Annotated in this window: 57 protein-coding genes (1 of these 57 only partly in view); 21 read left to right on the top strand and 36 right to left on the bottom strand. The window is 70.3% G+C overall.

What is annotated here, in order from left to right; genetic code table 11:
- Together QRN27_RS09820 and QRN27_RS09815 are read left to right on the top strand one after the other, a co-directional pair.
- On the top strand, nucleotides 1–665 hold the 3' portion of the coding sequence (locus tag QRN27_RS09820; protein WP_285042086.1) for an alpha/beta fold hydrolase. It extends 280 nt beyond the left edge of the window; the window shows 665 of its 945 coding nt (coding positions 281–945); its start codon lies beyond the left edge, outside the window; the stop codon is at nucleotides 663–665.
- Nucleotides 666–756: 91 nt separating this feature from the next.
- Nucleotides 757–1,017, top strand: coding sequence for a hypothetical protein (locus QRN27_RS09815; protein WP_056009647.1), 261 nt, complete (start codon nucleotides 757–759; stop codon nucleotides 1,015–1,017).
- Nucleotides 1,018–1,030: 13 nt separating this feature from the next.
- Here the strand turns inward: QRN27_RS09815 and QRN27_RS09810 are convergent, their stop codons facing one another.
- Both QRN27_RS09810 and fdhD read right to left on the bottom strand, forming a co-directional pair.
- Entirely contained in the window at nucleotides 1,031–3,334 is a 2,304-nt protein-coding gene (locus QRN27_RS09810) for an FdhF/YdeP family oxidoreductase (protein ID WP_285042085.1), read from the bottom strand.
- Nucleotides 3,331–4,224, bottom strand: a complete 894-nt coding sequence (gene fdhD, locus QRN27_RS09805; RefSeq protein WP_285042084.1) for a formate dehydrogenase accessory sulfurtransferase FdhD — start codon at nucleotides 4,222–4,224, stop codon at nucleotides 3,331–3,333. The genes QRN27_RS09810 and fdhD overlap by 4 nt, the downstream gene beginning before the upstream one ends.
- Before the next feature lie 93 nt (nucleotides 4,225–4,317).
- Here fdhD and mobA point away from each other — a divergent pair, with 93 nt between their 5' ends.
- The 3 genes from mobA to QRN27_RS09790 are packed head-to-tail and all read left to right on the top strand — an operon-like array spanning nucleotide 4,318 to nucleotide 6,612.
- A complete protein-coding gene (gene mobA, locus QRN27_RS09800; protein ID WP_285042083.1) occupies nucleotides 4,318–5,079 on the top strand; it encodes a molybdenum cofactor guanylyltransferase in 762 nt (253 codons plus the stop codon).
- The gene (locus QRN27_RS09795) at nucleotides 5,069–5,377 is read left to right on the top strand and encodes a DUF6457 domain-containing protein (protein ID WP_285042082.1); all 309 of its coding nucleotides are present in this window, start codon (nucleotides 5,069–5,071) and stop codon (nucleotides 5,375–5,377) included. The genes mobA and QRN27_RS09795 overlap by 11 nt, the downstream gene beginning before the upstream one ends.
- Nucleotides 5,374–6,612 (top strand): molybdopterin molybdotransferase MoeA, encoded by a 1,239-nt coding sequence (locus QRN27_RS09790; protein WP_285042081.1) that lies wholly within the window; start codon nucleotides 5,374–5,376, stop codon nucleotides 6,610–6,612. The genes QRN27_RS09795 and QRN27_RS09790 overlap by 4 nt, the downstream gene beginning before the upstream one ends.
- Nucleotides 6,613–6,639: 27 nt before the next feature.
- Here the strand turns inward: QRN27_RS09790 and QRN27_RS09785 are convergent, their stop codons facing one another.
- The 11 genes from QRN27_RS09785 to QRN27_RS09735 form a co-directional block, all read right to left on the bottom strand.
- On the bottom strand, nucleotides 6,640–7,461 hold the full coding sequence (locus QRN27_RS09785) for an HAD family hydrolase (protein WP_285042080.1): 822 nt from the start codon (nucleotides 7,459–7,461) through the stop codon (nucleotides 6,640–6,642).
- A complete protein-coding gene (locus tag QRN27_RS09780) occupies nucleotides 7,458–8,612 on the bottom strand; it encodes a cysteine protease StiP family protein (RefSeq protein ID WP_285042079.1) in 1,155 nt (384 codons plus the stop codon). Before QRN27_RS09780 ends, QRN27_RS09785 begins: the two co-directional genes overlap by 4 nt.
- Entirely contained in the window at nucleotides 8,609–10,000 is a 1,392-nt protein-coding gene (locus QRN27_RS09775; RefSeq protein WP_285042078.1) for a phosphoribosyltransferase domain-containing protein, read from the bottom strand. The genes QRN27_RS09780 and QRN27_RS09775 overlap by 4 nt, the downstream gene beginning before the upstream one ends.
- A complete protein-coding gene (locus tag QRN27_RS09770) occupies nucleotides 9,997–11,190 on the bottom strand; it encodes an HpcH/HpaI aldolase/citrate lyase family protein (protein WP_285042077.1) in 1,194 nt (397 codons plus the stop codon). Before QRN27_RS09770 ends, QRN27_RS09775 begins: the two co-directional genes overlap by 4 nt.
- A 2-nt stretch (nucleotides 11,191–11,192) precedes the next feature.
- A complete protein-coding gene (locus QRN27_RS09765; RefSeq protein ID WP_285042076.1) occupies nucleotides 11,193–12,014 on the bottom strand; it encodes a hypothetical protein in 822 nt (273 codons plus the stop codon).
- Nucleotides 12,015–12,038: 24 nt separating this feature from the next.
- Nucleotides 12,039–12,590 (bottom strand): TerD family protein, encoded by a 552-nt coding sequence (locus tag QRN27_RS09760; protein ID WP_285042075.1) that lies wholly within the window; start codon nucleotides 12,588–12,590, stop codon nucleotides 12,039–12,041.
- On the bottom strand, nucleotides 12,590–13,105 hold the full coding sequence (locus QRN27_RS09755; protein ID WP_285042074.1) for a hypothetical protein: 516 nt from the start codon (nucleotides 13,103–13,105) through the stop codon (nucleotides 12,590–12,592). The genes QRN27_RS09760 and QRN27_RS09755 overlap by 1 nt, the downstream gene beginning before the upstream one ends.
- Before the next feature lie 48 nt (nucleotides 13,106–13,153).
- Nucleotides 13,154–14,365, bottom strand: a complete 1,212-nt coding sequence (locus QRN27_RS09750) for a toxic anion resistance protein (RefSeq protein ID WP_285042073.1) — start codon at nucleotides 14,363–14,365, stop codon at nucleotides 13,154–13,156.
- Nucleotides 14,366–14,418: 53 nt separating this feature from the next.
- The gene (locus QRN27_RS09745; RefSeq protein WP_285042072.1) at nucleotides 14,419–14,997 is read right to left on the bottom strand and encodes a TerD family protein; all 579 of its coding nucleotides are present in this window, start codon (nucleotides 14,995–14,997) and stop codon (nucleotides 14,419–14,421) included.
- Nucleotides 14,998–15,058: 61 nt separating this feature from the next.
- Nucleotides 15,059–15,649 (bottom strand): TerD family protein, encoded by a 591-nt coding sequence (locus tag QRN27_RS09740; protein ID WP_285042071.1) that lies wholly within the window; start codon nucleotides 15,647–15,649, stop codon nucleotides 15,059–15,061.
- A gap of 129 nt (nucleotides 15,650–15,778) precedes the next feature.
- Nucleotides 15,779–17,005 (bottom strand): TerC family protein, encoded by a 1,227-nt coding sequence (locus QRN27_RS09735; protein WP_285042070.1) that lies wholly within the window; start codon nucleotides 17,003–17,005, stop codon nucleotides 15,779–15,781.
- A 122-nt stretch (nucleotides 17,006–17,127) separates the two neighbouring features.
- Between QRN27_RS09735 and QRN27_RS09730 the strand changes: the two genes are divergently transcribed.
- Nucleotides 17,128–17,619: a MarR family winged helix-turn-helix transcriptional regulator gene (locus tag QRN27_RS09730; RefSeq protein WP_285042069.1), complete on the top strand. Its 492-nt coding sequence runs from the start codon at nucleotides 17,128–17,130 to the stop codon at nucleotides 17,617–17,619.
- A 29-nt stretch (nucleotides 17,620–17,648) separates the two neighbouring features.
- Here the strand turns inward: QRN27_RS09730 and QRN27_RS09725 are convergent, their stop codons facing one another.
- The 3 genes from QRN27_RS09725 to QRN27_RS09715 all read right to left on the bottom strand — a co-directional run bounded on the left by QRN27_RS09725 (nucleotide 17,649) and on the right by QRN27_RS09715 (nucleotide 21,228).
- Nucleotides 17,649–19,169: a glycosyltransferase family 39 protein gene (locus QRN27_RS09725; protein WP_285042068.1), complete on the bottom strand. Its 1,521-nt coding sequence runs from the start codon at nucleotides 19,167–19,169 to the stop codon at nucleotides 17,649–17,651.
- A 115-nt stretch (nucleotides 19,170–19,284) separates the two neighbouring features.
- Nucleotides 19,285–20,280 (bottom strand): aldo/keto reductase, encoded by a 996-nt coding sequence (locus QRN27_RS09720; protein WP_285042067.1) that lies wholly within the window; start codon nucleotides 20,278–20,280, stop codon nucleotides 19,285–19,287.
- 60 nt (nucleotides 20,281–20,340) lie between these two features.
- Nucleotides 20,341–21,228, bottom strand: coding sequence for a helix-turn-helix domain-containing protein (locus QRN27_RS09715; protein WP_285042066.1), 888 nt, complete (start codon nucleotides 21,226–21,228; stop codon nucleotides 20,341–20,343).
- 146 nt (nucleotides 21,229–21,374) lie between these two features.
- Between QRN27_RS09715 and QRN27_RS09710 the strand changes: the two genes are divergently transcribed.
- A complete protein-coding gene (locus tag QRN27_RS09710) occupies nucleotides 21,375–22,040 on the top strand; it encodes a hypothetical protein (protein ID WP_285042065.1) in 666 nt (221 codons plus the stop codon).
- A gap of 61 nt (nucleotides 22,041–22,101) precedes the next feature.
- On the opposite strand, the gene QRN27_RS09705 is transcribed toward QRN27_RS09710, so the two are convergent.
- Nucleotides 22,102–22,275: a CsbD family protein gene (locus QRN27_RS09705; protein WP_082455973.1), complete on the bottom strand. Its 174-nt coding sequence runs from the start codon at nucleotides 22,273–22,275 to the stop codon at nucleotides 22,102–22,104.
- Between the two features lie 253 nt (nucleotides 22,276–22,528).
- Between QRN27_RS09705 and nhaA the strand changes: the two genes are divergently transcribed.
- Nucleotides 22,529–23,845: a Na+/H+ antiporter NhaA gene (gene nhaA, locus QRN27_RS09700; protein WP_285042064.1), complete on the top strand. Its 1,317-nt coding sequence runs from the start codon at nucleotides 22,529–22,531 to the stop codon at nucleotides 23,843–23,845.
- On the opposite strand, the gene QRN27_RS09695 is transcribed toward nhaA, so the two are convergent.
- Genes QRN27_RS09695 through QRN27_RS09670 form a run of 6 tightly spaced genes read right to left on the bottom strand, consistent with a single transcriptional unit; the run spans nucleotide 23,799 to nucleotide 28,321 of the window.
- Nucleotides 23,799–24,119: a CHY zinc finger protein gene (locus QRN27_RS09695; RefSeq protein WP_285042063.1), complete on the bottom strand. Its 321-nt coding sequence runs from the start codon at nucleotides 24,117–24,119 to the stop codon at nucleotides 23,799–23,801. The two genes, nhaA and QRN27_RS09695, sit on opposite strands and share 47 nt — an antisense overlap.
- Nucleotides 24,116–24,712, bottom strand: a complete 597-nt coding sequence (locus QRN27_RS09690) for an energy-coupling factor transporter transmembrane component T family protein (protein WP_285042062.1) — start codon at nucleotides 24,710–24,712, stop codon at nucleotides 24,116–24,118. The genes QRN27_RS09695 and QRN27_RS09690 overlap by 4 nt, the downstream gene beginning before the upstream one ends.
- 4 nt (nucleotides 24,713–24,716) lie before the next feature.
- The gene (locus QRN27_RS09685; RefSeq protein WP_285042061.1) at nucleotides 24,717–25,424 is read right to left on the bottom strand and encodes an energy-coupling factor ABC transporter ATP-binding protein; all 708 of its coding nucleotides are present in this window, start codon (nucleotides 25,422–25,424) and stop codon (nucleotides 24,717–24,719) included.
- Complete coding sequence (locus tag QRN27_RS09680) at nucleotides 25,421–26,572, bottom strand: thiolase family protein (protein ID WP_285042060.1); 1,152 nt, start codon at nucleotides 26,570–26,572, stop codon at nucleotides 25,421–25,423. The genes QRN27_RS09685 and QRN27_RS09680 overlap by 4 nt, the downstream gene beginning before the upstream one ends.
- On the bottom strand, nucleotides 26,562–27,719 hold the full coding sequence (locus tag QRN27_RS09675; protein ID WP_285042059.1) for a class I adenylate-forming enzyme family protein: 1,158 nt from the start codon (nucleotides 27,717–27,719) through the stop codon (nucleotides 26,562–26,564). Before QRN27_RS09675 ends, QRN27_RS09680 begins: the two co-directional genes overlap by 11 nt.
- A complete protein-coding gene (locus QRN27_RS09670; protein ID WP_056009577.1) occupies nucleotides 27,716–28,321 on the bottom strand; it encodes a biotin transporter BioY in 606 nt (201 codons plus the stop codon). The genes QRN27_RS09675 and QRN27_RS09670 overlap by 4 nt, the downstream gene beginning before the upstream one ends.
- A 107-nt stretch (nucleotides 28,322–28,428) precedes the next feature.
- Between QRN27_RS09670 and QRN27_RS09665 the strand changes: the two genes are divergently transcribed.
- Together QRN27_RS09665 and QRN27_RS09660 are read left to right on the top strand one after the other, a co-directional pair.
- Nucleotides 28,429–29,043 carry a TetR/AcrR family transcriptional regulator C-terminal domain-containing protein gene (locus QRN27_RS09665; protein ID WP_285042058.1) on the top strand — a complete coding sequence of 205 codons (615 nt, stop codon included), beginning with the start codon at nucleotides 28,429–28,431 and terminating at the stop codon, nucleotides 29,041–29,043.
- Between the two features lie 128 nt (nucleotides 29,044–29,171).
- Nucleotides 29,172–29,678 carry a MarR family winged helix-turn-helix transcriptional regulator gene (locus QRN27_RS09660; RefSeq protein ID WP_056011686.1) on the top strand — a complete coding sequence of 169 codons (507 nt, stop codon included), beginning with the start codon at nucleotides 29,172–29,174 and terminating at the stop codon, nucleotides 29,676–29,678.
- Nucleotides 29,679–29,730: 52 nt separating this feature from the next.
- Here the strand turns inward: QRN27_RS09660 and QRN27_RS09655 are convergent, their stop codons facing one another.
- The gene (locus tag QRN27_RS09655) at nucleotides 29,731–31,455 is read right to left on the bottom strand and encodes an L-aspartate oxidase (protein WP_285042057.1); all 1,725 of its coding nucleotides are present in this window, start codon (nucleotides 31,453–31,455) and stop codon (nucleotides 29,731–29,733) included.
- 136 nt (nucleotides 31,456–31,591) lie between these two features.
- Nucleotides 31,592–32,437: a DNA/RNA non-specific endonuclease gene (locus QRN27_RS09650; RefSeq protein WP_285042056.1), complete on the bottom strand. Its 846-nt coding sequence runs from the start codon at nucleotides 32,435–32,437 to the stop codon at nucleotides 31,592–31,594.
- 236 nt (nucleotides 32,438–32,673) lie between these two features.
- On the opposite strand from QRN27_RS09650, the gene QRN27_RS09645 reads away from it, so the two are divergent.
- The 4 genes from QRN27_RS09645 (at nucleotide 32,674) to QRN27_RS09630 (ending at nucleotide 37,112) form a co-directional block, all read left to right on the top strand.
- Nucleotides 32,674–33,975: an ABC transporter substrate-binding protein gene (locus tag QRN27_RS09645; RefSeq protein WP_502929514.1), complete on the top strand. Its 1,302-nt coding sequence runs from the start codon at nucleotides 32,674–32,676 to the stop codon at nucleotides 33,973–33,975.
- An 89-nt stretch (nucleotides 33,976–34,064) separates the two neighbouring features.
- A complete protein-coding gene (locus tag QRN27_RS09640; protein ID WP_285042054.1) occupies nucleotides 34,065–35,147 on the top strand; it encodes a carbohydrate ABC transporter permease in 1,083 nt (360 codons plus the stop codon).
- Nucleotides 35,144–36,043: a carbohydrate ABC transporter permease gene (locus QRN27_RS09635; protein WP_194668716.1), complete on the top strand. Its 900-nt coding sequence runs from the start codon at nucleotides 35,144–35,146 to the stop codon at nucleotides 36,041–36,043. The genes QRN27_RS09640 and QRN27_RS09635 overlap by 4 nt, the downstream gene beginning before the upstream one ends.
- Nucleotides 36,044–36,080: 37 nt before the next feature.
- A complete protein-coding gene (locus QRN27_RS09630; protein ID WP_350224098.1) occupies nucleotides 36,081–37,112 on the top strand; it encodes a LacI family DNA-binding transcriptional regulator in 1,032 nt (343 codons plus the stop codon).
- Nucleotides 37,113–37,133: 21 nt separating this feature from the next.
- Here QRN27_RS09630 and QRN27_RS09625 read toward each other — a convergent pair whose 3' ends face one another.
- Complete coding sequence (locus QRN27_RS09625; RefSeq protein WP_285042053.1) at nucleotides 37,134–38,138, bottom strand: zinc-dependent alcohol dehydrogenase; 1,005 nt, start codon at nucleotides 38,136–38,138, stop codon at nucleotides 37,134–37,136.
- A gap of 484 nt (nucleotides 38,139–38,622) precedes the next feature.
- On the opposite strand from QRN27_RS09625, the gene QRN27_RS09620 reads away from it, so the two are divergent.
- A complete protein-coding gene (locus QRN27_RS09620; RefSeq protein WP_285042052.1) occupies nucleotides 38,623–39,894 on the top strand; it encodes an HNH endonuclease signature motif containing protein in 1,272 nt (423 codons plus the stop codon).
- 482 nt (nucleotides 39,895–40,376) lie between these two features.
- Here QRN27_RS09620 and QRN27_RS09615 read toward each other — a convergent pair whose 3' ends face one another.
- Nucleotides 40,377–41,882 (bottom strand): serine hydrolase domain-containing protein, encoded by a 1,506-nt coding sequence (locus tag QRN27_RS09615; RefSeq protein WP_285042051.1) that lies wholly within the window; start codon nucleotides 41,880–41,882, stop codon nucleotides 40,377–40,379.
- 46 nt (nucleotides 41,883–41,928) lie between these two features.
- Entirely contained in the window at nucleotides 41,929–42,213 is a 285-nt protein-coding gene (locus QRN27_RS09610) for a MerR family transcriptional regulator (RefSeq protein WP_285042050.1), read from the bottom strand.
- 159 nt (nucleotides 42,214–42,372) lie between these two features.
- On the opposite strand from QRN27_RS09610, the gene QRN27_RS09605 reads away from it, so the two are divergent.
- Both QRN27_RS09605 and QRN27_RS09600 read left to right on the top strand, forming a co-directional pair.
- The gene (locus QRN27_RS09605) at nucleotides 42,373–42,795 is read left to right on the top strand and encodes an Hsp20/alpha crystallin family protein (RefSeq protein ID WP_194668720.1); all 423 of its coding nucleotides are present in this window, start codon (nucleotides 42,373–42,375) and stop codon (nucleotides 42,793–42,795) included.
- Nucleotides 42,796–42,900: 105 nt separating this feature from the next.
- Complete coding sequence (locus QRN27_RS09600; RefSeq protein WP_285042049.1) at nucleotides 42,901–43,230, top strand: hypothetical protein; 330 nt, start codon at nucleotides 42,901–42,903, stop codon at nucleotides 43,228–43,230.
- A 28-nt stretch (nucleotides 43,231–43,258) separates the two neighbouring features.
- Here QRN27_RS09600 and QRN27_RS09595 read toward each other — a convergent pair whose 3' ends face one another.
- From QRN27_RS09595 to QRN27_RS09580, 4 genes are read right to left on the bottom strand one after another with little or no spacing between them, the layout of a single operon-like run.
- Nucleotides 43,259–44,278, bottom strand: a complete 1,020-nt coding sequence (locus QRN27_RS09595; protein ID WP_285042048.1) for a hypothetical protein — start codon at nucleotides 44,276–44,278, stop codon at nucleotides 43,259–43,261.
- Nucleotides 44,275–45,027, bottom strand: a complete 753-nt coding sequence (locus tag QRN27_RS09590; protein ID WP_285042047.1) for an enhanced serine sensitivity protein SseB C-terminal domain-containing protein — start codon at nucleotides 45,025–45,027, stop codon at nucleotides 44,275–44,277. Before QRN27_RS09590 ends, QRN27_RS09595 begins: the two co-directional genes overlap by 4 nt.
- 40 nt (nucleotides 45,028–45,067) lie before the next feature.
- Nucleotides 45,068–45,760 carry a cation efflux transmembrane domain-containing protein gene (locus QRN27_RS09585; protein ID WP_285042046.1) on the bottom strand — a complete coding sequence of 231 codons (693 nt, stop codon included), beginning with the start codon at nucleotides 45,758–45,760 and terminating at the stop codon, nucleotides 45,068–45,070.
- Nucleotides 45,757–46,092: an ArsR/SmtB family transcription factor gene (locus QRN27_RS09580; protein WP_285042478.1), complete on the bottom strand. Its 336-nt coding sequence runs from the start codon at nucleotides 46,090–46,092 to the stop codon at nucleotides 45,757–45,759. The genes QRN27_RS09585 and QRN27_RS09580 overlap by 4 nt, the downstream gene beginning before the upstream one ends.
- Nucleotides 46,093–46,306: 214 nt before the next feature.
- On the opposite strand from QRN27_RS09580, the gene QRN27_RS09575 reads away from it, so the two are divergent.
- A complete protein-coding gene (locus QRN27_RS09575; RefSeq protein WP_285042045.1) occupies nucleotides 46,307–46,873 on the top strand; it encodes a manganese efflux pump MntP in 567 nt (188 codons plus the stop codon).
- Here the strand turns inward: QRN27_RS09575 and QRN27_RS09570 are convergent.
- The 3 genes from QRN27_RS09570 to QRN27_RS09560 form a co-directional block, all read right to left on the bottom strand.
- Entirely contained in the window at nucleotides 46,860–48,299 is a 1,440-nt protein-coding gene (locus QRN27_RS09570; RefSeq protein WP_285042044.1) for a sugar porter family MFS transporter, read from the bottom strand. The genes QRN27_RS09575 and QRN27_RS09570 overlap by 14 nt on opposite strands.
- A gap of 96 nt (nucleotides 48,300–48,395) precedes the next feature.
- A complete protein-coding gene (locus tag QRN27_RS09565; RefSeq protein ID WP_285042043.1) occupies nucleotides 48,396–49,073 on the bottom strand; it encodes a response regulator in 678 nt (225 codons plus the stop codon).
- Complete coding sequence (locus QRN27_RS09560) at nucleotides 49,070–50,305, bottom strand: sensor histidine kinase (protein ID WP_285042042.1); 1,236 nt, start codon at nucleotides 50,303–50,305, stop codon at nucleotides 49,070–49,072. The genes QRN27_RS09565 and QRN27_RS09560 overlap by 4 nt, the downstream gene beginning before the upstream one ends.
- Before the next feature lie 166 nt (nucleotides 50,306–50,471).
- Here QRN27_RS09560 and QRN27_RS09555 point away from each other — a divergent pair, with 166 nt between their 5' ends.
- Nucleotides 50,472–51,179, top strand: coding sequence for an ABC transporter ATP-binding protein (locus tag QRN27_RS09555; RefSeq protein ID WP_285042041.1), 708 nt, complete (start codon nucleotides 50,472–50,474; stop codon nucleotides 51,177–51,179).
- On the top strand, nucleotides 51,176–52,486 hold the full coding sequence (locus QRN27_RS09550) for an ABC transporter permease (protein ID WP_285042040.1): 1,311 nt from the start codon (nucleotides 51,176–51,178) through the stop codon (nucleotides 52,484–52,486). Before QRN27_RS09555 ends, QRN27_RS09550 begins: the two co-directional genes overlap by 4 nt.
- 181 nt (nucleotides 52,487–52,667) lie before the next feature.
- Here QRN27_RS09550 and QRN27_RS09545 read toward each other — a convergent pair whose 3' ends face one another.
- The gene (locus QRN27_RS09545; RefSeq protein WP_285042039.1) at nucleotides 52,668–53,984 is read right to left on the bottom strand and encodes an FAD-dependent oxidoreductase; all 1,317 of its coding nucleotides are present in this window, start codon (nucleotides 53,982–53,984) and stop codon (nucleotides 52,668–52,670) included.
- A gap of 378 nt (nucleotides 53,985–54,362) precedes the next feature.
- On the opposite strand from QRN27_RS09545, the gene QRN27_RS09540 reads away from it, so the two are divergent.
- Nucleotides 54,363–54,648 (top strand): hypothetical protein (locus QRN27_RS09540; RefSeq protein ID WP_285042038.1); only part of this gene is annotated, 286 nt, incomplete at its 3' end.

The following is a 54,648-nucleotide window of genomic DNA, read 5'->3' as shown; positions in this document are numbered from 1 at the left end:
GCGTAGTCGTCGTCGAACCCTTCGGATACGGCCTCAGCGACCAGACCGACGTCCCCCGCACCTCGGCCAACATCGCGGGCGAGGTCCACGCCGCCCTGCGCGGCCTCGGCATCGACCGCTACGTGCTCGCCGGACACTCGATCGCCGGCATCACCGCCCTTGAATACCTCCAGCGGTACCGCGACGAGGTCACCGCGTTCATCGGCATCGACACGAGCGTCCCCACACAACCGGGTGCGGACGAGGCCACGCCGACCGACGGCCTCGAGGCCCTGAAGTCGCTCGGGATCCTTCGGGTGCTCACCGCGATCGCGCCCGACCCGACCGCAGGGCTGCCCTATGACACGGCGACGAAGCGACAACTCGCGATCCTCGCGAACCGCAACGCCATGAACCCGACGCTGCTCGACGAGATCGCGCACACCCCCGCCAACTTCCGCGCCGCCCGGTCGCAGTCGTTCCCGGCCGACCTCCCGATCCTCATGTTCGTCGTCGGCGACGACCCGGAACTCGCCGACTGGGTGTCCCTCCACGAGGCCCAGCTCGCGGGGATCGACCGGTCCGAGCTCGTCCTGCTCGACGGCGGCCACTACCTGCACCACACCGAGTCGCCGCAGATGGGTGTCGACATCAAGCGGTTCCTCGGCGACACGCCGACCGGCTGAGGGACCGGGCGGATCCGGGCTGGCGTGTCGTCGGATGTCGGGTTAGGCTCGCTGTCTATCGAACGTATGTTCGAATGACGGGAGGCCACTCATGTTGATCACGAGCACCGAGATCGCGGTCTGGACGACGCCTGCGGGTGTGCCGGAGCGGTTGTTCTGGGAGGGGGCACGGTACCTCGTGACCGACACCCCGACCCCGCTCGAGCCGAACGTCGCCTTCCTCACCCACCCGCCGGCAGCCACGCCGGCATGGCGGTTCCAGGCGACCGCCACCGACGGCCGGACCTTCGTCTTCGACATCCGTCTCGACGCGGTCCGCGGCCGCTGGCAGCTCCTGCGCGCCTACGAGTGACCCGCGCCGCCGGTCACGACAGCCGAGCGCCGGCCGGCTGCAGCCGCACCACGATAGCTTTCGAGACCGGGGTGTTGCTGCGGTCGGCCGTCGCGTCGAGCGGGACGAGGACGTTCGCCTCGGGGAAGTAGGCCGCGGCGCACCCTCTGGCCGTCGGATAGGAGACGGCGCGGAAGCCCAGGAGTTCCCGGTCCGGCTGCCCGGGCCACTCGCTGAAGACGTCGATCGTCTGGCCGTCCTCCAGCCCGAGCTCAGCGAGGTCGTCCGGGTTCACGAACACGACGTTGCGTCCCTGCTTGATCCCCCGGTAGCGGTCGTTCAGGCTGTAGATCGTCGTGTTGAACTGGTCGTGCGAGCGCAGCGTCTGCAGGAGCAGACGCCCCGGCGGGCAGCGGAGCGGTTCCAGCTCGTTCACCGTCAGGAGCGCACGACCCTCGGGGTTCGTGAAGGTCCGCGAGTCGCGGGGACCGTTCGGCAGCACGAACCCGTCCTCACGACGGATCTGCTCGTTGTAGTCCTCACACCCGGGGATGACCCGTCCGATGTGCTCCCGGATGGTGTCGTAGTCGTCCTCGAAGGCCTGCCACGCGATCCCGGAGTCCTCGCCGAGGGTCGCCCGCGCGAGTCGCGTGATGATCGCGACCTCGGAGAGCAGCCCGGGCGCTGCGGGTGGGATCCGTCCGTGCGAGGCGTGGACGGCGCAGACGGAGTCCTCGACGCTGACCATTTGCGGGCCGCTCGCCTGCAGGTCGATCTCGGTCCGCCCGAGGGTCGGCAGGATGATCGCCGCGTCGCCCGTGACCACGTGCGAGCGGTTGAGCTTCGTCGAGATCTGCACGGACATCCCGGTTCCGCGGATCGCCGCCTCGGCGGCGGCGGTGTCGGAGATCGCGGCGACGAAGTTGCCGCCGAGCGACACCCAGGTGCGGATCTCGCCGCGTTGCATGGCGCGGATCGCGTTCACGGCGTCGACCCCGTGCGCTCGCGGCATCGGCACGCCGAACTCCTCCTCCATGGCGGCGAGGAAGGACTCCGGCATCTGCTCCCAGATGCCCATGGTCCGGTCGCCCTGCACGTTGCTGTGCCCGCGGATCGGCGAGGCGCCGGCACCGGGCTTGCCGATATTGCCGCGGAGGAGGAGCAGGTTGATGATCTCCTTGATCCCGTTCACGGCGGCCTTGTGCTGCGTCAGCCCCATGGCCCAGGTGACGATCGTCGCGTTCGAGTCGATGTAGCGCTGCGCGAACTCGTCGATCTGCTCACTCGTGAGCCCGGTCGCCTCGAGCACCTCCGCCTCGTCGAGCTCGGCCAGGTGCGCCGTGAGCTCCTCGAGTCCGAGGCAGTGCTCGGTGAGGAAGTCGTGGTCGAGCACGGTTCCGGGCGCGGCGGCCTCGGCTGCCAGCACACGCTTCGACACGGCCTGCAGGAGCGCCATGTCACCACCGAGCCGGATCTGCAGGAACTGGTCCGAGATGACCGTGCCCCGCCCCACCATGCCCCGCACCGTCTGCGGGTTCTTGTACCGTTCGAGCGCGGCCTCGGGGAGCGGATTGACGGAGACGATGGTCGCGCCGGCCCGCTTCGCGTCCTCGAGGGCGGTCAGCATGCGCGGGTGGTTCGTGCCCGGGTTCTGACCCATGACGACGATGAGGTCCGCCTGCTCGAAGTCGGCGTAGGCGATCGTGGACTTCCCGATGCCGATCACCTCGCCGAGCGCCGTGCCTGTGGACTCGTGGCACATGTTCGAGCAGTCCGGCAGGTTGTTGGTGCCGAACGCCCGCACGAACAGTTGGTAGGCGAACGCCGCCTCGTTGGACGCCCGGCCGCTCGTGTAGAACGCGGCCTGGTCCGGGGAGTCCTGCCCGCGCAGCTGTTCACCGACGAGCGCGAAGGCCTCGTCCCAGCTGACCGGCCGGTAGTGGTCGGAGCCCGCCGGCTTGTACACGGGTTCCGAGAGCCGGCCCTGCATGCCGAGCCAGTACTCCGATTTGTCGGCGAGGTCGGTGAGTGAGTGCTCCGCCCAGAACGCGCTCGGGATGACGATCGGGGTCGCCTCCCAGATCACGGCCTTCGCCCCGTTCTCGCAGAACTCCAGCTTCTTGCGGTCGTCGGGGTCGGGCCAGGCGCAGCTCATGCAGTCGAAGCCGCCGCGCTGGTTGATCGACGTCAGCAGCTCGGCGGTCCGCAGCGGCCCGAGCTGGCGGAGCGCCGGCTCCATCGAGTGCAGGATGCCGGGGAGTCCGACGGCCACGTGCTTCGGGTGGGAGACCTTGATCGCAGCGTCGGTGACGTCCTCGACGGGCGGCTCGGCGCTCACGCGCTGACCCCGTGCTCGACCACGCCGTGTTCGACGACCTCGTGGACGACCGCCGGGTCCGGCGACGCCAGTCGGTGTGCTCCGCTGTAGACGACCATGGAGTCGCCGCGGAGGAACCCGACGAGCGTCATCCCGAGTTCGGTCGCCAACTCGGCCGCGAGCGACGACGGCGCGGAGACGGCGGCGAGCATCGGGATGCCGGCCATCGAGGCCTTCTGCGTGAGCTCGAAGCTCGCCCGACCGGACACCATGAGCACCATGGACCGCAGCGGGAGCAGGCCCTCCTTCGCCGCCCAGCCGACCACCTTGTCGACCGCGTTGTGCCGACCGACGTCCTCCCGGAGCACGAGCATCTCTCCGGTCGTCGCGTCGAACAGACCCGCAGCGTGGAGGCCGCCGGTCCGCTCGAACACGGCCTGCTGGGCGCGGAGGCGGTCGGGGAAGGTGATGAGGAGGGCGGGGTCGAGCACGAACGCGTCGTCGGCCACGTCGTATCGCGAGCTCGTCCGGACGGCGTCGATGCTCGCCTTCCCGCAGAGCCCGCACGAACTCGTGGTGAAGAAGTTCCGCTCGAGGCTCGGATCGGGAGCGGGGACGCCGGGAGCCAGGGCGATGTCGAGCACGTTGTAGGTGTTGACGCCCTCGTCGGTCGCGCCAGCGCAGTACCGCGCGGTCCTGACCTCGTCACCCCGAGCGACGACACCCTCCGAGACGAGGAACCCGATGGCGAGGTCGACGTCGTGACCGGGCGTCCGCATGGTGATGGCGAGCGAACGGCCACCGACGCGGATCTCCAACGGCTCCTCGACGGCGAGGACGTCCTCGCGAGTGCGTGCGGGCTGTCCCACGGTGATCCGGGTGACGCGTCTGCGCGCCGTGATGCGAGTCATGGCTCATGGCTATCACCACCTCCCGACGAGGGCAAGGTGCCTCACCGGATCCGCAGCCGCCGGTGAGGCTGACGAGCGGCCTAGGCTGGTGCCATGCCCGTCGACGCGATCATCCTCGCGGGAGGGCGGTCGTCCCGTCTCGGCGGGGTCGCGAAGGCCTCGCTGCTGCACCACGGACGGACGCTGCTCCAGCTCGCGATCGAGGCCGCGCGCCTCGCCGACGGCGCGATCGTGGTCGTCGGACCCGATGCCGAGGCGACCGGATCCGACGCTGAGCCGACCGAGCCCGTCCGATTCGTCCGCGAGCACCCCGCCTTCGGTGGTCCCGCCGCCGCCATCGCCGCGGGCTTGCACGCGCTCCGCGAGGAGGAACCGTCGAGCGCACCCCTCCGGTCCCCGAGCGCACCCCTCCGGTCCCCGATCTTGTCGAGGGGCGTCGCCATCCTCGCCTGCGACATGCCGGGCGCGGCCCCGGCGCTCGCCGTGCTCCTCGAGACCGCGGCGCTCGCCGCCGACCCGGAGCCCGGCGTCGACGGCTGGATCGCGGTCGATGCGGGAGGCCGCGACCAGCCGCTGCTCGGCGTCTACCGGAGCGACGCCCTCGACCGTCGGGTCGCCGAGCTGGAGGCCGCACAGCCGAGCGGCGACCTCACCGGGGTCGCCGTGCGTCACCTCCTGTCGGGCCTCGAGCTCCGGCGCGTCGCCGTCCCCGAGGGCGGCTCCGCCGACGTCGACACCTGGGCCGACGCGGCCGCGTTGGGTGTCGTCGCGAGCGATACGCCGACGACGCCGGCTCCGACGGATCCCGCGTCCACCACCACGTCCAGCACCACGAGGAGTCCCCATGACCGATGACCTGCACGCCGTCCTCGCCGAGTGGAGCGACCGGGTGGCCGCGGCGCTCGACCTCGATGACGTCCCGGTCGACATCGACGCCGTCCTGGGACTCGCCGGCACCGCGGCCCACGCGGTCCGTCGTCCTGCCGCACCGCTCACCACCTACCTCGTCGGCATCGCCGTCGGGAAGGCCGTCGCGGCCGGGGCAGACCCGACCACCGTCGCGCAGGCGGCGACGGCGGCGGTCGAACGGCTGGCCGCCGCGGCGTCCGACGACGCCGACACCGATACTCCCGCCACTGGCGGCACGGCATGACGAGGTCGTCGTGGTCGGACGCCCGCCGCATCGCCCACGCGGCAGGCGCCGAGCTGCGATCGGAGGTGGTCGACAGCGTCGAGCTCGCCACCGCGCTCGGTCACGTCCTCGCCGCGCCACTCGTGTCGCCCATCGCGATCCCGCACTACGCCTCCTCGGCGATGGACGGGTGGGCCGTCGCCGGCGCAGGGCCTTGGGAGCTGGTCCGTGGGGCCGCCGCCGACCGGGCGCGCTCGGTCGGCCTGGAGGTCGGCACCGCGGTCGAGGTCCTGACCGGCGGGCTGATCCCGACCGGTGCCGTCGCCGTCCTGCAGCGGGAACACGGCGTCGCGGAGGAGACCGCCGACGCCCTCCGACTCGGTCTCTCCCCGCAGGCTCCGCACGGGGAACCGGCAGCGGGGCGCCACATCCGCGACGCCGGGACCGAGTCACCGGCGGGGGCGACGCTGCTCGACCAGGGCACCCGGCTCGGCCCCGTGCACCTCGCGGTCGCTGCCGGCGGCGGCTTCGACCGGGTGCCGGTGGTGCCGCGGCCCAAGGTCCGACTCGTCCTCACCGGCGACGAGGTCGTGACGAGCGGGGTGCCCGGCGCGGGTTTCGTGCGCGACAGTTTCGGCCCATCGCTGCCGGGGGTGATCGCGTCGCTCGGCGGCGTCGTCAGCTCGAGTGTCCGGGTGAGCGACGACGCCTCCGCGACGGCCGAGGCGCTCGGCACCACCGCGCTCACCGAGCCACTCACGCGTCGGGCGGGCGAGGTCATCGTCACCACCGGTGGGACGGGCGGCTCTCGAGCCGACCACGTCCGCGCCCTCCTGCGTGATGCGGGAGCGGAGTTCCTCGTCGACGGTGTCGAGGTGCGCCCCGGCGGTCCGGCCCTGCTCGCCCGGCTGCCGGACGGTCGGCTCGTCGTCGGCTTGCCGGGCAACCCGCTCGCCGCGCTGCTCAGCGTCCTCACCCTGGTGCAGCCGCTGCTCGCCGGCATGCAGGGGCTCGGGCTTCCTACCCTCCGGCCGGCGGTCCTCGCGTCGACCGTCGACCCGACCCGTTCGGAGACGGTGCTGCGTCCGTACCGGGCGGTGCTCGATCCCGAGACGGCGGTCGTCACCGCGGAGCCGTCCCCGTGGCACGGAGCCGCCATGCTCCGTGGCCTGGCCGACGCCGACGGCGTGCTCGTCTGCCCGGGCACCGGCGCGGCGGCCGGCACGGTGGTGCCGTCCCTCGAGCTGCCCTGGTAGCGGCGGGCCAGGCCGGGGATCAGAAGATCAGCGGTTCGCCCGCCCACCCTGCGCCGCGGCCGTCATGAGCCGCAGCAGCTCCTCGCCGGCGAGGATGCCACGCCGACCGGTGACGGTGAGGGTGTCCATCGTGAACCCCTCGTCGTCGAGTTCGCCGTGGGCGGGCCGGAACGCGAGGTCGGCGGTCTCGAGCATCGACTGGTCGAGGAGGGAGTCACCGGCGGCGAGGACGAGTGGGCCGTCGAGTCGGCGGGCGACCTCGCTGACGGCATCGTGCTTCGTGAGCGTCCGCGGCACGCAGTAGAGCTTGCGCCCCTGCAGGGACACCGTCCACCCGAGCCGCTCGCACTCCTGTTCGACCTGCTCCAACCAGCCCGCGGGGATCGCGTCGCGTTCGACGATCGAGTAGAAGAACAGGGCGTCCGCCACGTTCGTCTTGTGGATCCACGTCGGCGACGCCAGCTCCTCGAAGCGGGCGAGCGCTTCGTCGAGCGGTGCGGTGTGGTCGGTGAGGTGCGTCCGGACGCGATCGCGCCAATCGGCGTCCGGGACGCCATCGACGAGGATCTCGCCGCCGTTGCTCGTGATCGCGTAGTCGGGCGCACCGCCCGGCAGCTGCACCCGCTGGTACTGCGCCACGGTCCGGGTCGTCACCGGCATGAACACGGCCTGCGTCCGCAGCTCGATCAGCAGACGCTCCGATTCGCGCGTCATGAACGAGATCGGGACGCCGTTCCAGAGCTCGGAGACGACGATCGACGGTGCCTCCGGGTCCGGGGTCTCGAGCCAGAACGCCTTCGGCGAGTAGATCAGGGTGCGGTCGAGGTCGCAGGCGACGAGGGCGCTCACTGGGCGTCTCCGGCGGCGGCGTCGCTCAGCGGGTTGATGAGTCCGACGCAGCTGTAGGGCAGGCCGGGCACGACCTCGACCGGCACGCCGCGTTGTTCGGCGAGGAGGAGCACGTGCGCGACGTCGTCGAGGGCGTCGGGCGACACGAGCACCTTCCACGGCACCCGGCGGAGGAGGACGCGCGTGGTCTCGCCGACGCCGGGCTTCACCAGGTTGACGCTCGGGATGTCGTACTGCTCGCGGATGCGCTCGACGGCGGCCCACCCGATCCAGCTCGGCTCGCGGTCGGCGGTGGAGGCCTCCTGCACGCCGGCGGCGACGTCGTCGAGCACCTCGGAGAAGCGGCCCGACACGGCGTCGAGGAAGGCTCCGGAGACGTCGTGGCTGCTCAGCTCCCGGTAGAACTTCGCGCCGTGGAACTGGTCGTCGGAGAGCAGCTCGCGGTTGTAGACGGTGCGGGAGACGAGCCCGGAGACGGTGGAGTTCAGGCAGGCCGAGGGGATGAGGTAGTCGTCGCGGGTGCCGTACACGGGGACGCAGTGGCCCGGGTCGGCGAGGACGGCCAGCTCGTCGGAGAAGCGGACGCCGTCGGTCTGGGCGAACAACTCCAGCGCCTCCGTGAGTTCACGCGCGATGGCGCCCTTGCCGGTCCAGCCGTCGACGAAGGCGATCTGCTCGGGGTCGTGGTGCGCGGCGAGGTAGCGCAGCGCGGTGCCGTCGACACCGACGCCGCGGACGATGCTCATCGTGTAGTGCGGGACGTCGATCCCACGGACCTCCTTCGCCCAGCGGCGCATGAGGATCCCGATAGGCGTGCCGGCGCGAGCGAGCGACACCAGCACGGGCCGGTTCGCGCGGGACGCCAGGACGAGGTCGGTGACGACGCCGACGGCCACGGCGAGACGACGGCTCGACCGCACGAGGGCGTCCCGGTACAGCTCCTCGTACTCGGGCGAGGGCAGGTACTCGATGGGCAGCGACTCGGCGTAGTGCGCGCGGCCGCTCTGGATCGCGGCCTCGCGTTCGGACGCGTCGGCTTCGAGGCGGGTGTCGCCGAGGTCGGTGAGGAGCCACTGCACTTCGCTCGCGTCGTACGACCCGAAATCGGGGCCGGTGAGCGGCTCGGGCAGGGCGGCGGCGTCGATGGTCACGGTGCGGGGTTCCATTCGGCTGGGGTGGGGACGGATTCGGCGAGCAGGACGACGAGGACGAGGTCGGTGACGGTCCGCAGTGCCTCGACGACGCCGCCGGGTTCGAGCAGCAGCTCGCGGTCGGCGCCCGGCTCGGGGAATAGGACCACCGCCGCGAAGCGGGATCCGCCGCGCGAGAGGTTGTAGGCGAATCGGGGTCCGCGGCCGTCGATGGTGCGGTCGTGGCTCGTGAACGACACGGCGCTCGCGACGGCGTAGTCGTCGCGGTCGATCACGGCGATGGGCGACCTCGTGGTGGTCGAGAAGCGGGTGGTCCCGCGGGCCTCGTCGAGTCGGTCGGCGACGGCGAGCGGCACCGCGATGAACTCCTCGGAGCCGAGGACGAGGACCTCGCCGGCGGGGAGCGACGGCAGAACCCGATCGGCGACCGCTTGGATCGCCGCTTCGTCGAACCGGCCGGCGGTGCCGAACCGGGCGCTCCGGACCGGCGGGAGGTCCGAGGCGTCGACGACGTCGACCACCCCGGCGGCCTGGTCGGTGACGGCGGCCGACGGTGCGGCGTCGATGACCCGCCGGGCGAGCGAGAGCACGTCGTCGGGGAGGTCGACGGCGCCCGCGCCGAGTGCCACCACGGTGATGCTCGTTCCGAGTCGAGCGGCGAGCTCGTCGAACGCCCGCCGGTCCTCGTCGGATCGGAGGTCGATCAGGGCGGCGACGACCCAGCGCGCCTGCGGGGTGGTCGCGTGGAGGGCGGTGATGGTGTTCCGGATCGTGCGCCCGGTGCTCAACTCGTCGTCGACGAGCACCGTCGTCCCGCCGGCGGTGGCCCAGTCGGGATCGCTCGGGTACAGCCGGTGGTCGCTCGCGTGGGAGTGCTCCTCCTCGAAGGGCGTGAAGGGGGCGTCCTCCTCGTGGCGCGTCGAGTGGAGGTAGGGCGAGCGGAGCGCGTCGGCGACGACGTGGCCGAGCCCGGTGGCCGTCTCGGCGTATCCGATGGTGACGAGCTCGGAGCCGGGTTCCGGTGCCGCGTCGCGGAGCCCCGCGAGCTGCTGCCGGACGGCGCGGAGTTCGGCGAGCCCGGCTGCGTCCGGCCGACCGCGACGGGCGAGGAGCCGCGCGACCGTCTCGAACGGGGCAGGGTCGGGTGTGGTGCCGTCGAGCGCGCACCGCACGAGGAGGCCGAGCAGCTCACCCGCCGCGAGGGCGAGCGCCGGCACCGTCGGGACGTGCTTGGCGAGCACCGTCGAGACGAGCAGCTGCGCGCGCTTCGGGTTATCGCGGAGGGCCAGCCCGACGAGGTCCTCCACGGGGATCAGGCTCCGGGCCTCGTCCGAGCGCAGGCGGATGCCCACGGCCTCGCTCACGAAGCCGCCCGTCCAGACCGTCACCGCATGCTCGTCTCGAGGAGGTCGACGAAGGTCGTCTCCTCCGCCGCCACCCCGAAGGCCTCGGCGCGCAGCAGGGTCTTCCGTGCCCACGCCTGGTGCGGTTTCATCTCGTTCATCTTGTTCCGGTATGGCGAGGCGTTCGCGCCGCCGCCGACGTCGCCCACCACGGACAGTGCGTCGACGTACTCCTCGTGGCTCACGACGGACATCGCGTGGACGACCGGCACGTGGCTCGGGTGGATGACCGTCTTGCCGAGCAGGCCGTTCGCCTGGTCGAGGGCGATCTCGCGGATGAGACCGTCGAGGCCCTTCAACAGCAGCTTCTGCCGCAGCTGCGCCTCGTTGGCGTCCTGGAACGGGGTCATGCGCAACTGCGGGCGCATGAGGCGCTCCGCGGTCTGGAAGTGCTCCCACACGGTCCCGGTGATGACGAAGTCGTCGCCGGGGCGACCGAAGACGTTGACGACGTCGGCGATGACCGAGGAGACGAGCTTCACGTCGTACACGGTGAGGTCGCGGGAACGCCGGAGTGAGAAGGCGCTCGAGAGGTCGGTGGCGCCGATCCGGACGGCGAGCACGTCCTCGCGGTGGGCCTTGGTGACGTCGACGATGCCCGAGAGGGTGTCGTCGCGGGTCTCGCGGTGGATCATCCGCGGCGATTCGAGGATCGGCATGACGCGGAGTCGGCGGGCGCCGTTCGAGCCGTCCTGCCCGTAGTCGCGCTGCACCCGGCCGAGCGCCTCGAAGAAGCGGTCGGCCACCCCGTCGCTGTTCTCGTACTTGGGGATGACGAAGCCGCTCAGCAGGTCGAGGCCGGGACCGAGCATGCCGGCGACCCGCTCGAGCTGCTCCGGCGTGCGGACGCGGATGAAGAGCAGCGGCAGCACGAGGCGCTTGGACCCGGCACGCTTGGCGGCGAGCTGTTGCATCGCCTCCGCGACGTTGCGCTCGGCGACCTCGACCGCGTCGTCGGGGACCGAGTCCTCGAGGCACAGGACCATGCTCAGGCAGCCGTGCTTCGCCTGCTTCACGACGTCCTTCGCGAGGGTGGTGCGCGTGCCAGGGCTGTACAGCGTGGCGCCCAGCGCGGCGGCGAGATGCTCGGGAGGTGAGTCGATGCTGATGGGCTCGGGGAGCTTGTGGAACAGTTTCGCGGCGCGCTTGTCGTCCACGTAGCTGAAGTGGCGCATGGTCATCGTCTCCGGGGTTCGCGGCCGACGACGTACGGCGTCGGCTCGAAGCCGAACTGCCGGACAAGCGTCTTGAGGGGGATGTCTGCTGGAAGTGGTTCGAGGCGCAGCTCGAGCCGGGAGCCGATGCGGAGCAGGGAGACGACCGGCACGCCGCCCGCCTCGTCGGCGGCGGCGAAGTTCTCGTCGTCGAAGAGCTGCACGGTAAGTGGCTGTCCCGCCGTTCCGACGAACAGCGCGCGTCGGATGAGGTGCACGTGGCGGAGCGCGAGGATCGCGTCGCCGCCGTCGAAGCCCAACAGCGGCCGGTTGCCGGGCGTCGTCACCGGCGTCCCGTCGGCTCCGCCGTCGGCCGAAGCGACACCCGTGACGCGGTCGACGGTCTCCCAGACGATGGCCGTCGCGCCGCCGACGATCAGGCTGCCGATCGCGGACTGCCGTGGGTCCAGCCGCACGAGTGGGGTCTCGTCGTCGAGGACGCGGACCTCCTCCGCCGTCGGGGCCGGGAACGGCTGCGGGGTGCTGGGCGCTGCGGGGGCGGCCGGACGTGCCGATGGAGTGGACGGAGTTGCCGTGGGCTCGGACGATCCGCCCAGCGTGAGTCCGGTCGACGCAGGACGCGTGGTCGTGGGAGCCGGTACCGTCGGCGCAGGGCTCGACGGCCCGCCGAGCGTGAGCCCCGTCGACGGTGCCGCGGCCGCGGGCGGAGCGGTCGGAGCGCTCGCCGGCGCCACCGGCTGCGCCACCTGTGTCACCGGCGCAGCCACGACGGGCTCAGGCCGCGGCTTCACCCGACGGCGGAGGTAGTCGATGTCCCGTCGCACCGGGGAGGTGTTGAGCGGCACGGCTCAGAGGTCGATTCGGAAGTCGCGCGCGACACCGGCGAGCCCGCCGGCGTAGCCCTGGCCGAGGGCGCGGAACTTCCAGTCGTCGCGGTGCCGGTACAGCTCGGCGAGCAGCAGCGCCTGGCTGGAGCGCACTTCCGACATCGGGATGTCGAAGCGCACGAGCTCGCGGTCGTCGGCGGTGGCGACGCGGACGAAGGCGGAGCGGACGGGGGAGAAGTCTCCGGGCCCCCGGACGTCGGGGTCGATGTACAGCAGGAAGGCGATCTTCGTGACCGCGTCCGGAACACGCGACAGGTCGACGTCGATCTCCTCGTCGTCGGCCTCGGACGCGAAGGTGACCGCACCGTCCTGGCTCTCGACCTGGTTGAAGAACACGAGGTGGTCGTCGGAGAGGGCCTTGCCGTCGTCGCCGCACATGATCGCCAGCGGCACGGGTTCACTCTGCGGGCCGCGGCTCGCGATGACGTCCCAACCGAACCCGACGAGGAGCTTGTCGAGGCCGGGGTTCTCGGCGGTCAGCGCGGCGTTCGCGCCCGCGACGAGCGACGCCATCAGTGCTCGCCCAGCACGAGCCCGGCGTCGGGCTCCTGGAACTTGTCGGAGAGGAACCGGCCGTGGGTGGAGAGTTCGGCGATCGCGCCGATGCGGATCTGGTTGAGGAGGTCGCGGATGGTCTCCTCGATGAGCTCCAACTGCCGCGCGAAGACGATCGTGCTCCGGGAGTCGTCGCCGCGGTCCTCAGCGGGGAGGGCGAGGAACGATCGCAACGGCGTGGGCAGGTAGTCGGTGATCATCGCGTCGAGGAGCACGCGCTGCTCGGTCGAGGCACCCTGTTCGGCAATCGTCGCGACGACGAGCCGCAGCTGGTCGTCGATCTGCCGCAGCTGCGAGGTGAGCAGCGTCGGGAGGTCGCGCCCCACCGAGCGCACCGAGTCACGGAGCTCGTCGAGGTGCCTGGCGGTCGCTTCGTCCTCCGTCTCGCCCACCGGTGCCGGTGCGGCGTCGACGACGCCCAGCGGGTCCGTCCCACCGGTCCGCAGTGCGTTCAGCAGTCGTCCGAATGCCATCTCTCGTCCCCCTCGTCCTCAGCGCCCTGACCTCGCAGCGAGCCGAGACTAGCGGAGTTCGCGCTGCTCAGCCTCACGGCTGCGCTCGAGGTACGGCTTCGCCTTCTCGAGACCGGACTCCAGAGCGGTGACCGTGCCCTCCATGTTCTTCGCGGCCTCGGCACGGAAGGTGTCGATCGCGTCCATGGTCTGGAACACGTTGTCGAACGCGCGCTGCAGCGTGTCGACGCTGACGCCGGCGGTGGAGGCCTGCTGGTGGATCCGCGTCGTCTGGTCCTTCAGCATCTCGCTGGTCTGCAGGATCATGTTGTTCGTCGTGGTGTTGATCGCGTCGATCTGGTCGAGGACCATCTTCTGGTTCGCGAGCGCCTGCGCGACGATGACGGCGGTCCGCAGGGCGGCGATCGTCGTGGTGCGGGCCCGGTCGACACCCTTGATGAGTTCGAGGTTGTTCTTCCGGATGAGGTCCATCGCGAGGTAGCCCTGCACCGACACGGCCAGCTGGGTGAGGATGTCCTGGTGGCGCTGGCGCACGGGGAAGAGGACGTCGGCCTCGAGCTTCTGCGCTTCCTCGACGCGGCCGGCGGAGCGCGCCTGGTCGATCTTCTCGACGCACGCGGCGTCGAGCGCCTTCGCGAAGACGGCGTACTCACTGAGCGCCTGCATCGTCTCCCACAGCTGGACCTTCTCGCCGGCGAGTGCGGCGTTGTCCTTGAGGAGTTCGTCCTGGCCGGCCATGAGCGACTTGATGATCTTGTCGAGCTGGGTCTGCGCGGACTCGTACTTCTGGAAGTACTTCGCGAGCTTGTTGCCACCGGGGATGAAGCCGAGGATCTTCCGGCCGACGCCGAGATCGGCCTGGTTCGGCGTCAGGTCCTCGACGGTGCTGCGGAGGTCGCCGAGCGTCGTCGCGACCTTGATCTGTGCGCTGTCGCCGGAACGCTTCGCACCGGCCACCGAGGTCGAGGAGCGTTCGAGCATGCGGGAGGAGTAGCCGCTGGACTGCACCATCTCCTTGCCGCCGATCTGGTTGATCCCCTCGATCTTCTGCGTGAACTCGGGGGACCGCGGGTCGAGCGTCGCCACCTCGGTCACGAAGGACCGCGCCTGCTGCTGGATCTCGGTCTGGCGTTCAGCGGGGACCGGGACCATGCCAGGTGCCTCTTCGGCTTGCACGACGTCTGGTGCGTCCGGTGCGTGCAGGACGAGGGAGGCTGCGGCCTGATCGTTGGCGTCCGGAGGAGTGAGTGGCGTGCTCATGGCTTCGACCTTGCTCTCGTGTGTGGCTGCTCGTGATGGGGTGCGTCGGGCGCTCAGCCGAGCTGGACGCCGAAGTCACCGGCGATGCCGGCGAGACCGGTGGTGTAGCCCTGGCCGAGGGCCTTGAACTTCCACTCGGATCCGTTGCGGTACAGCTCCGAGAACAGCATGGCGGTCTCGGGGGCCGCGTCCTCGCTGAGGTCGAAGCGCACGATCTCCGTGCCGTCCTGGTCGACGACGCGGCAGTACGCGCCGCGCACCTGTCCGAAGTTCTGGCGACGCTCGTCGGCCTTGTCGATCGACACGGCGATGACCACGCGCTCGACGTCGGCCGCGACCGCGTTCAGGTCGACGGAGATCTGCTCGTCGTCGCCGGCACCGTCGCCCGTGCGGTTGTCGCCGAGGTGCTTCACGGAGCCGTCCGCGGCCGCGGGCTGGTTGTAGAAGATGAAGTCCGCCGAGGAGCGCACCTTGCCGTCTGCTCCGATGAGCAGGGCCGAGGCGTCGAGGTCGAAGGCCTCACCGCTCGTGGTGCGCGGGTCCCAGCCGAGGCCGACCGTCGCGACCGTGAGGCCCGGGCTGGTCTTGGTGAGCGAGAGGTTGTTGCCTTTTTCGAGGCTGAGTCCTGCCATGGTGATCGCTTCTCCTTCGATGGAACACGCGCTGAGGCGCCGGGGACTGCTGGGGGTGGTGCTAGAGGACCTGGGCGGCGGGGCCGAGGAGGTCCATGACGGAGCGGCCGTTCGCGCGCTCGCCGATCGCCTTGAACGCCCAGCCGTTCGGCTCGCGCGACACCTTCGACATGATCATCGCGGTGTGCGGGCCGGAGTCGGTCAGCTGGTAGCGGGCGACCTCGGGGGAGCCGGGGGTCGAGTCGTCGATGATGCGGCTGAACGCGTTCTGCACGGTGTCGAAGGTCTGGCGGCTGTAGCTGCTGATCACGAAGACGATCTGCTGGACCGACGGCGCCACGCGCGAGAGGTCGACCAGGATGGTCTCGTCGTCGCCGTCGCCGGCACCCGTGAGGTTGTCGCCGGTGTGGGTGGCCGAGCCGTCCTTGCTGGCGAGCTGCTGGAACCAGATGGTGTCGAGCACCTTGCCGGTCGCGTCGAAGAAGATCGCCGAGGCGTCGAGGTCGATGTCGGGAGCGGAGGAGCGACCGAACAGGCCGCGCTTCACCGGTGCGACGCCGTCCCAGCCGAGGCCCAGACGGATCCGCGTGAGTGCGCCACCGTCCTGCTTCGTCAGTGAGAGCGACTGGCCCTTTTCCAGACTCAGACCCATGGTTCCGTCTCCTAGATGCATCATCGTGTTGCGGGTGGTGAGGTGTCCGACGTGCGCCCCCGGCCGAAGCTGGGAGCGCACGTCAACGTTATCGGTTCAGCGAGGTGAACGCCCGGATTCCCGGTCCGTTCAGAGCAGACCGCGCGAATCGGAGTTCTTGGCGTGGAGCTCGTGCGCCCGCGTGAGCAGTCGCTGCAGCTCCTCGTCGTCCGCCGCCTTGGCCTGGTGCTTCGGCTTGAGGTTCGCGAAGGACTTCTGACGCTCGACCATGCGGGTGTAGCTCGTCTCCAGCTCGACCTCGTCCACGTGGTGTCCGTCCGGGATGTCCTCCGGGGAGTCGGCGTGGAGCACGATCTTCTTTGCCTGGCTGCGGGCGTCGCTGATGATCGTGTGGGCGCGGCCGGCCGGGCTGAGCAGCGAGAGGAGCACCGTGACGATGAGGATGCCGACGATGACCGCGAGCGACAGGCCGGTCTCGATCTCGAAGACCGGGACGTGCTCGCCACCGTTGATGAACGGCAGGGTGTTCTCGTGGAGCGCGTGCAGGACGAGCTTCACACCGATGAAGCCGAGGATCGCCGCCAGGCCGTAGCTGAGGAAGATGAGGCGGTCGAGCAGGCCGTCGATGAGGAAGTAGAGCTGACGGAGGCCGAGGAGCGAGAACGCCGTCGCGGTGAACACGATGTAGGGGTTCTGCGTGAGGCCGAAGATCGCGGGGATCGAGTCGAGCGCGAAGAGCAGGTCGGTGCCACCGATGGCGACCATGACGAGCAGCATCGGCGTGAGGACCTTCTTGCCGTTCTCGATGGTGACGAGCTTGTCGCCGTCGTAGCGGTCCGTGGTCTTGAACAGACGCTTGGCGAGACGGATGACGAAGTTGTTCGCCTCGTCGTCGTTCTCCTCCTCCGGACGGAGCAGCTTGACGGCCGTGAAGATGAGGAAGCCACCGAAGATGTAGAAGAGCCAGGACCACGCGTTGACCGCGGCGGCACCGAGGAAGATGAAGCCGGTGCGGGCGATGAGCGCGAAGACGATGCCGAAGAGGAGCACCTTCTGCTGGTCGGCACGCGGGACGCGGAAGCTCGACATGATGATGAGGAAGACGAAGAGGTTGTCGACCGACAGGGCCTTCTCCGTGATGTACCCGGCGAAGTACTCGGAGCCGAGCGTCCCGCCGCCGAAGATGAGCACGCCGACGCCGAAGATGAGGGCGAACCCGACGTAGAGGGCCGACCACTTCGCGGCTTCCGGCAGCGTCGGCTCGTGGGCCTTCCGCACGTGGAAGATGAAGTCGAAGGCGAGGAGGGCCAGAATGCCGACGATCGTCAGCAGCCAGACGTATCCGGGGATTTCCATGGGCTGTGTTCTCCGCAGCGCTCGAGGTGGGGGACAGTTGAGGGTTAGTTGGTGCTGTCCCACTATATAGTTGGTATGGTCCAACGAACACCCGAACGCCCGTATTCAGAAAGAATTCAGCTATGAGCGAGGATCTCGGCCCAGACGACGCCGGCGCGGTCATCGAAGCCTCGCTCGCGACGGTGTTGCGCTGGTCGAGCCGGGCCGACAACCGACGGACGCTGCACGACGCCGACGGCGCGGCACTCACGAGCACAGACGCCTGGCTCCTCGACTACGTGCTCTCGGCCGGGCCGATCCGCATGTCCGCCGTCGCCGGCTGGATGTCCGTCGACAAGTCGACCGCCACCGCCGAGGTGCGCCGCCTCGAGCAGGGCGGGCTCGTCGAGCGCGTGACCGACCCGAGCGACCGCCGCGCCGTCCTCGTGAGCGCCACCGAGGAGGGGCGGATCGCCCTCGACCGGCACCGGCAGGCGGCCCAGCAGGTCTACAACACGCTCGTCGGTAAGTGGAGCGAGCGCGACCGCACCGAACTGGCCCGGCTCCTGTCGCGCTTCGTGGACGAGTTCTCCTGGGTCAGCGACGCCGTGTCGCAGCACAACGCGAGTCGCTGACCGGATCGTCGACGCGAGTCGCTGACGCGTCAGTCGCGTACCAACTCGTACACCGTGCTGCGGTGCACCGGGAAGACGCGCTCGACCCGGTACCCGAGCACCTCGAGATCGGCGACGTCCGGAGCCGCCTCTGAGCCCTCCACCGCCCAGACCCGCGGGTGGCCGGCGAGCTCGTCGTGGAGGTCCGACAACGGTGCGGCGAGGTCGGCCAACTCGGGACGCTCGCGGTAGCTCTCCACGAGGGCCACGTCGTCGAGGCCGGTGAACGCCTGCGGGTACAGGTCGATGGCGAGTCGGGACTGCCGCGAGGGCTTCACTGACTGGTCGAACACCACGGCGTCGCCCGGTGACGCGTGCGCCTGGACGACCTCGGCGGTCTGTCGGAGGTCACTGCCGTCGTCCTTCGCGAACGGCCCGCGTTGCGTCACGAGGACCGGGACGGCGACGGCCATGACCAGGACGACGCCGACGGCGCTCGCCACGGCCCGGTCCGCGCGCGCCGGCAGGAGTCCGACGAGCGTGCGGAGACCGAGCGCCATCATGATCGCGACGGCCGGGACGCAGAAGGTGACGTAGCGCAGGTTGTACATCGGAGTCACGAGGGCGTTGCCGATGATGAGCAGGACGGTGGGGGCGAGCGCCCAGACAGCGACCATCGCGAGCCCTCGCCGCTCACCCACGGCGCGGCGCATCGTGAGGACGCCGATCGGGGCGAGGACGATGAGCGCCCAGGCGACGGCGGCGAAGACGGGCTCCTGGAACCACTGGCCGATGAACACTGACTCCGGTGTCGCGTAGTCGCGTCGGCCGAGGAACGCGATCTGCCCCCGCTGCGCGATCCCGGCGATCACGATGGGGGCGCCCAGGAGCAGTGCGCCGGCGAGGGACCAGGCCCACGCCCGGACCACGGCGCGTCCGGGGCGCTGCAGGAGCATCCAGGCGGCGTGGACGATCAGGAGCATGGCGAGGTAGAGGAACAGGTACATCGAGGCGGCGCTCGCGACGGCGAAGAGCGCCCAGCTGCGGCGCGAGGCCGACCGGCGGCGGACGAGGGACACGAACCACACCGTCAGCCAGACGACCGCCGCCATCCCCAGCGCGTACGAGCGCGTCTCCGCACCCATCCGCGTCACCTGCGGGATGACAGCGAAGAGCAGCCCTGCGGTGACGCCGACCGCCGGGGTGAAGAGCGCCCTGGCGAGCACCACGACGCCGGCCGCCGCGAGGCCGACGCCGATCGCACTAGGGATCCTCGTCGCGGCTTCGGCGGTTCCGAAGGCGCCGGTCCAGACGTGCAGGAAGAAGTAGTAGAGCCCGTGGACCGCGTCGATGTGGCCGATCATCCCGAACATCACCGGGAGCGGACGCTCCGCTGCGAGGACGCTCGCCGCCTCGTCGCCCCAGTACGACGGGGTGCCGATCCCGATGAGCGAGACGACCGTGGCGAACACGCCGACGAGCGGGGCGGTCGCCCGGCCGGCGAGACGCGCGCGGAGCATGCCCCAGCGTTCCTGCGGGCGTCCTGTCGGCACGGTGATCGTCGCGGTCATGGCTTCTCCTCGGACGCGACCACCTGACGCGTCGGCTCATCGTCCGCCGTGCGGATGAACGGCAGCAGAGAGATCCCTGTGAGGGTGCTCGGGTCATCCCACCCGCGCAAGCGGATCAGCGGTTCGTCTGCGCCTCGAGCTCGTCCGGGTACCGCCCGCCGACGATGTGGACCGAGTCGGATCGTTCGGTGAGCGCACGCATGTCGGCCTCGCTCAACCTGAGGTCGGCCGCGCGGAGGTTCTCCTCGAGGCGGTGCGGTTTCGTCGTCCCGGGGATCGGCACGATCCACGGTTCGCGACCGAGGAGCCAGGCGAGCGCGACCTGCGCGGGGGTGGCGTCGAGTCCGCGGGCGAGTTCCGTGATGCCCTCCATGAGCGCCAGGTTCTGCTGGAGCGCCTCAGGGGCGAAGCGGGGGATGCTGGCTCGCAGGTCGTTGCCCTCCTCGAACCCGGTCGTCGTGTCGATCGTGCCGGTGAGGAACCCCTTGCCGAGCGGGCTGAACGGGACGAAGCCGATGCCGAGTTCCACACAGGCCGCGAGCACGCCCTCCTCGGGGCGTCGCCACCACAGCGAGTACTCGGACTGGACCGCGGTGACCGGCTGCACGGCGTGCGCGCGCCGGATCGTCCCCTCGGCTGCCTCGGAGAGGCCGTAGTGCTTGACCTTCCCGGCCGAGATCAGCTCGCGGACGGCCTCGGCGAACTCCTCGATGGGGTGCTCGGGGTTCACGCGGTGCTGGTAGTACAGGTCGATCGTGTCGATGCCGAGGCGGCGGAGCGAGCCGTCGACCGCCGTCGCGACCTCGTCCGGGCGGAGCATGCGGCCCGTCGCCGCGTGGGTCTCGGGATCGACGTGGTTCGCGAACTTGGTGGCGATGACGACCTGGTCCCGGACCGGGCGCAGTGCCTCGCCGACGAGTTCCTCGTTGCGGTGGGGTCCGTAGATCTCCGCGGTGTCGAAGAAGGTGACGCCGCGGTCGACGGCCGAGCGGAGCAGCTCGATCATCGGGCCGCGGTCGGGACGGCCGCTGTAGCCGCCGGTCATGCTCATGCAGCCGAGGCCGATGGCCGAGACCGTGAGGCCGCTGGTGCCGAGGGTGCGTGTGTGCATGGGGACTCCTGGGTTCGGGGTGGTGTGTCGGGACGGAGGTGTGTCGGGACGAAGGTGTGGTCAGTGGGGGTCGGCCGGCGCGGTGGTCCTTGCGAGTGCCTGGGTGGCCGCCCAGCTGGCGAGGAGGGTGAGGGCCTCCTCCGTGGGGGTGCCGGGTTCCGCGGCGTAGATCATCAGGCTGAGCCCGGGGTCCTCGCGGAGTTCGGCCGCCTCGAAGACGAGGTCGACCTCGCCGACGACGGGGTGGATGAAGTGCTTGCGGCCCGTGGTGTGTCGGCGCACGTCGTGCATGCCCCACTTGCGGCGGAACGCCTCGCTGCGGGTCGAGAGCTCGCCGACGAGGTCGTGGAGGCCCTTGTCGTGCGGGTCGCGTCCCGCCTCGCCGCGGAGGATCGCGACGGTCGCGTCCGCCGCCGCGTCCCAGTCCGGGTAGAAGCGGTCGGCGTGCGGGCGGTCGAGGAAGCAGAAGCGGGCGAGGTTCGGCGGACGGTCGGACCCGTCGAACAGGTCCACGTACATCGCCCGCCCGAGCGCGTTCGCCGCGAGGATGTCCATCCGGCCGTTCCGGATGATCGCGCAGCCGGCGGTGATGGAGTCGATGATCACCTGCAGCCCCGGGCGCACCGTCGGCGTGCGGGACGGCTTGGCGGGGCGTCGGGTGGAGACCGGCCCGGCGGCCCGGGCGAGGGCGAACAGGTGCTCGCGTTCGGCGTCGTCCAGGACGAGTGCCGTCGCGATGGCGTGCAGGACACTCTCGGAGGCGCCGCGCAGGTCACCGCGTTCGAGTCGTGAATAGTACTCGACGCTCATCCCGGCGAGCAGGGCGACCTCAGCCCGCCGCAGCCCCGGGACCCGCCGGTTGGGGCCTGCCGGCAGCTCGACCTGCTCGGGGCGGATGCGTGCTCGACGAGTGACGAGGAACTCGCGAACGTCCTCTCGGTTGTCCATGCCGACGAGCCTAGACACGTCCCGACCGACGAGGGAGGCCCTGCCGAAACACCCTTCAGCGGGGTGCCCGGGTGGGGAGTTGTCCCCATCGCGCGGGTGGGCAGGGCCGGACAGACTGCAGGAGTCCGCTGTCGAAAGGAATCCCGATGCAGCTCTCCCGCGTCACCGCCCTGATCACCGTCCCGATCGCCGCCGCCCTCGTGCTCGCCGGATGCGGCATGCTGCCGGGCCCCGAGGCGAAGCCGAAGGAGACGGCGTCCGCATCGGCGTCCGCGACCCCGTCCGAGAAGCCGAAGGCATCGGGATCCGTCGACGGTGAGGTCACCGAGCCCGGCGCCAAGGTCGGTATCGACGAGGAGATCGTCTACGAGTCGCAGGGCACCGACGACGTGACCGCACTCATCAGCGCGAAGCTGACCGAGGTCACGCCCGCTACGCCCGAGCAGGTCTCCTTCCTGAAGTCGCAGTTCGACGGCGGAGAGCTGGACGGCCTCGACCTCACGCTCATCCGACTCGAGATGACGAAGGTCTCGGGCGACCCGGTGGCGTTCAACAGTGACGCGACCTCCTTCGCTCCGGTCGACGCCGACGGCGAGAAGGTCCAGGAGGTCACGCTCATCGGGTGGGACGAGTGCGGCTCCGAGTCCTTCACGGAGGAGTTCGACGGTGGAGCACCGATCACCCAGTGCTACGTCGCGGCGGCACCCTCGGGCGGCAACGCCCCGGCCGGCCTCATGTACGACGGCGGGTTCACCGAGCCGAACCCGTACGACTCCTTCGACGGCGACCCGATCCTGCTCATCAAGGACTAGTCGTTGCAGACAGACGAACGCCGGTGACCCGTGGGGTCACCGGCGTTCGTGTGATCGAAGGTCAGTTCTTGAACGCGTCCTTCACGTTCTCACCGGCCTGCTTCACGTCGGACTTGGTCTGATCGGCCTTGCCCTCCGCGACGAGCTTGTCGTTGTCGGTCGCCTTACCGACGGCCTCCTTGGCCTTGCCAGCGAGGTCTTCTGCGGCGTTCTTGATCTTGTCTCCGGCGCTCATATATTGCTCCTCACGTGTTCTTCGGGCTGTCGATCCGCACTGATCGAATCCGACAGGGCGACCTGGTGGACGCACTTCAGGTCTACACCCGACGCCCAGCCATGTCACAACGAGGTCAGCGGACTCCCAGACAACGGGCCATCGACGACGCTGAGCGGATAAACTCGTGGGCGGTGTGCCGGGAAGTCTGGTCGGCGGGTGGTCCCAGCAGGGCCGCTCCGACGCTCGACCGATCCCGCCCCGAAGGACTCCCATGACCGATGCACCGAACCCCCACGAGCTACCGGCCGACCAGGCGCCGCACTCCATCTGGCGTGGCATCCACCAGACGCTCCAGCAGGACACCGTCGGCGGAGCGCTCCTCGTCGTCGCCACCGCCCTCGCGCTTGTCCTCGCGAACACCGGCGCCTCCGAGTTCTACCTGAGCGTCCGAGACTTCACCTTCGGCCCCGAGGCGCTCCACCTGAACCTCTCCGTGGGCGCCTGGGCCGCCGACGGGCTCCTCGCGATCTTCTTCTTCGTCGTGGGCCTCGAGCTCAAGGAGGAGTTCGTCGCCGGCAAACTCCGGAACCCGAAGACCGCCGCGCTGCCCATCGCCGCCGCGGTCGGTGGTGTCGCCGTCCCCGCGCTCATCTACGTGCTCGTCAACCTGCAGTCCGGCCCGGACGCGCTCCAGGGATGGGCGATCCCTGCTGCGACCGACATCGCGTTCGCCGTCGCCGTCATCGCCGTGGTCGGGAAGTTCCTCCCGCCGGCGTTGCGGACCTTCCTGCTCACCCTCGCCGTCGTCGACGACCTCATCGCCATCAGCATCATCGCGATCTTCTACACCGACCACATCGAGTTCGTGCCCCTGGCGCTCGCCGCGGTGCCGCTCGCGATCTTCGCCGTGCTCGTGCAGCGTGGCGTGCGGGCCTGGTGGATCCTCATCCCGCTCGGGCTCGCCACCTGGGCCCTCATCCACGCCTCGGGCATCCACGCGACCGTTGCCGGCGTCCTGCTCGGCTTCATGGTGCCCGTCGTCGCGACGAAGCGCGCACGCGTTCGCGTCGGGGAGGACGCGAACGGCAAGCCGATCTACGACGGCCTCGCCGCGCACTTCGCCGACCGCTGGAGCGTCGTGTCCACCGCCGTCGCCGTCCCGGTCTTCGCCTTCTTCTCCGCCGGCGTCGTCATCGGCGGGCTGTCCGGCCTCGTCGAGTCGTTCCAGGACACGATCGCGCTCGGCATCGTGGCGGGCCTCGTGATCGGGAAGCCGCTCGGCATCACCCTGACGACGTTCCTCGTCACCCGGCTGCCCGGCCTGCGGCTCGACCCCTCGATCCGGTGGGTCGACCTCGTCGGCATGGCCTTCGTGGCGGGGATCGGGTTCACGGTGTCGCTCCTCGTCGGTGAGTTGTCCTTCGGTGTCGGCAGTGCATCCGACGACCACGTGAAGGTGGGCGTGCTCGCCGGTTCGCTCATCGCGGCGGCCATCGGTGCGGCGATCCTCAGCGGCCGGAACCGGGTCTACCGTCGGGAGGTCACGCCTGGAAGTAATACGCCGAGTGGAGCCGGCAGCCGGGGTTGAACGCTGCGGAGCAGTTCGGGCACGCGTCGACCGTGAGGTAGCGCTCGATCGTCAGCTCGCTCGAGCACACACCGCAGAGGATCGCCTCGCGGTCGCGCTGCTCACGCGGCCACTGCTCGGCCGGATGGTCGGCGCACTCCGCGTGACACAGATGGCATGGGTAGTACTCGCCGCAGCAGGCGAAGCGGATCGCGATGACGTCGAGCGGCGTCGCGTAGTGCACGCACCGCGTCTCGTCGTCCACGGTGCGGCCGAGCACCCGCACCCCGGTCACCGGACGCCCCGTGCGGTGAGGGCGTCGCCGAGTTCGTCGGCATGCTTCAACGACACCACGAGGAACGGGACGACGAAGGTGACGGGGTTGGATCGCACCCCGCGCGCCCGCTGGGCGTCCCGCACGCCGGCCGCGAGGCGGGCGAGCACCGGGATGGTGTTGATCGCGACGGCGAGCATGAGGGCGATCCTCGCGGGATCGACCCCGAACCTGCCGAGCGGTCGGAGCGCGCGTTCGAAGGCGTCGAGCAGGTCCGCGACGCGGGTGCTGAGCACCAACAGGGCGGCGAGGAGGATGGCCGCCACGATGCGCGCGGTGTTGGAGAGGGCCGACTCGAGGTCGACGAAGAGCAGTTGGCCGACGACGGTGATCGTGATGATCCAGCGGATGAGCACGAGCTGACGACCGAGTTCCGGGAGGCCCAGCCCGGACACGAGGTACGCGAGCACCGTGACCGCCGCGGCGATCCCCGCCGTCCACCAGCTGGTGGGCAGGAGCGAGATGGCGAGGACCACGAGGAGGATGCCGAGGGCTTTCGGCCCGGCCGGCGCCCGATGCAACCAGCCGGTCCCCGGGCGATAGAGGGTGATCACGACGTCACGTCGCCAGACTCGCGCGATAGCTCGCGATGACGTCGGCCGGGTCGCCCTGCGCCGTGACCCGGCCGCCGTCGAAGAGGAGCGCGACGTCACAGCGGGCGGCGAGCTCCAGGTCGTGCGTCACGAGGACGAGCTGGTGCCCGGCCTCCGGTCGCAGGAGGTGGCCCGCCACGGCGGCACTGTTGCGGGCGTCGAGGTAGGCGGTCGGTTCGTCGGCGATGAGGAGCGCCGGTCGGCGGATGACCGCGCCGCACAACGCCAGGAGCTGCTTCTGGCCACCGGACAGCTCGTGCGCTGAGCGATCGGCGAGGGCCGTCAGCCCGAACTCCTCGAGTGCCCGGGCGACCCGCTCGGCGATCTCGCCTTTCGAGCCCGACGTGCCGCGCAGCGAGAACCCGACGTCCTCGGCGACGGTCGGCATCACGATCTGCGCGTCCGGGTTGCTGAACACGATGCTCACGAGGCGTCGCAGTCTCGCGGTCTCCCGCGCGGTGTCGACGCCGTGGACGTGGACGGTGCCCGACGTCGGTCGGCTGAGGCCACCGAGGAGGCGGGCGAAGGTCGACTTGCCCGAACCGTTCGCCCCGATGACCGCGATGCGGGGGCTGTCGAGCTGGAGCGTCACGTCGTCGAGGGCGGTGGTGTCGCCGAGGCGCGCGGTGACGCGGTCGAGTCGGAGGGTTGGGGGTTCGATGTCCTCGATCATCGCACGACCTCGAACACGGCGGCGACGCCGAGGCCGCCGCCGACCGAGGCTGCGGCCAGGCCGAGCGTGCCGGCCGGGGCGCCGCCACGGACGAGCCGCGAGAACAGGCGGACGACGGACACCGCGCCGCTGGCGCCCCAGGGGTGCCCGAGGGCGAGGGCGCCGCCGTCGGTGCAGAGCCGCTCGTCGTCCTCGGCGACGCCGAGCCGGTCGAGGACCGCGAGGGTCTGCGCGGCGAACGCCTCAACGAGCTCGACCGCCTGGACGGAGGCGAGGTCGACGCCTGCCCGCTCGAGGGCCTCGAGGATCGCGGGGGCGGCACCGATCCCCGGGAGAGCCGGGTCGCATCCGACGACGGCGTGCCCGCGGAGCGCGAGGCCGGGAGCAGCGCCGCGTGAGGCGGCTCCGCCCGGAACGAGGAGGACGGCTGCGGCTCCGTCGCTCACGCGGCAGGTGTTGCCCGCGGTGAGTGATCCGTCCGCGAAGAGCGGGGTGAAACGGGGGAGCAGGCGGTCGAGTCGCTGCGTGGTCGGCTCGTCGTGGTCCGCCATGCCGGGCAGTGGGACCAGCTCGTCGGTGAACCGGCCCGCCTCCTCCGCGATCACGGCTCGCTGGGTGCTGCGTGCGGCGTAGGCGTCCTGGCGCTCACGGGAGATCCCGTCGTGGCGCGCGAGGTCCTCCGCCGCCTGTGTCATGTCGGGGTCGTGCCAGCCAGCGGGCGCGAACGGAGCGCGGGCGTAGGCGACGCCGTCGACGGAGCGCAGCGGCGCGGTCGAAGCGCTCTCGACACCGCCCGCGATCCGGGGTCGCGCATCGCCGGCCGCGATCGCCGTGGCTGCCTCGATGATCGCCGCGAGCCCGCTGCCGCATTGACGGTCGACCGTGAGGCCGGGGACCGCGAATCCGAGGCCCGCACCGAGCGCGGCGACCCGGGCGGGGTTGCCACCGGGGCCCATGCAGTTGCCGAGCACGACGTCCGCGATGTCGGGTGTCCGGCCGAGAACCGCACCTGCATCCTCGTGCACGGCGCGAACGACCGGGACGGCGAGCTGCTCGACGGTCAGCGCCGCGAGGGCCCGGCCACGCGTCGCGATGGGCGTGCGGCGCGCGGCGACGACCACCGGGCTGGTGCTGTCCTCAGGGCGCAAGGGTGGCCACCTCCCCGGCGCGGACCCGCTCGATGAGGGCGGCTCGCGCGGCCTTCCCCGTGGTCGTCCGGGGCAGCTCGTCGACGATGAACCACCGGCGCGGGTGGTGCGACGGCGGGAGGAGACGGGTGACGGCGGCCCGCAGCTCGGCGCGCGTTGGACGGGCGCCGGGCCGCGCCTCGACGACCGCGGTGACGAGTTCGCCGACGCCCTCGTTCGGGAGACCGAACACGACGGCGTCCGCGATGTCGTCCACCAGCCGCAGTGCCTCCTCGACATCGGACGGGATCACGGTCGCTGCGGCCGTCAGGATCGCGTCGTCGCGGCGGCCGAGGAGGGAGAGCCGAGCGCCGTCGAGTCGGGCACGATCGCCGACGGTGGCCCAGTCGCCGTCTCGGTGCAGCGCCCCCGGCTCACCGAGGGTGCCGCTCGCGAGGTAGGGCGACCGGATCCAGAGCACCTCGTCGCGCACCTCGAGCTCGACCCCGGGGAAGGCACGGAGGCCCGGCTGCTCCGGGTCGGTGCCGTCGTCGACCGCGACGAAGGAGAGTTCGGCAGCGCCGTAGTAGGAGACCACCCGGACCCCGAGAGCCGTCGCCCGCTCACGCAGCGCGGGGTCGAGTGAGGCACCGCCGACCAGGGCCGCACGCAACCGCGGGGGCCGCCCGTCGTCGAGGAGTCGCCGCAGGCCGCTCGGGGTGCCGTGGAAGAGCGTCGCGTCCTGCGCCTCGCCGGCGGTGAGGATGTGACGGCTCGGCAGGATCAGCCCGAACCCGGCAGCCGCAGCGTGCGCGATCGAGAAGAGCGACAGGGAGGAGGCGGATGGTGACGCAAGGGCGAGCACGTCGTCGCGGCCGGCGCCGAGCAGCTGCGCTACGGGCGCGAACGAACTCGCCCAGGAGTCGGCGGTCCGCAGCACGATGCGCGGGGCGCCCGTCGTGCCCGAGGTCGTCGTCGCCCACGCCTGGCCGGGCTGTGGTCCAGCGACGGCGGCCCGATCGCAGACGGCGCGCCAGTACGGCTCGCTCCACCGGTCGTCGCCGAGCAGCGGGACGTCGCCCGCCGCGCGGACCTCCAGCGCGCGTCGGACGAGTTCCGCCGGAGCCCCTCCCCGCAGCGGGACGATGCGTCCGGCGTCCGTCGTCATGCGACCCTGGCGGGCTCACCCGGTCGGGTCGACCCCACGCCGGCGGCGTGACGGAACGCCCGGGGGTAGGCGCGGGCCAGCGTCATCGTGATGACCGTCGCGAGCACCGCCTTGACGAGGTCGCCGGGCAGGAAGACGAGGCTCTGCAGCACGGTCTCACCGAGCGACAGCCGGGTGACGAGGGACTGGACGGGGACGCCGACGGCGTAGATCACGACGATGCCGCCGAGGAGGACACCGAGGGCCGTCCGCCACCAGCGCAGCCGTCGGCCGCCGGCGTGCACGATGAGGCCGATGACGAAGGCGCCGACGATCCATCCGAACAGGTAACCGGCGCTCGGACCGACGAAGACACCGACCCCACCTCGGCCACCCGACAGCAGTGGCAGGCCGATCGCGACGAGGGCGAGGAGGACGAGCATCGAGAGCATCCCGCGCCACGGACCGAGGATGGCGCCGGCGAGCATGACGCCGAGGGTCTGCGCGGTGATCGGGACGGCACCGAGGACGGAGAACGCCCCTGGCAGCCCGAGGGCGGCGACGATCGCGGCGAACACGGCGATGCGGGCGATGTCGGTCGCGTCGATCCGGAGCCTGCTCATGTGGTGCCTCTGTCTCGGGGAGGGTGGTCGATCCGTCCAAGCGGTCCGGGTGGTCGAATCCCACCTGAACACTGTTCACCTGAACAGCGTTCACTATAGTTGGAACCATGTCCGGTTCCGCAACCACCCGTCGCCATCGGCGCGACGACGTGGCCGACGTCGCCCTCCGGATCCTCGACGACCACGGCCTGGCAGACCTCACCATGCGTCGCTTGGCCGCCTCCCTCGACGTCCAGCCGAGCGCGCTCTATTGGCACTTCGAGAACAAGCAGACCCTCATCGCCGAACTCGCCGACCGCATCGTCGACGCCCACCCGGCCCCGGTCGACGCGGTCGCAGACGCCGGCGCCGACTGGCGGGAACGGACCCGGATCGAGGCAGCAGCCCTCCGGGACGCCCTGCTCGCCTACCGCGACGGCGCCGAGGTCGTCTCGAGCACCTACGCGCTCGGGCTCGGCTCCGGACGCGTCCTCCGCCGGCTGACGGACGCCGTGGCGCTCGCCGGTCTCGACGAGGCGACCACCCGACGAGCGGGCACCGCGCTCCTGCACTTCGTCCTCGGTCATGTGTCCCACGAGCAGCAGCGCCTGCAGTACGACAGCGTCGGCGTGCTCGGCGCCGGCGCGACGTCCGACCCGCGAGGCCCCGACGAGCAGGCGGAGGGGTTCGCCTTCGGCGTCGGACTCCTCGTCGACGGACTCGGGGCACTCGTCGTCCGCTGAGACGGATCACCGCGGTGGGTCACCGCGACGGATCGCTTACCACAGCGGCGTGAGCGGACGCCTATCCTCCAGCTGTGGCGGAGCCCAGGGTAGCGTTGGCGAGGACACGAGGAGGACCGACGATGGCGATGGGTGATGACGACGATGTGGACATCGTCATCGACGCCTGGGCCGCGGCATTGCCCGACGTGGACTTCGCGCCGCTCGACGTCGTGTCGCGCCTGCGCCGGCTCGTCCCGCACCTCCAGGAGGTCCGTCGGGTGTCCTTCGCGGCCAGCAAGCTGCGGCCGTGGGAGTTCGAGTTCCTCTCCATGCTGCGGCAGCACGGCGCCGAGGGGATGACCCCGTCGATGCTCGCCGGCCGACTCCACGTCACCAGCGGCAACCTCGCGAGCCAGCTCGACCGCCTGGCAGCGCGTTCCCTGGTCGTCCGCCAGAAGAACGCGGCCGACGGCCGGAGCAAGATCGTCGTCCTCACGACGCTCGGCCGGCAGCGGGTGGACGAGGCGATGCGCCGCCTGGTGGCTGACGAGAACGCGATGCTGTCCGGCCTCAGCCGTGATCAGATCTCGGTGCTCATCGAGAGCCTCCGGGTGATCGGCGCGACCCTCGAACGTGGCGAGGGGCGCGGCTAGCCCTTCGACAAGCTCAGGGACCGGGGTGGGGCTCAGGGACCGGGGCTCCGCCCTACTCCACGAGCTTGCCGACGACGGAGACGTCCTGCATGAGCTCCTGGATCTCCGCCGGGATGGCGGGGATCGCTTCGCGCCCGATCCGGCCGGGGCCCGACCACACGAGGTTCACCTGCAGCTCCTCGTCGAGCTCCGGGAAGTCGGACCGGTTGTGGCACCCGCGGGTCTCGCGGCGTTCGAGCGCCGCTTCGAGCGTGGCCCGCGCTGCGAGGGCGGCCGACTTCAAGTCGAAGGCGTGGGCGAGGTCCTGGAACCCCGCGATGTCGGGGTGGACACCGACGTCTGCGATCCGCGCCTCGATCGCATCCAGCTCGGTGAGCCCGGCGAGGAGTCCGGCCTCGTCGCGGACGACACCCGCGTGCTCGGTCATCGTGTTCCGGATCGCGCGTTGGAGGGCGCGGACGTTCTCGGGACCGTCGCTGGCGAGGAGCCCGTCGATCTCCGCCCGAGCCTCGTCGACCGCCTCCGCGGAACGGACGTGGGCCTCGAGGCCCGCGGAGTACTGGGCTGCGGCCTCGCCGACGATGCGCCCGAACACGAGCAGTTCGATGAGGGAGTTGCCGCCGAGCCGGTTCGCGCCGTGCAATCCGGACGACGCCTCGCCGATCGCGTACAGTCCGTCGACGTCCGTCCCGTGGTCCTCGGGCCGCACCCACACGCCGCCCATCGAGTAATGCGCCGTCGGGGCGATCTCGATCGGGGTGGTGGTGATGTCGAGCATCTGCAGCTCCAGCAGCGTCTGGTAGACGCGTGGCAGACGCCGCATGATCGTCTCGCGCGGCAGGTGCGAGACGTCGAGGAGCACGCCGCCGTTCGGGGTGCCTCGCCCCTCCTTGATCTCGGTGTACGCGGCCAGGGCGACGCGGTCGCGGGTCGACAGTTCCATGCGCTCCGGGTCGTACCGCGCCATGAAACGCTCGCCGAGCCCGTTGCGGAGGATGCCGCCCTCGCCGCGCGCCGCCTCGGAGACGAGGGTCCCCGCCGCGTTCTCGGGCTCGATGAGACCTGAGGGGTGGAACTGGACGAGCTCGGGGTCGCGGATCCGACCGCCGGCCTCGACCGCGAGGCGGAACGAGTCACCCGTGTTCTCGTCACGGCGTGAGGAGGTGCGTCGCCAGATGCGGTTGTGGCCACCCGCCGCCAGGATCACGGCGTCGGCGTGGATGAGGTAGCGGGTCCCGTTCTCGAGATCGAAGCCGTACGCACCGAAGATGACGTTGTCCCGAACCAGGAGTCTCGTGATGTACACGGTGTCGAGGATCGGGATGTCCAGCTGCGCCGCCCGGTTCACGAGCGTGCGCTGGATCTCGAGCCCGGTGTAGTCGCCGGCGAAGGCCGTGCGCCGGAAGGTGTGGGCACCGAAGAACCGCTGCGAGATCCGGCCGTCCTCCTCGCGGGCGAAGGGCATGCCGTAGCGCTCGAGGTCCTCGATCCCGCGGGCGGCCCCCTCGGTCACGATCTGCACGGTGTGCGGGTTGGCGAGCAGGTAGCTCTCCTTGAGGGTGTCGGCGGCGTGCTGCTGCCAGGAGTCCTCGGGATCGATCGTCGCGAGCGCCGCGTTGATGCCGCCGGCCGCGAGCGAGGTGTGTGCGTCGGCCTTCTGGCGCTTGCCGACGGCGATGACGTCGACACCCCGTTCGGCGAGTTCGATCGCTGCGCGGAGGCCGGAGCCGCCCGTTCCGATGACGAGGACGGAGGTGGACAGGCGTTGCTCGTGCACGGGGACTCCTTCGGCGATGCGGCGCGCGATGCGCTCACCCGTGCAGCATAGGCAGGCCGATGCAGGGAACCAAGGGAACCCTAACTGAGGCTCGCCTTACTGGTAGTCGGGGAATGCCAGGGCTGGTCGCGTCGGCTCAGAACCGCAGATCGCCGGGCCGTTCCAGCTCGATCCAGGTGTCGATGTCGGGCCGGACCGTCGCCGGGGCGGCTTCCAGGACGTCCGCCCGGCTCAGCGTCCCGAAGTCGAGGCCCGTGATGCTCTCGAGGTCGAGGATCGGCAGCTGGAAGGTGCGGAACGGGCCGAGCGGGGGAACGGCGTCGTCGTCGCGATCGCCCGTAGCCGTCGGCTCGTCGAGGTCGATGTCGTCGAGCTGCGCGGACTGGTCGAGGAGGTAGCCGGAGGCCGCCAGTGCACCGGCCGACGACCATGCCGCCACCTTCCAGAACCGCTTCGGGATGCGGATGCCGCGGTAGAGCGGGTCGTCGGCCTCGACCACGGGGCCGGTGAAGACGGACAGCCGCAGCCGCCCGGCCGAGGCGTACTCGAGGACGAGGTCCTCGAGGCCGTTCCAGAGTTCGAGGGACTGGTTGAAGTCCGCGGCCTGTGGAGCGGCGTTCGTGTAGCAGAAGGTGTCGACGTTGGCCCGGCGGGCGACGTCCGCGGGACCCCACACGGGGTCTCGGCGGCGCACGAGGTGGCCGCGGTCGAGGTCGTTCCGTGCGTACAGCTCCGGCCCGGCCTGCTCGTCGGCCGGGATGCGCTCGTCGAGGTGCCAGTCGTCGCCGCGACCCAGGTCGAGCAGGGCGGCGCCGTCGATGTTCACCGCCGTGGCCGCCGCGAGCCGGCGGTCGGGATCGAGGAGGACGGAGAAGTGCGTGTAGTCGAGGTGCCGGAGTCGAGCGCGTTCCTGCGGGTCGGCCGGCGCGGGGAGCGCGAGCGGTTCGTCGAGGTCGAGGAAGCCTGAATCAAAGCCGGTCATGGGTATGAGTCGATCATGATTCTGACCGGATCGGAACGCGGAGCGACCGCTCGTATCTCCCCGTCGCTGACCGTTCACCGTCGGGCAACCGGTTCTGCAACAAATGAGAGCGCTCTCTTGACCTCGTCCGAACGAGCGCTTAGTGTGTCCTGCATGCCCGTGGGAACGTTCCCACGGGATCGCGCCGCGGACCCTGCAGACGGGTTCAGCGGCCACCGAAGCGCACACACAAAGGAGTGACTGTGAACAGCACGCGCCGCGGCATCGCCGCCGCATCCATCGCGGGGGCCTCGATCCTCGCCGTCCTGGCCAGCGGGTGCAGCTCGCCCGCCGCCGGCGGTGGTGACGAGAAGATCACCCTCTCGATCACCACGTTCGGCACCATGGGCGTCGACGCCAACTACGAGAAGTACATGGAGGAGCACCCGAACATCACCATCGAGGCGACCAACCTCGAGGGTGGTGGCGCGGCCCGTGACGACGCGTACGCGAAGATCGCCGCCGGCACCGGCCTCAGCGACGTCGTCGCCATCGAGGAGGGCTGGCTCGGCACCATCTCCGAGGTGAGCGACTCCTTCGTCGACCTGCGTGACTACGGCATCGAGGACGTCAAGGACACCTGGCTCGACTGGAAGTACGAGCAGGGAACCGACGCCGAGGGCCGCGTGATCGGCGCCGGTCTCGACATCGGCCCGCAGGGCATCTGCTACCGCGGCGACCTCTTCGCCGCCGCCGGCCTGCCGAGCGACCGGGCCGCCGTCGCCGAGTACCTCGGCGGCGAGGACGCGACCTGGGACCGCTTCTTCGAGGTCGGTGAGGAGTACGTCGCCGCGACCGGCAAGGCGTTCTATCACAGCCCCCGATTCTTCTGGAACTCGTTCGTGAACCAGCAGGAGGAGGGCTACTACAAGGCCGACGGCGAGACCCTGAACATCGAGGGCAACGACGTGCTCAAGGAGCAGTTCGAGAAGATCGTCGAGGCGGAGAACGCCGGCCTCGGTGCCGGGCTCCCCGGCTGGGACGTCGGTCCGGAGGCCAAGGAGGGCAAGTTCGCCACCTACATGTGCCCGAGCTGGATGCTCGGCATCGTCCAGGGCTACTACGACGAGGGCACGACCGACAGCGGCTGGGACTTCGCCGATGTGATGCCCGGCGGCGCGGCCAACTGGGGTGGCGCGTTCCTCGGTGTCGCCGAGAACTCCGAGCACAAGGAGGAGGCGGCCGAGCTCGCCCTCTGGCTCGCGTCCCCCGAGGCGCAGGCGGCGTCGTTCGAACTCGCCGGTCCGTTCCCGAGCACGCTCGACGGGCAGGAGCTCGTGAAGGGCTCCACCAACCCGTTCTTCAACGACGCACCGGTCGGTGAGATCTTCGCCGCACGATCCGAAGGCGTCGTCGCCCAGGTGAAGGGTCCTGAGGACTCCAACATCCAGGACAACGTGTTCGGTCCGATCCTCGACCGCGTGAGCCAGGGCGAGATCACCGACGGTGAGACCGCCTGGAACGAGGCGGTCAAGCTGCTCGACCAGCTCGTCGGCTGACCTCCTCTCCGACGCAGCTCGCCGGGGCGTCCGTTCGCACGCGGACGCCCCGGCACCCCTCCCGCTCCCTCCTCCGGATTGGCAGAGCCATGACCAGCACCGCAACCGTCCGCCGGCCACCGGCCGCCCTGACCTTGAGACAGAAGCTGAACCGCTTCGACTACCGCGCGTCGCCGTACCTGTACATCGCGCCGTTCTTCATCCTCTTCGCCCTCATCGGCATCTTCCCGATCGTCTACACCTTCAACGTGTCGCTCTACGAGTGGCACCTCCTGAAGGGTCAGGGCGACTTCGTCGGACTCGACAACTACGTCTCGGTCCTCTCCGACCCGTTCTTCTGGAACGCGTTCGGCAACACGATCAGCATCTTCCTGCTGTCGGCCGTCCCGCAGCTCGTCATCGCGACGGTGATCGCGGCGCTCCTCGACCAGACGCTTCGCGGACGAACCTTCTGGCGGATGAGCATCCTGCTGCCGTACATCGTCGCGCCGGTCGCCGTCGCCGTCATCTTCCTGCAGATCTTCAACCAGTACCACGGACCGATCGCCGGGCTCCTCGAGGCGTTCGGGCTCGACCCGATCCGGTGGGCGTTCGATGTCTTCCCCTCCCATGTCGCCATCGCGAGCATGGTGAACTGGCGCTGGACCGGGTACAACGCCCTCATCCTCCTCGCGGCGATGCAGGCCATCCCGCGCGACGTCTACGAGTCGGCCGCCCTCGACGGGGCAAACAAGATCCGACGGTTCTGGTCGATCACGATCCCGATGATCAGGCCGACGCTCATCTTCGTCGTCATCACCTCGACGATCGGCGGGCTCCAGATCTTCACGGAACCGAAGCTCTTCGACCCTCGCAGCAACGGGGGATCGGACCGGCAGTTCCAGACGATCGTGCTCTACCTGTACGAACTCGCCTTCCCGAGGCGCGACTTCGGGCGGGCCTCCGCGACGGCGTGGATCCTGTTCCTCGTGATCATCCTCGCCGGGCTCATCAACTTCGCGATCACCCGGGCGATCCGCACGAACGACGCACGCCCGGTGCGCATCCCGAAGGTGCGCGACCCCCTCATCACGACGCGGGCGATCACCATGGCGTCGACCAAGCGACGTGCGACGTCCACGAGCCGCGCGGACACCACGAGCACCACCGAGCAGCGAGGCGGACGAGCATGAGCACCCTGATGGAACGCACCCGGACCGCGCCACCCGTGACGCCCGCGGCACCGCAGTACCGGAAGGGGAAGGACCACGAACGCCCCGGTGTCCTCACCTACGCCATCCTCATCGCCTTCTTCGCGATCTCGGCGTTCCCGCTGTGGTGGTCGTTCGTCATCTCCAGTCGGCAGTCGTCCGACACCAACCTCGTGCCGCCGGCGATCCTCCCGGGCCCGAACTTCCTCAGCAACGCGACGAAGGTGTTCGAGTCGGCGCCCTTCCTCCAGGCCCTCGCGAACAGCGTCATCATCTCGGGCGCGATCACCGTCTCCGTCGTGTTCTTCTCCACGCTCGCCGGATACTCCTTCGCGAAACTGAAGTTCCGGGCCAGCAACGGCCTGCTACTCGCCGTGATCGCCACCATGGCCATCCCCACCCAGCTCGGCATCATCCCGCTCTTCATGCTCATGGCCGAATGGCAGTGGGTCGGGACGCTGCAGGCCGTCATCATCCCGGGACTGGTCACGGCGTTCGGCGTCTTCTTCATGCGGCAATACCTCGTCGACGTCATCCCCGACGAGCTCATCGAAGCGGCCAGGGTCGACGGCGCCTCCATGTGGGGCACGTTCTGGCACGTCGCCCTCCCGGCCGCACGTCCGGCGATGGCGGTCCTCGCGCTCTTCACCTTCATGGCCGCATGGACGGATTTCCTCTGGCCACTCCTCGTGCTCGGCCCACGGAACCCGAGCGTGCAGACGGCGCTCGCCGCACTGAGCGCCAGCGGGGGACAGACACCCGACCACTCGCTCGTCCTCGCCGGTGCCGTGCTGTCGGTCATCCCCCTGCTGATCCTCTTCATCCTCGCGGGCAAGCAGTTGGTCGCCGGGATCATGCAGGGCGCGGTCAAGGGGTGACGCCCGCGCCGCATAAGGTGTCTTCACACCGGCACGACTGAGGAGACACACCATCGACACCGATGCGGACATCACCGTCCCCACACTCATCGCGGTCGCGGCGCTCGCCGGCGTCTCGAAGTCCACCGCCTCCCGGGTCATCAACGGGTCCTCCCAGGTGACCCCGGAGGCGGTGGCCTCCGTGAACGCCGCCGTCGAGCAACTGCACTACGTGCCCAATCGCGCGGCCCGCAGCCTCGTCCGGCGTCGGGCGCAGACGATCGCGATGGTCATCCCGCAGCGCACGGCGGAGTTCTTCGCCGACCCGTACTTCGCCGAGGTCATCCAGGGCGCGGCCATGTACGCGTCGTCGACGGACTACACGCTGACGCTCCTGATCGAGTCCGACGTCGACCCCGACAAGACGCGCCGGTTCCTCACGGGCGGCAACGTCGACGGGGCGCTGGTGCTGTCCCACCACACGAGCATGCAGGCGTACGCCAAGCTCTCGGCCTCGCTCCCGGTGGTCTTCGGGGTCCGCGGGCTCGAACCGGCGGATCCGCCAGGGCACGTCGTCGACGTCGACAACGTGGAGGCGGGGGCGCTCGCGACGCAGCGGCTCGTCGACGCGGGTCGGCGTCACATCGCGACGATCGCCGGTCCGCTCGACACCGCGGCCGGCGTCGACCGTCTGGCCGGGTGGCGACGCACGCTGGGTGCCGCAGGCATCGAGCCGGGGCTTCAGGAAGAGGGCGACTTCACGCCCACGAGCGGTGCCCGGGCGATGGAGCGGTTGCTGGCCGGCGGGCGACCGGTCGACGCGGTGTTCGCGGCCTCCGCACAGATGGCGACCGGGGCACTCGGGGTGCTGCGCGACCGGGGGATCCCGGTGCCCGTGCGGATCGCGATGACCTCGGTCGACGACAACGTGTTCGCCGCGGACGCCTACCCGGCGTTGACGACCGTCGACCTCCGCACCGCTGAGAAGGGGGCGCTGCTCGTGCAGACCCTCCACCGGCTGATCGCCGGTGAGGACGTCCCCGAGATGACGACGATCCCGTGCGGGTTGGTGGAGCGCGACTCCGTGTGAGGGCGCTGGGCTCCAGCCCCTTCAGAACCGGATCTGCGTCTTCGGTCCGGCTCCGGTCGCTCGGGGGAGTCCGTCGGCGAGGACCTGTGGGACCTCGTCGAGGGTGATCACGGTGCCGATCAGGCGTCGGACGGTGTCGGGCATGGTGGCGAACCGGCTGGCGGCTTCGTCGATGGACGCCGAACCGCCGAGGACGGCGTGGACGGTCGCATCGCGGGCGATGAGCGTGCCCGAGGGGAGGCCGGCGTCGCCGGAGGGCACCCCGAGGAGGGCGATGCGGACGCCCGCGGTGGCGTTGTCGAGCAGGCGACGGGTCACGTCGCTCGATCCGGTGGCTTCGATGATGACGTCGAACCGCTCGTCGCCGAGCTCCTCCGGGTCGCGGGTGTCGAGGCCGAACCCGGCTGCGAACCCCCGATCGGACTCGCGTCGGGCGGCCACGGTGACGGTGGCTCCGGTCTGGGCGGCGAAGAGTGCGGCGAACATGCCGAGGGTCCCCGCGCCCCACACGAGCACGCGGTCGTCGGGGCCGGGGTCTGTGAGACGGACGCCGCGGAGGGAGCACGAGGCCGGCTCGACCATCGCACCGAGGTCGGCGTCGACGCCTGGCGGGAGGCGGTGCACGGCGCGTTCGGGGAGGACGAGGAGTTCCGCGAGGGCGCCGTCGAGTTGACCGAGGACGCCGAGTTCGAGGTGCTCCGGGCAGAGGTGGTGGCGTCCGGACGTGCAGCGGTCGCAGTGTCCGCAGCCGATGAAGGTGTCGCCCGTGACGAGGTCTCCCGGGGTCGCCGTGGTGACGCCGTCGCCCACCGCGACCACCCGACCCGCCCACTCGTGGCCCGGTTGGAGGGGCAGGGTGGTGCGGCCGTCGGCGAGGTAGGGCATCGTGCCGCGGAAGAGGGCGACGTCCGTGCCACAGAGTCCGGCGCGTTCGATGCGGATGAGGACGTCGCCGGGGCCGGGCTGCGGGTCCGGTCGGTCGAGGACGGTCGCCGTGTTCGGGGCGGTGATGCGTAGGGCTCTCATGCGGTCTCTCCATCGTGACGGCGTGTGTGCTCAGCAGCGTAGCGTCGGTGGGTCGTCGGGCGTGCGTCAGAGCCCTCGTCGGTGTCGTGCGTGAGGCGTGGAACCTGCCCGCCCGCACCTGCCCGGTCGCCGTGCCTGTCGAGGTGTGCCCGTCGACAAGCTCAGGGACCAGAGCATCTCCGCCCAACCCAACCCGGTCACTGAGCTTGTCGAGGTGTGCCCTTCGACAGGCTCAGGGATCAGAGCATCTCCGACCGACCAGCTCCGGTCACTGAGCTTGTCGAAGTGCTCACGGAGTCGCCTCCACACCGGGCCAAGCTCGGTCGCCGGGCTTGTCGAGGTGTGCCGAGTGGCAGGCCCGCGACCCGACCGAATCCGACCGACCAGCCCCGGTCACTGAGCCTGTCGAAGTGCTCACGAGTTTCGTCCACATCAGCCCGAACTCGGCATCTGGAATGTCAGTGGTCCATGGTGGACTGGAGTCATGACCGAGAGCACCGCCACCGCGATCCGCGCGAGCGACGAGTACGCCGCGCAGCTCGCGGAGTTCTCGGACGAGTACGCCGAGATCGGTCGACTGCGCGCCGTGCTCGATGCGCGTGAAGCGCGCCTGCTCGCCAAATCTGCTGCGTACGCGGACGCCCTCGCAGACACGGTGGTCCCCGCCATCTATCCACCCGCGGAGCGGCGCGCGCTGTCGCGCCGCTCGACGTGCGCGATGCTCGCGATGGCGACCCGCTCGTCCGAGCGGACCGTCCTGCACGCCACGGACGACGCCGAGCGCCTCGTGAACGAGGCAGCGTCCGTGTTGGCGGCGCTCGAGGCCGGCAGGATCTCCGGCCGGCATGCGCGCACGATCACCGACCAACTGCGCGAGGTCCCCAACGCCGGTCGCGCTTCGTTTCTCGCCGAGGTGCTCCCGATGGCCAAGCGATTGACCGCCGCGCGGCTCAAGAAACGCGCGAAGGACCTCCGCGAGCGACTCCACCCAGAATCCATCACCGCCCGAGCCGTGCGCTCCGAGGCAGACCGCCGCATCGAATTCGAATCCGCCTCGGATGGCATGGCGTGGGTCCACCTGTTCACGACCGCGCCCATCGCGCAGGGCATCGTCGAGCGCCTCGAGAGCGCAGCATCCGAGGCACGTCGCGCGGGCGACCAGCGCACCTGCGCTCAGCTGCAGGCCGACGCCCTCGCGGCACTGGCCCTCACCGGCGTCACCCCGGACGACGTCGCCTCGAACCCCGTGCTCCCGCACCCGATCGAGGTCCAGGAGCACATCAAGCCCACCGTACAGATCACCGTCCCAGCACTCAGCATGGCCGGGGTCTCCGACGCACCCGCCACGCTCGACGGATACGGGCCGATCGATCCCGAGACCGCGGCCCGTATCGCGGTCAACGCACCCTCTTTCACCCGCATCCTCGTCCAGCCCGAAACCGGAGCAGTCCTCTCCGTCGGCCGAGGCCAGTACCGAGTGCCCGCCGATCTCCAGCGGGCGGTGCGCCTCCGAGACGGCACCTGTCGCGCACCCGGCTGCGGGCGTCGAGCCAGGGCCTGCGACCTCGACCACTCGGTCGCCTGGCAGGACGGCGGGACAACGGATGTCGGGAATCTCGCCTGCCTCTGCCGACATCACCACCGGATGAAACACCTGCCGGGCTGGAACCTCGACCATCAACCGGACGGCGTCCTCGACTGGACCACACCCGACGGCAAACACCACCGGACAGCCCCGGACCCCGCACCGTTCTGACCATCCCGGTCCCTGAGCTTGTCGAAGGGTTCCTCGTGCGCACTTCGACAGGCTCAGTGACCGGCGGGGGCGTGCCCGGAATGCCTCGGTGCCTGGGCCTGTCGACAGGCTCCACGTGCGCACTTCGACAGGCTCAGTGACCGGAGTCGAGTGCGCGCACAGGCAGGACGCTGCCTGTGTCCCTCAACACTTCGACAGGCTCAGTTACCGGTGGAGGTGTGACCGGAACGTCCCGGTCCGAGCCCGCCGGAGGGCGCCCCGAACGCACTTCGGCGTGCTCGTGACCGGCGGACCTGTGCGCCGAACGTCTCGGTCCCTGAGCTTGTCGAAGGGTTCCTCGTGCGCACTTCGACAGGCTCAGTGACCGGCGGGGAGGTGTGCTCAGTGACCGGCGGAGGTGTGGCCGGATCAGCTCGGTCCCTGAGCTTGTCGAAGGGCGCTTGACCTACCCTTCGACTCCCCGGCCCGCCATCGGCGTCAGATCACCAAGCGGACGAACCACTACCGTCGACGACCTCACTCGGACGCCGCACCTCGGCGAGCCGCGACGTCCGCAGCGGCGTCGTCTCCCACCAAGCGTCGAACGTGCCTGCGGCCGGATCGACGACGAGATGCATCCGATGCGGGGTCTCGACGAAGATCACCTCGACCCGCAGCACGCCGACACCACCCGCGCCACTCTCGTCATCGGCACCCCACGCAGCACTCGCCACGACCGGACCGTGCGTCCGCCACTCACCGAAACCAGGCACGATCTCCACTCGGTCGTCACCCTCGTGCACGACCAGCAGCACCTGATCTCCGTCGCCTGACACGACCTCCAGCGCCGTCAGCTGCGGGAGCGCTGAACCGGGATCGGCAGCGAACGTCCACCCGACGAGCTCCCGGAACGATGCCTCCGATGCCCCGGGCTCCGCGTCGGGAACACCCTGATCTCCCGAGACCCCGACCGGCGGCAGCGCCAGGCCGGCGAGCCGCTCGAGCAGTGCCTGGTCCGCGTCCGCGCTCGCGCCGTCCTCCGACGACGTCTCATCACCACGCCCGAACGCCGGCAACAGGTGCTCCCACGCGGCGTTCAACACGGCCTGCATGTCGAGGCTCTGACCGGTCACCGCCAAGACGACGTCGTGCTCCGGCAGGACGACGCAGTACTGGCCGTACGCACCATCGCCTCGGAACCCGTGGCGCGCGATCCAGAACTGGAACCCGTACCCCTGCGCCCAATCGGACTCCGGGTCGTCACCGTTCGCGATGTGCGACCTCGTCGCCTCGGCCACCCAGGCCTCTGGCAACAGCTGCTGACCCTCCCAGACGCCGCGCTGCAGGTAGAGCTGCCCGAGCGACGCGATCGCCTCCGTCCGCGCGTGCAGCCCGCTGTATCCGAGCTCGAAGCCCTGGTCGTCCCGCTGCCAGTCGAAATCGCCGATGCCGAGCGGGTCGAGCAGGCGCGGACGCAGGTAGTCGGTGAGCGTCCCGCCGGTGATGCGCTGGATGATCGCCGCGGCCGTATACGTGCACGGCTGGTTGTACGCGAAGACGGTGCCGGGGTCCTCGTCCGGCGGCAGGAGCAGGAACCCGCGGACGAGGTTCGTCGGGTCGATCGCCGCCGCCCGCATGATCGTCTCCTCACGGTGACCACTGGCCATCGCGAGCACATGCCGCACGAGCATGGCGCGGCTCCGGGGATCGGTCACCTCGGCGTCGAGTTCCGGGAAGTGGCTGATGACGGTGTCGTCGAGGCTGAGGAGTCCTTCCTCGACGGCGAAGCCGACGGCCGTGGAGGTGAAGCTCTTGCTCAGCGAATACAGCAGGTGCACCCGCTCCGCGGAGTACGGCGCCCACCATCCCTCCGCGACGACCTGGCCGGAACGCAGCAGCATGAAGCTGTGCGGTTCGACGTTCGGCAGGTGCTCGAGGGCGTCGATGAAGGCTTCGATCCCGGAGGCGTCGACGTGCTGGGCTGACGGAGTGCTTCGCTGCAGGCTCATCCCTCCATGCTGCCACCTGCCGCCACCTGTTGCGCAGCTTCCGCGCTCAGTCCTCGGCGGCGTCGAGTCGGTCCTGGAGTCCCCGATTGGCGTCCTCGAGGTCGAGCACCCGGGCGATCCCCGCGATGTTGACCCCGTCGTCACGCAGGTCCGTCACGCGTTTGAGTCGCTCGAGGTCATCCTCGCTGTACCGCCGGGTGCCGCCCTCCGTCCGCGACGGAGTAAGTAGTCCTTTGCTCTCGAACAGCCGCAGGGTCGCCTCGGGAACACCTGCGAGTTGGGCCGCGACGGCGATGCCGTACACGGGTGTCGTCGAGTCACGCTCAGCCATGCTTGAAATCTCCTGAAAACGAGTTGCAACGGATTATGCGTTCGATGTATAAAAAATCTACACCACGAAGTGCAGATCCAAAGCCCCGGATCTTCACCTCCTGGACAGCGACAACCGATGAGCCCGACCGTCATCGGGCGACAGGGAAGGAGAACACTCATGGCAATGACCCTCGATCCGATCAGTCAGCTGGACCGCTTCGCAGCCTCCGTGCTGGACTCCGTTCGCGCACCCCGGCCCATGCCGGTGGACCTCTACCGTGACGGCGACCGCTACGTGATGGTGGCCGACCTGCCCGGCATCGACCCCGGTTCCATCGACGTCGACGTCGACGGCGGCCAGCTCACCATCCGCGCACAGCGCACGGCCGACAGTCGCGAGGGCGTGCGCTGGCTCGCCCGTGAGCGAGGCGGCGGACACTTCCTCCGGCAGTTCACGCTGGGCGACGGGCTCGACCTCGATGGCATCACGGCGTCGTACGACAGCGGCGTGCTCTCCGTGATCATCCCGGTGAGTGAGCGGGCGAAGCCCCGGAAGATCACCGTCGACTCGGTCGACCACCCGGAGGCGATCAACGCCTGAGCAGTGACTGGCACTCGTCCGAACGAACGGCCAGAACGCCCCACCCACAGCTCCTTGGGTGGGGCGTTCGTCTGTCCAGGACCCGACGCTCGCCATACTGGGGGCATGTCCCGTGCCCAGCGCATCGTCGCAGCCTCCGTCCTGCTCGTGATCGCCGCGCTCGGTCTGCTCGCCGCGGCGATGCAGACGACCACGACGTACTACCTGCCCCCGGTGGACGACGACAGCTTCGCGACTGAGCACGTCGTGGCGTTCGAGCCAGGCGTGGTGGGCGCCGTGATCGGCGCGGTCGCAGTGCTGGCGCTGCTGGCACACCTCGTCGTCGTGATCCGGCGGGCGGCACCCCGGATCCAGTGGGTCATCGCCGTCGCGCTCACCGTCGCCACGGTGGTCGGCGCCGTCGTCGTGTCCTTCGCGGACCGGCCGACCGGCTAGCGCGCGTCGGTTCTCTCGCGCGTCGCCCTCAGCCGAGCAGCTCGGCCAGCAGGGCCCGTGCGGTCTCCTCGCCAGCTCCGGGTGCCCGCAGGCTGACCCAGTCCTCGCCGCGCTGCGCCGTCTCGGACGCGTCCTCGTCGCCCGCCGACCCAGCGTCGTCGATCGGAGCGTCGTCGCGGAACAGCCATGCACCCCCGGGCAACACGGTGAAGCGGAGCAGTTCGCGCGAGTCCGCGGAGAGCAGGCGGCAGTCGAGGCCGCCGACGCGGGTGAGGGCGTCCTGAGCGAGGTGGTAGCTCGGGGTGGCGGTGCTGACGTAGCTCGCGCCCGCCGCACCCGTGCCGAGGATCGTCTGCACCGCTGCCTCGGGCAGCGCGACGGCGCAGGAACGCGAGCCGGAGCCGGTGCCCGAGCCGGAACCGGTCCCGGACGCCACCGGACGCGGGGTGGGTGCCGGAGCGGCGGCGAGCGCGGCCCGGGCGATCTCCTCCGTGCGCTGCCCGTCCGGGTCGTCGAGGCCGACGGCGTCCACCTCGATGAACCGCTCCCCGTCGAGGGCATGGACCGAGCAGCCGTCGTCCGAGCACCTCGTCCCGTTGATCTCGCCGACGGTGTCGGTCCAGTCGGTGTGTTCGTACCAGTGGTTGAACGCCGCCCAGTGGTCGACACCCTCGCCGACGAGGCGGATCGTCAGGGCCGCGCCGGTCGCCTCGTCCGCCCACCCACACACGGTGCCGCCGTCCTGGAGGACGGGTGCCTCCGCGATGGACGCCGCCACCGTGGCGGCACCGTCGCCGAGGAGTGCGGCGATGGCGTCGGGCCCGGCGAGTTGCTCGCAGGCGAGCCCGGGGAAGTCGGCGACCGGCAGGTCCGGGAGGTCGCGCGACGAGGACGCCGGGGGAGTCGACCCTCCCGTCGGGCCCCCGGATGCCGGATGTGACGACGGCCCGACGCACGCGGTGAGGGCCGCGAGGGTGATGATGACGACCAGTGCCGCCCGTCCCACGCGTCCGACCGTCCTGGGCCTCCCGGTCTGCTCGTTGCTCATCCTCGCCGGAACAGTCCGCGCTTGCGGCGGTGGAACGGCGGGATGCCCTGCAGCAGATGCTTGGCACCCGGTGCCGCGTACATCACGTCGATCGGCACGCCAACGGAGTACGTCGCGAGCGCCCGGGCGAGGGAGCCGCTGACGACCTCGCGTGCGTTCGGAGCGCCGACGATGACGAGGAGGTAGCTCTCGTCGAAGGTGCCGCCCTCCTGCGGGGTGACCTTCCAGCCCAGGATCGCTTCGTCGACCTCGCGGTGTTCGGCGAGGGCTGCCGTCAGCGCCTCGGTCATCCCCGGTGGGACGCGGGCCGGCTGTCCCACCATGACCTGGGTCTCGCGCTCGACCACGCCTGGGGTGAGCACCGCTTCGCCGTCGAGCAGCTGGGCGATCTCGCCCGGGAGGAACTCCTTGCCGTGCGCGGAGTGCGGGTTGAGGACGAGCCTGCGGCCTCGGGTCATCTGCCAGAGGACGCGGCAGGGAAGGGCGAGCAGGTGCTGTTCGAACGTCGGAACGACCTGGAGGGTCTCCTGGAAGCGCTCCTTGGAGGTGTAGAACGGCTGCACCGAGCTGCCGTCCGCGTCGAGGAGGTCTGCCAGGGTCGCCATGCCGTCGTCGGTCACGGTCCCCGCGACGATCACCGTGCGCTCGAGCAGCGCCGTCACGAAGGCCGGCGCCTGGGAGCGGTCGGTCGCGGCTGCGGCGAGGAGGGCTTCGATGTCGGGAGCGTCTGCGGCGTCGGCTGCTGGCATGCTTGCAGGCTATCCCGCCCCGGTGACGTCCTGCACGCGTTCAGCAGCAGTCGCAGGCGTCCGAGCCCTCCGAGGTGAGCGAGGAGACCGGTCGCTTGCACGCGTCGCCTCGCCACGCCTCGAGCCCCTCCTTGACGGCGAAGCCAGCGATGACGAGGGCGGCCACGGCGTCCGCCCAGGCCCAGCCGAGCGTGCTATTGAGGACGAGACCGATGAGGACCGCGGCCGACAGGTAGGAGCAGATGAGCGTCTGCTTCGAGTCGGCGACGGCGGACGCGGAGCCGAGCTCGTTCCCGGTCCGGCGCTCGAACAGTGAGAACGCGGGCATGACGACGACGCTGATCGCCGCGAGGACGATCCCGACGGTCGAGTGCTCGGCGGTGGAGAAGCCGGCGAGTGATCGCACCGCGTCGACGGTGACGAAGGCGGCGAGGCCGAAGAACGACACGGCGATGACCCGGAGGGCGACCCGTTCGCGACGGTGGGGCTCGGGGCTCGAGAACTGCCAGGCGACCGCTGCGGCGGACAGCACCTCGACGATCGAGTCGAGACCGAATCCGATGAGTGCCGCCGACGACGCGACGGCTCCGGCGGACAGGGCGACGATCGCTTCGACGACGTTGTAGGCGATCGTCGAGGCCACGATCCACCGGATGCGCCGCTGCAGGGTCGCGCGTCTGGCGGGGGTCAGCTGGGCGCGGAGGCGTGGGCTCGGTAGGCCGACGGCGCTCATGCGCAGGTGCACTGCTCGCCGGAGCAGCAGTCGGGGTCGACGACCAGGACGAGGCGCAGGAGGTCGTCGAGCGCGGGTGCGAGATGCGGGTCCGCCAGGCGGTACCAGGTGTTCCGTCCCTCGCGGACGCCCTCGACGAGCCCGCAGCCCCGGAGGCAGGCGAGCTGGTTCGACATGACCTGTCGCGAGACGCCCAGTGCGTCGGCGAGATCGGACGGGAACGCCGGGGCTTCGCGGAGGGTGAGGAGGATGCGCGTGCGGGTCTCGTCCGACAGGGCGTGGCCGAGTCGGGCGAGGGCGGCGGTGTGCGTCAGGGTCGCGGTCGGTGTCATGGTGTCGGTCACGGAGAAAACAGTACACGTTTTGCTGTATTGACAACAGCTCGCGGTCGCCCGAACTGCGGCGTTAGGCGACCCGAAACGCTGACAATCACGCACCTCGGCTTGCCGCGCACCCGTCGCCCTGGCAACGTTGACGGGTCCTCGAGGCGATCGCCCGAACACGGTTCCGCGTGCACGACGCTCCGCAGAGAAAGACCCCCGCGACATGACGTTCTGGCCGCTGCTCCTCATCGCGCTCGGCGTCTCAGCCGACGCCTTCGCCGTCGCCCTCACCAAGGGCCTGCACATGCGGCGGTTCAACGTGCGTCACGCGCTCGTGATCGCGGGCACCTTCGGCGTCTTTCAAGCCATCATGCCGCTCATCGGCTGGGTGCTCGGCACACAGTTCGCGCGGTACATCAGGGAGGTCGACCACTGGGTCGCCTTCGGCCTGCTCGCCCTCGTCGGCGGGAAGATGCTCTGGGAGGCGTTCTCGAGCCACGAGGACACCGAGGTCGACTCCGACCGCATCGACGTCCGCCGGCTGCTCGTCCTGGCGCTGGCGACGAGCATCGACGCGCTCGCCATCGGCATCACGCTCGCGTTCCTGCCGGGGTCGATCATCGAGGCCGTCGTCCTCATCGGACTCACGACGTTCGTGCTCGCCTTCCTCGGCGTGTTCATCGGTCGCCGGGTAGGGGAGCGCTTCGGGAAGCCGGCCGAGATCGCCGGCGGCGTCATCCTGATCCTCATCGGCACCAAGATCCTGATCGACCACCTCACCGCCGGGTGAAGATCGCCCCCGTCGTCACGTCCGCGCCGAGCGCCTCGAGGCTGCGACCGCGGGTCTCGGGTACCTGGGTGGCGACGAACAGGAGCGCGAGCACCCCGACGCCCGCGAACAGGAAGAAGGTGCCTGTGATGCCGAGCCCGTCGACCAGCGACGGGAAGTACAGCGACAGGAACCCGTTGCCGACCCAGAGCATGAAGATCGAGACGCCCATGCCCAGGCCGCGCATCCCGAGCGGGAACACCTCGGCCAGGTAGACCCACACCGCCACGTTGAGGAACGTCTGCATGGAGCCGACGAACACGACGACGAGGAACAGGATGACCCATGGGCGGGCCGGGTCGCCGGGTGCGAGCAGCATCGACGCGCAGCCGATGAGCAGATGGCAGGCGGTGGTGAGGGAGAACCCGATGATGAAGGTCTTCCGTCGGTCGAGTCGGTCCATGTAGGTGAGGGCGATGAACCCGCCGATCACAGCGATGATGCCGGGGGCGATGTTGGCGATGAGCGCGCTGCTCTCGTCGAAGCCGGACTCCACGAGCACGGTCTGGCCGTAGTACATGATCGAGTTGATGCCGGTGAGCTGTTGGGCGATGCCCACCCCGACGCCGACGAGCAGGATGCGGACGAGCCACGGGTTGCGGAGGACGGCCCGCAGCCCGATCCGCTGTTCGTTCCGGTGCTCGATCGAGGCCGCCTCCACGTCCTCGAGCTCCGCCGCCGCCCGGTCGTCCGAACGGACGGTCCGCAGGACCTCCAGTGCCTCCTCGCGGCGTCCGTGGTCGACGAGCCATCGCGGCGATTCGGGCATCCGCAGCATCCCGACGAACAGCGCGACCGCGGGGAGGGCGCAGACGGCGAACATGATCCGCCACACGCTCGGGTGCTCGCTGAACACGTTCCCGATCACCGCGTTGATCACGAAGGCCGACAACTGGCCGATGACGATCGCGACCTCGTTCCGGCCGGTGATGGACCCGCGGATCTCGTACGGGGCGAGCTCGGCGAGGTAGACCGGGACCACGGCCGACGCTCCGCCTACGGCGAGGCCGAGCAGGATGCGGCCCGCGACGAGCAGTTCGACGCTCGGCGAGCAGACGACCGCGAGCGTGCCGACGAAGAAGAGGACGGCCAGCGCGACGATGCTCGGGCGGCGGCCCCACGCGTCGGACACCCGACCGCCGAGCAACGCGCCGACGGCGGCGGCGAAGACGAGGGAACTGGTGACGACGCCCTCGGTGAGTGGGGTGAGCCCGAGCTCCGCCGTCATCGGGCGCAGCGCTCCGTTGATCACGCCGGTGTCGTAGCCGAAGAGCAGACCGCCGAAGCAGGCGACGATCGAGATGAGGCCGAGGTGTCGCCGGTGCGGGCCGGGGGTGAGGGGCGGCAGCGTGCTCGCCGTCCGTCGAGCTGTGGGGGATCCGGCCATCGCACTTCCTCGTCTGCTGGGCCCGCACGCCGAACGGCGTCGTGGACAGGACGACAGTACCGGTTCAGCCGTCGGTGCCTCGCCGGAGCAGGGTGCTCAGTCGTCGGCGCCCGGCCGGAGCAGACCGCTCTCGTACGCGAGGATGACGAGCTGGGCGCGATCGTGGGCGGCGACCTTCGTCATGATGCGGTTCACGTGGGTCTTCGAGGTGTGCGGTGAGATGACGAGCTCGTCGGCGATCTGCTGGTTGGAGCGTCCGCGGGCGACGAGGAGCAGCACCTCGAGTTCCCGCTCGGTGAGGAGCGCCAGCTCGGCGGGTACCGAGCGCGGACTCGACGGCCCGTCTGCGACGACGACGTACCTGGTGATGAGACTCCGGGTCGCCGCGGGGGACAGGAGTGCGTCACCGGCGTGCACCGCGCGCACCGCTCGGACGATCTCCTCGGGCTCCGAGCCCTTGCCGATGAACCCGCTCGCGCCGGCCCGCAGCGTCGCGATGAGGTTCTCGTCCTCCTCGAACGTCGTGAGGATGAGGACGCGCGTGTCCGCGAGCCCGGGGTCCGCGCAGATCGCCGCGGTCGCGCCGATGCCGTCCAGCACGGGCATGCGGATGTCCATGAGCACGACGTCCGGTCGCAACCGCTGGGCGAGCGACACCGCCTGAGCGCCGTCCACGGCTTCGCCGACGACGTCGAGGTCGGACTCCGACGCGAGGATGTCGGAGACGGCCTGTCGGATGAGCGACTGGTCGTCGACGACGAGCACGGTGGTCATGCGGAGGACTCCTCGGGGTGCGTCGGTTCGGGGTCGATCGGCTCGGTGGTCGGGAGCGTCGCGGACAGTCGCCAGCCGCCAGGGGTCGGGCCGACGTCGACGGTCCCGCGGACGGCGGCGACACGCTCGCGGATGCCGAGGAGCCCGTGCCCGGTGGTCGGCGTTCCGTCGAGCTGCCCACTCGCGACGTCGGGAGCGGTCGGGTTGCTCACGCTGACGACGATCCTGCCGTCGCCGCTCTCGACGAGCACGTGCGCACGACGCTCGGGACCGTGCTTCAGGGCGTTCGTCAGCCCCTCCTGGACGACGCGGTACGCGACCGTGTCCGTGGCGGTCGACAGCTTCGGTGCGTCGGGGGCGATCCGTGTCGTGATGTCGAGGCCTGCGGTGGTGAACTCGGCGATCAACGCTTCGAGTCGGTCGAGTCCCGGCTGCGGCAGCGTTCCACGGAAGCCTGCGCCAGTGTCCCCGCCGTCGCTCCGCAGGACCTCGAGCAGATCGCCGATCTCGCCGAGCACCGTCCGCGAGGCCCGTCGGATCGAGACGAGCGCCTCCTTCGCCTTCTCCGGCCGCGACTCCAGAGAACTCGACGCCACCCCGGCGTTCAGGCTGATCACCGAGATCTGGTGGGCGACGGTGTCGTGGAGGTCGCGGGCGATGCGGAGCCGCTCCTCGGTCACCCGACGCCGCGCCTCGGCCTCGCGGGTCTGCTCGGCCCGCTCCGCGCGCTCGGTGATCGCCACGATGTACGCGCGGCGCGAGCGCGTCCCGTCCCCGGCCGCAGCGGCGAACGCGATCATCACCGCGAACTGCACCGTCCGCGGATCGAAGCTGCCGATCGACGCGAGCAGGCTGAGGAGGGCGACGGCGACCATCGTCGCGACGGCCGTGATCAGGGTCGTCCGCCGCGCGGACCGCACGGCCACCCCGAACATCGCGATCGCGGCCGCGATCACCACACCGGGAGCGAGGGTCCCCGTGATCGCCGCCGCCCCGTAACAGGCGATGACGGCCGCGAGCACCGGGATGGGCCAGTGTCGCCGGAGGGGGAGCAGGAGCGCCGGCGCGACGACCAGGGCGATGACGAGTGGGCTGCCCGGCCGGAACTCCGCGTTCGGGAACGGGATGAAGGCCGAGGCGATGATGAGGACCGCGGCGACCACGTCGCCCACCCACACCGGAGGTCGAGGACGCGGATCGCGCACCCGGCGATCCTGCGTCGCGGAGGTCATGGCCCCAGTCTGCCGGGAACCCGCGCCCGGCGACTCCTCCGCACGCGGCATTCCGCGGTACCACGGACGCGGTACACGGGTGTCCGCCGGTGGGGGACGCGCCAGCCCCGCGTCCCGGCGAGTCTGGACTGGTGCCGGAGCACCCGGCCCCAGACGAGGAGACACCATGCAGAGCACCACAGCGCCGCCGATCATCTCGGTCCGGGACGTCCGGCGTTCCTACGGCCGCGGACAGAACCGGTTCGACGCGCTGAAAGGGGTGAGCTTCGATATCCACGCGGGCGAGAGCGTCGCGATCGTCGGGAAGAGCGGCTCCGGCAAGTCCACGCTCATGCACGTGCTCGCGCTCCTCGACGCACCGAGTTCCGGCACCGTCGAACTCGAAGGGGTCGACACGAGCACCCTCCGCGGACGCCGCCTCAACACGACCAGGAACAAGACCTTCGGGTTCGTGTTCCAGCAGTTCTTCCTCACCGCCAACGCGACGGTGCTCGAGAACGTCCTCCTCCCGATGAAGATCGCCGGCGTCCGCCGCGGTGACCGACGTCGCCGGGCGCTCGCCGCACTCGCGCAGCTCCAGCTCGAGGACAAGGCACGGAACCGCGCGGTGAACCTCTCCGGCGGGCAGAAACAGCGGACGGTGATCGCCCGAGCACTCGTGAACAACCCGCGGATCATCTTCGCCGACGAGCCGACCGGCAACCTCGACACGGCGACCGGCACCGTCGTCGAGGACATCCTCTTCTCCCTCAACCGGGAGAACGGCATCACGCTCATCGTCGTGACGCACGACGAGGAGCTGGCGGCACGGTGCGATCGGCGCATCCTCATCCGAGATGGACTGCTCGTCGAGGACGAGGCGGTGGCCGCATGAGAACCGTCGACCTCATCGGGACCGCCGTCGCGAACACGTTCCGGTCCAAGACCCGGACCATCCTGACCATCCTGGCGATCTTCGTCGGAGCGTTCACGCTCACGCTGACGAACGGGCTCGGCACCGGCATCAACGCCTACATCGACGACACGGTGTCGAGCGTCGGCGCGTCCGACACGATGACCGTCACGAAGACGGCCGACACCGGGTCGGGCATCGGCGCGGCGACGAGCGGGCCGAAGGAGTACGACCCGGACGCGGTCGCCGCCACCGGTGCCGGAGCGCCAGGATCGACCGTCGTCGCCCTGACACCGACCGATCTCGACGAGCTCGGCGGGATCGACGGCGTCCTCGACGTGCAGGCCGTGAAGTCGATCTCGACCGACTACATCGAGGCGGGCGGCGGCACGAAGTACGTCGTCGGTGTCGGCGGACTCATCTCCGGACAGAGCGTCACCCTGCTGGACGGTGCACAGCCCGACGACGACACCGACACGCTCCAGCTCGTGCTCCCCACGTCGTACGTGGAACCGCTCGGCTTCGGAAGCGACGCCGACGCGGTCGGGCAGACGGTCACCGTCGCGATCACCGATGCGCAGCGCACGCAGCACACCGTGGACGCGACCGTCGTCGGGGTCGCCGAGGAGAGCCTCGCCTCGCCCACCGGTGCCTCGATCGTGCCGAACGCCGCGCTCACCGACCTCCTCTACGAGACGCAGAACATCGGTGTCCCGTCCGACCAGGTCGAGCGGTACGCGCAGGCATCCATCCGGTTCGGCGCGGACGCCACCGACGAGCAGGTCACGGCGTTGAAGGACCGACTGGCCGACGCGGGCTACACCGGCACGACCGTCGCGGACCAGCTCGGCACCATCAAGACGGTGATCGACGGCATCGTCCTCGTCCTCAACGCCTTCGCGGTCATCGCCCTCCTCGCCGCCAGCTTCGGGATCGTGAACACCCTGCTCATGTCCGTGCAGGAACGCACCCGCGAGATCGGGCTGATGAAGGCCATGGGGATGGGCAGCGGCAAGGTCTTCGGGTTGTTCAGCCTCGAAGCCGCGTTCATCGGCTTCCTCGGCAGCGCGATCGGCGTCGGCATCGCGGTGCTCGCCGGTACCGGCATCAGCGCCGCGCTCTCCGGATCGCTCCTCGCCGACCTGCCGGGCCTCGACCTCATCGCGTTCGATCCGGCGTCGCTCGCGATCATCGTCCTGGTCGTCATGGTGATCGCGTTCCTCGCCGGAACGCTGCCGGCCGCCCGTGCCGCCAAGGCCGATCCGGTGGAGTCGCTCCGCTACGAGTGATGCGCGGATGACCGGCGTGCCGGGTGACGGCTGTGGGGCGTGGCGGAAGCGACGCCCCACAGCCGCGCCGACGCCAGGTTGAGGAGCAGCGCCGGCACAGACGTTCGGGTCTCGTCTGAGACGTCCACGCTACGACTGCCGGTCGACGATCGTTCGGCCTTGAGGGCCGTCGTCCGCTGCCCTATCCTTTGCGCGCCGCCGCGGTGACGTGTTCAGGACGGAGTCCGATCCCGATGAACCTCGCCGCAAGCGGTCGGACGAGGGGTGTCGCGAGCCGTAGGAGTCGGATCGCCCACCGCGGTGCGATGCGGTCGCCGGTGGTGGTGCGGGAGATGACCCGATGCCCGGCCCGCTGGATACGCTGCATGATCCTGACCGGTCGCTCACGGCGGCGTTGGACCGCCGCGAGTACCGCGGACGGTGCGTCTCCTGCGGCGAGGTGGCCGGCGATCGCGTTGGACAGGGCGACCGCGTCCTGGATCGCGTAGTTGACCCCGACGCCGAACATCGGTGACATCGCGTGCGCGGCGTCGCCGATGGCGATGAAGCCCGGGCGGTGCCAGCGGTCGAGTCGGTCGAGCTGCACCGAGAGGAGCTTGACCTGGTCCCAGTCGGTGAGGGTGTCGACGACCGGACGCAGGACGGGTGCGGCATCGACGATCCGCTGGCGGAGCGCCGGTAGGCCCTCGGCTCGGAGCCGGTCGGCACCACCCTTCCGGATGACCATGCCGGACTGGTACCGGTCACCCCGGTCGATCGTCAGCACCATGCCGCGCGGCGAGAGGTAGGCGAGGGTCGGAGGCGGTGGGTCCGGTGGCTTCGGCAGACTGAACCAGAGGACGTCGATCGGGACGCCGCTCTCGTCGGGGATGAGTCCGGCGGCGTCGCGGAGTGTGGAGGTGCGTCCGTCCGCCGCGACCGTGAGGGTGGCGCGGATCTCGATGTCGGTGGAAGCGTCGGTTGCCGGGTCGGTGTCGGCGGGTGGGGTGGTGTCGGAGGGTGGGGTGGTGTCGGTCGTGGTGGTCGCACGCAGGCCACGCACTCGGCCCTGCTCCACGATCAGGCCGGTCGCCTCCGTTCGCCGGAGGAGCTCGAAGTTCGGGAGTGCGGCGGCCTCGTCGGCGAGGAAGTTGAGGAAGTCCCACTGCGGGGCGAGGACGAGGAAGCGGTCGGGTGCCGGCAGGGTGCGGAAGTCGACCATCGTCATGCGCTGGCCGTCGATCACTGCGTCCATCGTCTGCAGTCGGTTGAGTGTTAGCCGCAGGAACCGCTCGCGCAGGCCGAGCTCGCCGAGCAGGGTGATGGTCGACGGGTGGATCGTGTCGCCGCGGAAGTCCCGGAAGAAGTCGGCGTGCTTCTCGAGCACGGTCACGGTGAGGCCTGCCCGGGCGAGGAGGTAGCCGAGCACCATGCCGGCCGGGCCGCCGCCCGCGATGACGCAGTCGCGGTCCGCGGTGGGGTCGCCGTGGTCGCTGTCGGTGTGGCTCGTCGGTTCCATCGCGCTGCTCCCGTCGGTCTCTTCCGGACACTAGCTCAGTCACCGGGAGCGGTGCATCCGGTTTCTCTGGGGTCCGGGAGTAACCCTCCCCGGTCCCTGAGCTTGTCGAAGGGCCCAGTCCCGGTCCCTGAAGCACTCCGGCCCCTGAGCAACCACCTCCGGTCCCTGAGTGACCCCCTCCGGTCCATGAGCGACCCCATCGGTCCCTGAGCGAACCCCCCCGGTCCCTGAGCGAACCCCTTCGGTCCCTGAGCGACCAACTCCGATCCCTGGGCGACCCCCTCCGGTCCCTGAGCTTGTCGAAGGGCACACGAGGAACGTCCACCAGCGGGGCTTCTCAGCATCTGGAATGTCAGTGGTCCATGATGGACTTGATCCATGACCGAGAGCACCACTTCCGCAGTTCGAGCTGGCGATGACTACGCCGCGCAGCTCGCGGAGTTCTCGGATGAATGGGCTGAGATTCACCGGCAACAGGCCGTTCTGGACGCACGCAAAGCGCGACTCCTCGCCCGCTCGGCGGCCTACGCCGACGCCCTCGCCGACTCGGTCGTCCCGGCCATCTATCCGCCGGCCGAACGCCAGGCGCTCTCCCGCCGCTCCACCTGTGCAGCGCTCGCGATGGCGACACGGACGCCTGAGCAGACCGTGCAGCGGGCGACGA

Origin of the sequence: Plantibacter sp. LMC-P-059a, assembly GCF_030209505.1 — a bacterium.
In the GTDB taxonomy this organism is placed as follows: Bacteria; Actinomycetota; Actinomycetes; order Actinomycetales; family Microbacteriaceae; genus Plantibacter.
Note: the sequence above shows the minus strand (reverse complement) of the source record. Positions and strands in the feature narration are given on the sequence as shown.

Coding starts and splice junctions, on each gene's coding strand:
- QRN27_RS09815 (WP_056009647.1), top strand. CDS start 757: ATGTTGATCACGAGCACCGAGATCGCGGTCTGGACGACGCCTGCGGGT.
- fdhD (WP_285042084.1), bottom strand. CDS start 4,224: ATGACTCGCATCACGGCGCGCAGACGCGTCACCCGGATCACCGTGGGA.
- mobA (WP_285042083.1), top strand. CDS start 4,318: ATGCCCGTCGACGCGATCATCCTCGCGGGAGGGCGGTCGTCCCGTCTC.
- QRN27_RS09795 (WP_285042082.1), top strand. CDS start 5,069: ATGACCGATGACCTGCACGCCGTCCTCGCCGAGTGGAGCGACCGGGTG.
- QRN27_RS09790 (WP_285042081.1), top strand. CDS start 5,374: ATGACGAGGTCGTCGTGGTCGGACGCCCGCCGCATCGCCCACGCGGCA.
- QRN27_RS09770 (WP_285042077.1), bottom strand. CDS start 11,190: ATGCGCCACTTCAGCTACGTGGACGACAAGCGCGCCGCGAAACTGTTC.
- QRN27_RS09760 (WP_285042075.1), bottom strand. CDS start 12,590: ATGGCGTCGCTCGTCGCGGGCGCGAACGCCGCGCTGACCGCCGAGAAC.
- QRN27_RS09755 (WP_285042074.1), bottom strand. CDS start 13,105: ATGGCATTCGGACGACTGCTGAACGCACTGCGGACCGGTGGGACGGAC.
- QRN27_RS09750 (WP_285042073.1), bottom strand. CDS start 14,365: ATGAGCACGCCACTCACTCCTCCGGACGCCAACGATCAGGCCGCAGCC.
- QRN27_RS09745 (WP_285042072.1), bottom strand. CDS start 14,997: ATGGCAGGACTCAGCCTCGAAAAAGGCAACAACCTCTCGCTCACCAAG.
- QRN27_RS09740 (WP_285042071.1), bottom strand. CDS start 15,649: ATGGGTCTGAGTCTGGAAAAGGGCCAGTCGCTCTCACTGACGAAGCAG.
- QRN27_RS09735 (WP_285042070.1), bottom strand. CDS start 17,005: ATGGAAATCCCCGGATACGTCTGGCTGCTGACGATCGTCGGCATTCTG.
- QRN27_RS09730 (WP_285042069.1), top strand. CDS start 17,128: ATGAGCGAGGATCTCGGCCCAGACGACGCCGGCGCGGTCATCGAAGCC.
- QRN27_RS09725 (WP_285042068.1), bottom strand. CDS start 19,169: ATGACCGCGACGATCACCGTGCCGACAGGACGCCCGCAGGAACGCTGG.
- QRN27_RS09720 (WP_285042067.1), bottom strand. CDS start 20,280: ATGCACACACGCACCCTCGGCACCAGCGGCCTCACGGTCTCGGCCATC.
- QRN27_RS09715 (WP_285042066.1), bottom strand. CDS start 21,228: ATGGACAACCGAGAGGACGTTCGCGAGTTCCTCGTCACTCGTCGAGCA.
- QRN27_RS09710 (WP_285042065.1), top strand. CDS start 21,375: ATGCAGCTCTCCCGCGTCACCGCCCTGATCACCGTCCCGATCGCCGCC.
- QRN27_RS09705 (WP_082455973.1), bottom strand. CDS start 22,275: ATGAGCGCCGGAGACAAGATCAAGAACGCCGCAGAAGACCTCGCTGGC.
- nhaA (WP_285042064.1), top strand. CDS start 22,529: ATGACCGATGCACCGAACCCCCACGAGCTACCGGCCGACCAGGCGCCG.
- QRN27_RS09685 (WP_285042061.1), bottom strand. CDS start 25,424: ATGATCGAGGACATCGAACCCCCAACCCTCCGACTCGACCGCGTCACC.
- QRN27_RS09675 (WP_285042059.1), bottom strand. CDS start 27,719: ATGACGACGGACGCCGGACGCATCGTCCCGCTGCGGGGAGGGGCTCCG.
- QRN27_RS09670 (WP_056009577.1), bottom strand. CDS start 28,321: ATGAGCAGGCTCCGGATCGACGCGACCGACATCGCCCGCATCGCCGTG.
- QRN27_RS09665 (WP_285042058.1), top strand. CDS start 28,429: ATGTCCGGTTCCGCAACCACCCGTCGCCATCGGCGCGACGACGTGGCC.
- QRN27_RS09660 (WP_056011686.1), top strand. CDS start 29,172: ATGGGTGATGACGACGATGTGGACATCGTCATCGACGCCTGGGCCGCG.
- QRN27_RS09650 (WP_285042056.1), bottom strand. CDS start 32,437: ATGACCGGCTTTGATTCAGGCTTCCTCGACCTCGACGAACCGCTCGCG.
- QRN27_RS09640 (WP_285042054.1), top strand. CDS start 34,065: ATGACCAGCACCGCAACCGTCCGCCGGCCACCGGCCGCCCTGACCTTG.
- QRN27_RS09635 (WP_194668716.1), top strand. CDS start 35,144: ATGAGCACCCTGATGGAACGCACCCGGACCGCGCCACCCGTGACGCCC.
- QRN27_RS09625 (WP_285042053.1), bottom strand. CDS start 38,138: ATGAGAGCCCTACGCATCACCGCCCCGAACACGGCGACCGTCCTCGAC.
- QRN27_RS09620 (WP_285042052.1), top strand. CDS start 38,623: ATGACCGAGAGCACCGCCACCGCGATCCGCGCGAGCGACGAGTACGCC.
- QRN27_RS09615 (WP_285042051.1), bottom strand. CDS start 41,882: ATGAGCCTGCAGCGAAGCACTCCGTCAGCCCAGCACGTCGACGCCTCC.
- QRN27_RS09610 (WP_285042050.1), bottom strand. CDS start 42,213: ATGGCTGAGCGTGACTCGACGACACCCGTGTACGGCATCGCCGTCGCG.
- QRN27_RS09605 (WP_194668720.1), top strand. CDS start 42,373: ATGGCAATGACCCTCGATCCGATCAGTCAGCTGGACCGCTTCGCAGCC.
- QRN27_RS09600 (WP_285042049.1), top strand. CDS start 42,901: ATGTCCCGTGCCCAGCGCATCGTCGCAGCCTCCGTCCTGCTCGTGATC.
- QRN27_RS09595 (WP_285042048.1), bottom strand. CDS start 44,278: ATGAGCAACGAGCAGACCGGGAGGCCCAGGACGGTCGGACGCGTGGGA.
- QRN27_RS09590 (WP_285042047.1), bottom strand. CDS start 45,027: ATGCCAGCAGCCGACGCCGCAGACGCTCCCGACATCGAAGCCCTCCTC.
- QRN27_RS09585 (WP_285042046.1), bottom strand. CDS start 45,760: ATGAGCGCCGTCGGCCTACCGAGCCCACGCCTCCGCGCCCAGCTGACC.
- QRN27_RS09580 (WP_285042478.1), bottom strand. CDS start 46,092: ATGACACCGACCGCGACCCTGACGCACACCGCCGCCCTCGCCCGACTC.
- QRN27_RS09575 (WP_285042045.1), top strand. CDS start 46,307: ATGACGTTCTGGCCGCTGCTCCTCATCGCGCTCGGCGTCTCAGCCGAC.
- QRN27_RS09570 (WP_285042044.1), bottom strand. CDS start 48,299: ATGGCCGGATCCCCCACAGCTCGACGGACGGCGAGCACGCTGCCGCCC.
- QRN27_RS09565 (WP_285042043.1), bottom strand. CDS start 49,073: ATGACCACCGTGCTCGTCGTCGACGACCAGTCGCTCATCCGACAGGCC.
- QRN27_RS09560 (WP_285042042.1), bottom strand. CDS start 50,305: ATGACCTCCGCGACGCAGGATCGCCGGGTGCGCGATCCGCGTCCTCGA.
- QRN27_RS09555 (WP_285042041.1), top strand. CDS start 50,472: ATGCAGAGCACCACAGCGCCGCCGATCATCTCGGTCCGGGACGTCCGG.
- QRN27_RS09550 (WP_285042040.1), top strand. CDS start 51,176: ATGAGAACCGTCGACCTCATCGGGACCGCCGTCGCGAACACGTTCCGG.
- QRN27_RS09545 (WP_285042039.1), bottom strand. CDS start 53,984: ATGGAACCGACGAGCCACACCGACAGCGACCACGGCGACCCCACCGCG.